This is a genomic window from Emcibacter nanhaiensis (assembly GCF_006385175.1).
Classification (GTDB): Bacteria; Pseudomonadota; Alphaproteobacteria; order Sphingomonadales; family Emcibacteraceae; genus Emcibacter; species Emcibacter nanhaiensis.
This window is the reverse complement of record NZ_VFIY01000015.1, coordinates 175,515-231,030: the sequence shown is the minus strand read 5'-3', so window position 1 is coordinate 231,030 and position 55,516 is coordinate 175,515. Positions and strand designations below refer to the sequence as shown.

Below are 55,516 nucleotides of genomic sequence, written 5' to 3'. Positions count from 1 at the left end.
TCCAGCTGAACAGTTTCGATTGACAGGGGTTCACCGGCCTTGAAGGCCACGGCAGCACGGGTTTCCATGACATCAGTCTCCTAGAAATGAATTACGTTTATTGCTATCGCCGACAAATTACATTGATTTCATAGGGCTCACAATTTATTTATAAATCAACAAAGTGTTTCTATTCAGAAACAATTGGAAAATCATGGACTATCGCTGGACCGGCATTATCGAGTTTGTCAATGTGGTGGAGAAGGGCTCCTTTTCCGCCGCCGCCAAAGCGCTTGATGTGTCCAAATCCCATGTGTCCAAGCAGGTCAGGGCACTGGAAAAAAGTCTTGGGGTGCAACTCCTGCACCGCACCACCCGCAAGCAAACCCTGACCAACCAGGGCGTGGATTTCTTCATGCGCTGCCAGAAAATCCTGCAAAATCTGGAGGAAGCCCGCAATGTCCTGGGCGAGGAACTGACCACCCCGCGCGGTCAGATCCGGCTCACCGCCGCCGGCGCCTTCGGCGAGGAGTTCCTGGCCCCGGTGCTGGCCGACTTCCTGACCCTCTATCCGGAAGTCACCATGGAAGTGAGCTTCACCAACCGGCTGGTGGACATCCAGGAAGAACATTTTGATCTGGCCATTCGCACCGGTCTGCCGGACCGCGAGCATTTTTCCGCCGACAAGCTTTACAGCTATCGCCTGGTGACCGCCGCAAGCCGCTCCTATCTGGACCGGCACGGTGTACCGCAATTGCCGGACGAACTGGAGAATCACAACTGCCTGGTCGGCACCCTGCCTTACTGGCGGTTCCGCTCCGGCGAGGACATCCGCGAAGTGGTGGTGCGCGGTAACTGGAAATCAAATAACGGCCGGGCCCTGATCAAGGCCGCCGAAGCCGGCCTCGGTATTTTGCAGGTCCCGGAATTTTACCTGGATTATGCCACCACGGATACTCTGGTGCCGTTGCTCGAGGATTATTCCCTGGACAATGTCACCATGTGGGCCATGTATCCGTCCCAGCAATATGTGCCGCGCCGGGTCTCCCTGCTGATGGAATTCCTCAAGCAGTCACTCAGGGACAGCCCCAAAACTGCCTAGGCCTGGTCATCCGGGGCATAAAACTGCCTGAGCAGGTTTTTCTGCACCTTGCCCATGGTGTTGCGCGGCAGTTCGTCGACGAAGTGATAAATCTTCGGATGCTTGAACCGGGCCAGCTTCTCCCCGACCACCGCGCGCAGTTTTTCCTCATTGATACTGCCCTGGCGTTCCGGCACCACCACGGCCGCCACCGCCTCGCCGAAATCCGCATCGGGAATGGCAATCACCGCTGTTTCCTTCACCCCGTCAATGGCATCGAGACAGGCCTCGATCTCCTTCGGATAAATATTGAGGCCGCCGGAAATGATCAGGTCCTTGGCCCGGCCTTCCAGGGTCAGACGCCCTTCTTCATCCAGGCTGCCCACATCGCCGGTGATGAAGAAGCCGTCGTCGCGGAATTCCTCAGCGGTTTTTTCCGGCATCTGCCAGTAGCCTTCAAAAATATTCGGGCCCCGGGCTTCGACAACACCGGTCTCCCCGGCCGCCAGGATGTTCCCGTCGGGATCGGCGATCCGCACCTCGACCCCGGGCAGGGCAAAGCCGACAGTGCCCGCAATGCGCTCGCCGTGATAGGGGTTGGAGGTAATCATGCCGGCTTCGGTCATGCCGTAGCGTTCCAGAATCCTCATGCCGGTGCGGGCCTCGAACTCCCGGTGCACTTGGGCGGTCATCGGCGCCGAGCCGGAAATGAACAAGCGCATGTTGACGCAGTCCTCCTTGCCGAAATCTTCCTGTGCCAGCAGCCGGGTATAGAAGGTAGGCACTCCCATCATCACTGTGCTGTCCGGCAGATATTTACGGATCAGCGCGACGTCGTATTTTTCCAAAAAGATTACTTTTGAGGCATTGAGAAAGGCGGTGTTCAGCGCAACGAACAGGCCATGCACATGGAACACCGGCAGGGCGTGCAGCAACACATCGCCATCTTCGAACGCCCAATACTTCAAAAGAGTAAGGGCATTGCTGGACAGATTGCCATGGCTCAGCATGGCGCCCTTGGGCTTGCCGGTGGTACCTGAGGTATAGAGGATCGCCGCCAGGTCATCCGCTTCATAATCCTCAACCTCCGGATCGGGGTCACTCTCCAGCGCCTCAGCCCAGAAACACTCATCCGGCGAGGTATCCATCAGTTTCAGGAACGGCACCCCGGCCCCGGCGGCCAAACGTTCACCCTGTTCTTCCCCTTCCGGACGGCAGACAAAGATCTGCGGTCGGGCGTCACGTAAAAAATAATCCACTTCGTCTTCAGTATAGGCGGTGTTGAGCGGGATAAAGATCGCCCCGGCCCGGAGCGCGCCCAGGTAAAGCGCCACCGCCCCCACCGACTTATCCACCTGCACCACCACGCGGGCCCCGGGGGTGACGCCATAGCGGCGCAGCAATCCGGCAAAGCGCGCACTCAGGTTATCCAGGTCGCCATAGGTCCAGAGCCCGCCCTCCGGCGTCACGATGGCCGGACGATCCAGCTTGTCCCGAAAATGATCTTGCATGATGTCATAAAGATTGGCGGACATGTGGCTGGGACCTCCTGAAATTCGCAGTCTGGCCAGAGACTAGCCCCTGAGCCCGCCTCAGGACAAGGTCAAAATCATTATTCTCCGGTGCTTGCCCGGATTTCAAAGGTGACCTTGACCTCCAGCCCGATCCACTGGCCGCTGGCCCACATGTTCTGGCCGACGCCAAAGTCGGTGCGCACCAGGGTAAGGCCACCGGCAGCCTGTGCCACAGCGCCGTCAATCTCCAGGGTAAAGGGCAGAAGGACCTTCTTGCCGATGCCGCGGATGGTCAGGGTGCCCTCGGCCTCATACTTGTTCCCTTCGATGAGCCTCACATTTTTTGATTCAAATACCGCTTTTGGAAAGTGGGCCACATCAAACCATTCGACCTCTGGCAGGACACTGTCGCGCTGCATGTCGGAAGTATCCACCGAGGCCATGTCAATCTCCACCCGGATCGACGCCGCGGACAGATCGTCAGGGTCGAGAGATATTTTCGCAGACCAGTTTTTGAAAACCCCCTCGAACGGCTGGCCGGTCTGAATGCTGGAAAAACCAAGCCGGCTTTTTGCCGGATCCACCGCCCAGTCTGCAGACAGGCCTGCCTGGGGGAACAGCAGCAAAAGACCAAGTAAAGCAAAAATCCGTGTCATTCTTTTTCCCTTTTTCCGATCAGCGGCAGCATACGGGCGAGCACATCATCGCCCTCTATGAAATGATGTTTCAGTGCCGCCGCCACATGCAACAGCAGCAACGCCACGGTGCCGAACGCCAGCGCTTCATGCAGGTCCTTGAGCATCCCTTCCGTCGCCGGCTTGTCGGCTACCGTGGAAAAATACGGCAGGTGCGGCCAGTCAATGGTGCCGAACAACACCGTCGGCAGGTTCCAGGGCGAGGCCGAGACCATGGCCCAGCCGCTCAAGGGAATACCGATCATCAGCAGGTAGAACGCCACATGGGTCAGGCGGGCGGCCCATTGCTCCCATCCGGGCATCTCCGCCGGCAGGGGCGGCGCCCTGTGGGTGAGGCGCCAGCCAAGCCGGATCAGGGACAGCAGCAGCACCGTAATGCCGAAGGATTTGTGCAGCTGGTAGAGTTCGAACTTCTCGCTCATCCGCGCATCCGGCAGGCCGGTCATATAGATCCCCATAACGACCATGCCGATGATCATCACGGCAATCAGCCAGTGCAGCAGAATGGCGACGGTGCTGTAGCGCTCCCTCATTTTAGGCATTACCCTCAGGCTGACGGCATGAATTCCACTTCAATGGTCACGGTAAGCTCGTCACTAACCATCGGCACCGCATAGCCGATGCCGAAATCGGACCTTTTAAAAGTACCGGTAGCGGAAAAGCCCAGCTGGGCCTGACCGGACATGGGATGGGTGCCGGACTTGTTCAGGGTGACATCCAGGGTTACCGGCTTGGTCACGCCCTTAATGGTCAGGTCGCCGGTCATCCTGCCTTTGCCGTCGCCGGTCTGCTCCAGATTGGTGGCGACAAAAGTAATCTCCGGGTAATTGCCGGCATCCAGGAAATCAGGCTTTTCAGCCAGTTCCTTGTCAAACATGTCCATGCCGGTATCAATGCTGTTCGGATCGATGGTCACCTTGACTTTACTTTTTTCAGGATCATCGGCTTTATAGTGCAGGGTCGCATCAAACTTGCGGAACAGGACAATCGGATGGGACGCCCCCATATGATTATAGGAGAACTGCAGATAGGCGTGCTTCTTTTCCAGGATATAGGTGCCGGACGGGGCGCCGTCAGCCAGAGCGGCAGCCGGAAAAGTGACGAAAAATACCCCGATCAGGGACAGTAGTAATTTTCTCATGTGCAGATCTCCTGTATTCAGTCTCTTCGCGAACGGTTACAAAGACGATATTTATAGTTAATGACACCAGTATGTATGCTTGTTCTAAAATAATAAAGCTTCTTAGAAGCAAGATTATAACAATTGACCGGATTTACCATTGAAATCGAGGAATAACGCTGTTTCCAAATCATTGATGCTGCAGGGCACCGGCTCGGATGTCGGCAAATCCCTGCTGGTCGCCGGCCTGTGCCGCCTGTTCAGCAACCGGGGGCTCATGGTCCGCCCGTTCAAACCGCAGAACATGTCCAATAATGCGGCGGTAACAAAAGACGGCGGTGAAATCGGCCGGGCCCAGTGGCTGCAGGCCCGGGCTGCCCGAGTGGAGCCGACGGTGCATATGAACCCGGTGCTGCTCAAACCACAAAGCGACATCGGCGCCCAGATCGTGGTGCAGGGCAGGGTATATGGCACCGCCGGGGCAACGGATTACCAGACCCTGAAACGGGACCTGCTGGCGGCGGTGATGGACAGCTATCGGCACCTGCAGGCAGAGTGTGACCTGGTGCTGGTCGAAGGAGCCGGCAGTCCCGCCGAAGTCAACCTGCGGGCGGGCGATATCGCCAATATGGGCTTCGCCCGGGAAGCGAACTGCCCGGTGATCCTGATCGGCGACATTGACCGCGGCGGCGTTATCGCCAGCCTGGTCGGCACCTCTGAACTCTTGGAGCCGGAGGACCGGGAACTGGTCTCCGGTTTCCTGATCAACAAATTCCGCGGCGATCTCAGCCTGTTTGACGACGGCTACCGGATCATCGAGGAACGCACCGGCTGGCGCGGCTTCGGCACCCTGCCCTTCTGGCTCGATGCGGCAAAGCTTCCGGCCGAGGACGCGGTCGTGCTGGAACAACAAACAGGCCGGAACCGGAAACAGATTCATATCGCGGTGCCGATGCTGAGCCGGATTTCCAATTTTGACGACTTTGATCCCCTGAAGGCGGAAGTTGATGTCCTGCTGGAGTTTATTCCGCCAGGCCGCCCCCTGCCGCGCACCACCGACGTCATCATCCTGCCCGGAACCAAATCCACCATCGCCGATCTGGAATTCCTGCGCAGCCAGGGCTGGGACCGGGATATCGAGGTACATCTGCGCCACGGCGGCCGAGTACTCGGCATCTGCGGCGGCTATCAGATGCTGGGGCAGGAACTGTCAGACCCCGATGGGATCGAAGGCCAGGCCCCTACCGCCCGTGGTCTTGGCTTACTTGATATTGAGACGATCTTTACAACTGACAAACGCCTGGTGGAGGTCACCGGGACACATCTTCCGACAGGTAAACCAGTGCATGGCTATGAAATGCATATGGGCCGGACCGGCGGTCCCGATTGCGATCGTCCGCTGCTTGACCTGGGAAGCCACCGGGACGGGGCCTGCTCGGAGGACGGCTTGGCAGAAGGCTGCTACCTGCACGGCCTGTTTGCCGATGACGCCTTCCGCACCGCCTGGCTCCGGCAACTGCAGCCGGAACGGGCTGCAGGGACAAACTATCAGGGCCAGGTCGATCGCCTGCTTGACGGCCTTGCCGAACATATGCAGAAACATCTCGATATCGAGGGCTTACTGGCGACGGCCCGCTGACGCCATAAACTGTTGCATCATGTTTCTCAGCACCGGCCGCAGGATTTCGGCTTTTGCCTCGTCAAACGCATAGGGCGGGTCTTCCTCCATGTAAGTGGTCTGGGAAATTTCCATCTGTACCGCCTGGATGTTGTGCGCCGGCTCACCATAGTGGCGGGTGATATAACCGCCCTTGAAGCGGCCGTTCAGCACGGTCGAATAGCTGCTCGCCTGCCCCACGGCGAGGATGGCTTCCGCCGTCCCGGCGGCACAGGCCGAGCCCCCGCCGGTGCCGATATTGAGGTCCGGCAGTTGCCCGGCGAAAAAGCGCGGCACCACACTCCTGATCGAATGGGCATCCCACAACAGGGCATAGCCATAGTCGCCCCTGATCCTGTCCAGTTCCTGGCGCAGACGATCATGATAGGGCCGCCAGTAGAGGCCGATCCTCCTTGCCGCCTCGGCCGGGTCCACCCCCTGGCCGCTGGTATAAAGCGGTTTATGGTCGAAGCTGCTGCCGGGGCAAACTTCCGTCTCACTCTGGCCCGGATAGAGCGCCGCCCCTTCCGCATCCCGGTTCAGGTCCACCACATAGCGGCTGTAGCGGGCCCGGATCACCGGCAGGTCCATGTCGCCGAGGAAGTCATAGAGCCGGTCCACATGCCAGTCCGTGTCCGGCACGGCGCGCGCGTCATCAGTCATGCTGTCGGCAATTGCCGGCGGGATTTCGGTGCCCACATGGGGCATGCTGACCAGCAACGGCGCGGACCCCGGAGTGAAATGATAGAAGGCTTCGTCCATCATCACTCCTCCGCCCCGGGCAACAGTCGTTCGGCCACCGCAGCAAAGTCGCCGGCCAGCACCATGGCGGTGATTTTTTCCAGGTCCGGGGCGAAATTACGGTCGCGGTCATAAAAATCCACTTCCCTGCGGATCCGGTCGTGATAGACCTGCAGCGCCGGCGAGGTCCTGAGCGGGGCGTGGAAATCTATCCCCTGGGCTGCCGCCAAAAGCTCGATCCCCACCACCGTGGCCGCGTTGCGGGCCATCTCGCCGGTGCGCCGGGCACCGTAAGTGGCCATGCTGACATGGTCTTCCTGGTTGGCGGAAGTGGGCAGGCTGTCGACGCTGGAGGGATGAGCCATGGTTTTGTTTTCCGAGACCAGCGCCGCCGCCGTCACCTGGGCGATCATGAAGCCGGAATTAAGGCCGCTGTCATGAACCAGGAAGGCCGGCAGGCCGCTCATATAGGGATCGATCAGGATCGCGAGCCTGCGTTCCGACAGGGCGGCGATTTCCGAGACCGCCATGGCCAGCATGTCGGCGGCAAAGGCCACCGGTTCGGCATGGAAGTTGCCGCCGGAAATCACATCGCCTTCACAGGAAAAGATCAGCGGGTTGTCGGTCACTGCATCGGCTTCCCGGATCAATGTTTCCCCGGCCTGGCGCATCAGGTCGAGGCAGGCGCCCATCACCTGCGGCTGGCAGCGCAGGCTGTAGGGATCCTGCACCTTGGAGCATTTTTCATGGGAGGCGAGAATGCCGCTGTCTTCCAGCAGCGCCGGATAAAGCGGCGCCACATCGCGCTGGCCCGGCTGGCGCCGGATCCGGTGAATGCGGTCGTCAAACGGGGCGATGCTGCCCTTGAGCGCATCCAGTGACATGGCCCCCGCCACCACCGCCGCGCCGAACACTTTTTCAATGTCAAACAGCGCCCGCAGCGCCAGCGCCGTCGACACCTGGGTGCCGTTGAGAATGGCAAGTCCTTCCTTGGCCTTGAGCCGCAACGGCTTGAGCCCCGCCTTGTCCAGCGCCACCGGGGCCGGAAGTTTTTCACCGTCAAAACGGATGAAGCCTTCGCCCATCAGCGCCCCGGCGAAATGGGCCAGCGGCGCCAGATCGCCCGACGCCCCGACCGAGCCTTTTTCCGGGATCGAGGCCAGCAGCCCGGCGTTATGGAAATCGATCAGATGCTGCACCAGCTCCGGCCGCACCCCGGAATAACCCTGGGACAGGCTGGAGATTTTCAGCACCGTGATCAGGCGCACCACTTCGTCCGGCAGGTCGTCGCCGACCCCGCAGCTGTGGGACAGGACCAGATTCCTTTGCAGGTCATCGAGCTGGCTTGGCGGGATGCTGGTATTGGCCAGCAGGCCGAAGCCGGTGTTGATGCCGTAAGCGGTATCCTGCTCCTCGACGATCCGCTCCACGGTGGCGCGGGACCGTTCGATATTTTTCCAGGCGCTGTCGGCCAGCTCGATCGGGCAGAAACCGGCGGCCACCCGGCGAAGATCGGCAAAGGTCAGGTTGCCGGGATGAAGCACAAATTTTGACGTCATGGTCTCAGGCTCCCAACCCGGTGATCATCGGCAGCTTCAACCCTTTCTCTTTGGCGCAGCCGATGGCGATCTCATACCCCGCGTCGGCATGACGCATAACGCCGCTGGCCGGATCGTTCCACAGCACCTGGCCGACTTTTTCCGCCGCCTGGTCGGTGCCGTCACACAGCACCACCACGCCGGCGTGCTGGGAAAAGCCCATGCCAACCCCGCCGCCGTGATGCAGGCTGACCCAGGTTGCGCCGCTGGCGGTATTGAGCAGCGCATTAAGCAGCGGCCAGTCGGACACCGCGTCGGAGCCGTCCTTCATGGCTTCGGTTTCCCGGTTGGGGCTCGCCACCGAACCACTATCCAGATGGTCGCGGCCGATCACCACCGGGGCGGACAATTCGCCGTTTTTGACCATTTCATTGAAGGCGAGTCCGAGCCGGTGCCGCTCGCCAAGCCCGACCCAGCAGATCCGCGCCGGCAGGCCCTGGAACTTGATCCGCTCCCGGGCCATGTCGAGCCAGTTGTGGAGCTGCGGATTGTCCGGGATCAGCTCCTTGACCTTCTGGTCGGTCTTGTAGATATCCTCCGGATCGCCGCTCAGCGCCGCCCAGCGGAACGGGCCGATGCCTTTGCAGAACAGCGGCCGCACATAAGCCGGAACAAAGCCCGGAAAGGCGAAGGCATTTTCCACCCCTTCATCGAGCGCCATCTGCCGGATGTTATTGCCATAGTCAAAGGTGGGGATGCCCATCTCGTGATAGGCCAGCATAGCCTGCACATGAATGGCCATGGACTTGCGGGCCTCGCGCGCGGTGGTTTTGGGATCGCTCAGGCGCATCCGCTCCCACTGCTCCACGGTCCAGCCCAGCGGCAAATAGCCGTTGACCGGGTCATGGGCCGAGGTCTGGTCGGTCACCGCATCGGGCTTTATACCCCTTTTCACCATCTCCGGGATAATCTCCGCCGCATTGCCCAGCAGGCCAACGGACAGGGCGCGGCCCTCGGCACAGGCGCGGGTGATTTTCTCCATCGCCTCGTCGAGACTTTCAGCGCGCTCATCCAGGTAACCGGTGCGCAGACGGAAATCTATGCGGTCCGACTGGCATTCGATGGCCAGCATGCTGGCCCCGGCCATAGTCGCCGCCAGCGGCTGGGCCCCGCCCATGCCGCCGAGACCGGCGGTCAGGATCCATTTGCCGGCGAGGTCGCCACCATAGGACTGGCGACCCATTTCGGCGAAGGTCTCATAGGTACCCTGGACGATGCCCTGGCTGCCGATATAGATCCAGCTGCCGGCAGTCATCTGGCCGTACATCATCAGGCCCTTTTTATCCAGTTCGTTGAAATGATCCCAGGTCGCCCAGTGCGGCACCAGGTTTGAGTTGGCGATCAACACCCGCGGCGCCCCTTCGTGGGTGCGAAAGATACCAACCGGTTTGCCCGACTGCACCAGCAGGGTTTCATCCGCCTCCAGCGACTTGAGGCTCTCGACAATGCCGTCAAAACAGTCCCAGTTGCGGGCCGCCTTGCCGATGCCGCCGTAGACCACCAGTTCCTCCGGATGCTCGGCCACTTCCGGGTCCAGGTTGTTCATCAGCATCCTGAGCGGTGCTTCCGTGGCCCAGCTTTTGGCGTTCAATGTGGTGCCCGTCGGGGCCTTGACTGTGCGTGCATTTTTCATTTTCTATACCTGTCTATGCAAGTTGGTTTGTTATATATCCCCAGGGATCTTGCAGACCAATTTAAGGCCTGAATTTCCCCGACAGTTCGTATCGCGAGCCCGGATGCCAGAGCCGGGCAATGGTAACCACCCGGTCGCCTGACCAGGTGCGGCGCTCGACCAGAAGACAGGGCTCATTCTCGTCCATGTCCAGGTGCTGGCGCGTCGCCCCGTCCGGCATCACCGCCTTGACCACATGTTCCGCCTTGAGGAGCGGCGCCATGGACATGAGATATTCATAGGGCGTGGTGCGGCTGAAATCCTGGGCCATATAGCCCGGCGCCACCTCCGGATTAACGAAGCGGTCCTCGAGCTGGATCGGCCGACCCTGTTCGAAATGGACGATTCGCGAGTGAAACACCGACTCCCCCTTGTTGATTTCCATCCAGCTCGCGGTTTCCGCCCCGGCGCGTACCTCCTCGAGGATCAGCACCTTCGCACTGTAGTCATGGCCGCGGCCGTGGATTTCATCGGCAATATTATGGATTTCCAGCGGGTGGCTGTGCGCCTTGACCTCGGCGACAAAGGTGCCCACGCCGGCAACCCGCATCAGCACCCCCTCATCGGTCAGCTCCCTAAGCGCCCGGTTGGTGGTCATACGCGAGACTTTGAACAGCTTGACCAGCTCATTTTCCGACGGCACCCGGCTGCCCGCCGGCCAGTCGCCGTCGGCGATCCGCTGCAGAATATGGTCCTTTATTTTCTGATACAGAGGTCCCACGTTGTCCACCATCTTATGCATGATTATTCCCGTTTGCCAAAAGGCCTTCCATCACCTGGCGGAAGCCCGTGTTGATCTCTTCTTCTTTCGCGTGCCGTCCCTCCCTCAGCACCCACCGGCCGCCGACCATCATCCGGTCAATTGTCGCCTCATTGCCGTTGAAAATATAACCGTCCAGGATCTGTTCGTCCGGCAGGCAGACGAGACCGATGCTGTCCTGCTTCAGGACCACCAGGTCGGCCCGATACCCAGGTGCAAGACGCCCGGTTTTAAAGCCGCTGGCCGGGGCGCCGCCGTCGAGACACTCGTCATAGAGCCGGGTACCGCAATGAGGCTGGCGGTCCGAAGCCGTCACCGCCCGCCTGCCGGTATCGAGCCTGCGGCCATATTCCAGCCAGCGCAATTCTTCGCGCACCTCGCGGCAGACATGGCTGTCCGAACCGACGGCAATCCGCCCCCCGGCGGCAAGGAAATCTTCCAGCGGAAACAGCCCGTCGCCCAGGTTGGCCTCGGTGGTCGGGCATAGTCCGGCCACCGCCCCGCTGGCCGCCAACATCCCGATCTCCCTCTCATCCAGATGGGTAGCATGGACCAGGCACCATTTGTCGTCGACCGTCACATGGTCCATCAGGTAGGCCACCGGCCGCTGTCCGGAATGGGCCAGGCAGTCCGCCACCTCCGCCGGCTGCTCGGCGATATGGATATGGCGGGGGGCATTGGGGGCAAAATCATCAAACTCCCGGATCACCTCCACCGGCACGGCACGCAGGCTGTGGAACGCCAACCCCAGGGTCATGTCCGGCCCACATTCCTTTTCCAGGGTTTGCCACAGCTCGCGGTAGCTTTCCGGACTATGGCCGAAGCGCGACTGGCTGCCGCTGAGCGCCCGCCGGTCAAACCCGCCGGTCATATAGAGCACCGGCAGATGACAGAGGGCAATGCCCACATCCCGCGCCGCGCGAATGATGGCCAGCGACATTTCCGCCGATTCGCCGTAGGAATGGCCGTCCGGATGATGGTGCAGGTAGTGGAATTCGCAAACCACGCCGTAACCGCCCTGCAGCAGTTCCAGGTAGAGCCGGCGGGCAATGTGATAGAGGCCCTCTGCGGTAATATGGGCGGCACAACGATACATGACGTCGCGCCAGGTCCAGAAACTGTCCTCCCGGCCCGAGCCATATTCCGCCCGGCCAGCCATGGCGCGCTGGAAGGCATGGGAATGAACATTGACCAGAGACGGCAGCGCATAGCCGTCGATAATTTCCGCCCCCGCTGCGTCGCCCTGCTCCTCAAGGCGCAGAATCAGGCCGGCCGGATCCACTTCCATCAGCAGGTTCTCCTGCCAACGGCCTTCCACATAGGCCTTTTCAATCAGATACCTGGACGATTTATTCATTTATCATTACCTGTATAGACAAGTTAAGTCTATGTGTTATAATGTAAAAGTCAACAGCAAACCATTGGATCTGAGAAATGTGGGACGAAATCTGGGAAAATTGCACCCTGGTCACCCTGGACCCTATGCAGCCGACTCCCTATGGCCTGATCGCTGACGGCGCCATTGCCGTGCGCGACGGTAAAATCGCCTGGATCGGCCGCCGCTCGGATCTGGAAAATCCCGAGGGTGCCCCCTGCCGGGACGGCGAGGGCCTGTACCTGACCCCCGGCTTTATCGACTGTCACACCCACCTGGTTTATGGCGGCGACCGCATTGATGAATTCGAAAAACGTCAGCAGGGCATCTCCTACACGGAAATCGCCCACGCCGGCGGCGGCATCCTGTCCACCGTACGCGCCACCCGCGAGGCGACGGAACAGCAGCTGTTCGAGCAGGCAGTAAAACGACTCGACCGCCTCGTGCGCGGCGGGGTCACCACCCTGGAAATCAAGTCCGGTTACGGCCTGGATGTGGAAAATGAGCTGAAGACGCTGCGGGTGATCCGGGAGCTGGACAGGAAATTCCCCCAGGATATCCGGGCCACCTTCCTTGGCGCCCATGCCCTGCCGCCGGAATTTGCCGACGACCGCCAAGGTTATGTGGACCTGATCTGCACCGACATGCTGCCGCGCATTGCCCGGGAGAATCTGGCCGATGCGGTCGATGGCTTCTGCGAAATCATCGGCTTCAGCGCCCGGGAAATGGAACAGATTTTCGACGCCGCCAAAAACTTCGGTTTTGAGCTGAAACTGCATGCCGAACAACTGTCCGATTGTCACGGCACCGCGCTGGCGGCCCGCTACAAGGCGCTGTCGGCGGATCATCTGGAATATGTCACAGAAGAGGCGGTGAAAGCCATGGCGGCCAGCGACATGACCGCCGTGCTGTTGCCCGGTGCCTTTTATTTCCTGCGCGAGGAAAAGAAACCGCCGGTCCATCTGTTCCATAAATATAACGTGCCGATCGCCATCGCCACCGACCATAACCCCGGCACATCGCCAGCCCTGTCACTGCCGCTGATGATGAATATGGCGGCGATCCTGTTCGACCTGACGCCGGAAGACTGTCTCAAGGGGGTGACCGTCAATGCAGCGGCGGCGCTGGGCCTTAAGGATCGCGGCACGCTGTCTGTCGGAGCAAAGGCGGATTTCGCCCTGTGGGAAATTGATCACCCGGCGGCCTTCGCCTGCGAATTCGGCATGCTGCAATGCCGCCGGATGGTCAAGGACGGGCGGGAAGTCCCCGTCCACTGGAACTGAAATTAAAGAGCTTGATTACAGACCGGCCGGTGCTTCCATGGTTTTGGCCAGCTCAAGCGCCTGGGCCAGGGTCTCCTTGTCGCCGACCTGGTTGGCGAGCACGATGATCAGCCGGGCGTTGAGCGCCTGGCTTTCCTCGTCGCTGAGACCTTCATGGGCCTGGATCAGGGCCTGGTAAAAGGCATCGGGATCTTTGATATTGGCGTCCATGTTCAGGGGCATGAGATTACTCCTCGCCTGTGGCCCGCGCGAGGGCCGCTTGAATTTTTTCCGGATCGGCCTGCTTCCAGCGCCCGGCCACATACTGGTCGGGCCGGATCAGGTATAAGGTGCCTATCGCGGCGTCATAGCGCTCCCGCACCAGCCCGGTATCGTCCACCAGATCGACACCGGGCGCGCCGTCGGGGCCAACCACCAGGGTCCTGACCGGCAGCGAGGCGCGCACCACGTCGCTGCAACCGTCGTCGCCGGCGAAATAAAGACCGAGGAATTCATTGCCGAGCTGGATCTGCAGCCAGTCTTTGCCGTGATTGACCGGCGCGTCCAGCACCGGCGAGCCGGGGGCGATGCCGCCGGCCCACAGGTCTTCATCCTTGGTATTGAGCGGGCTGTCCGGGAAACTGACCGGAACCGACAGGCGGCCGGAGTTGACCAGCGGCCGGGCAAAATCGAATTTTTCCGCCAGGCTCAGCACCGCGTTGCGGAAATATTTGCTGACCGCCGACTTGGGGGTGATGAAGTCGGTAGACCGGGTGGAATTGAGGATATTCTCGTCGGCGGTGATGGTCTGCTCATAGTTATAGCTTTCCAGCAGGCAGGCCGGGGCCTTGCCCTTCAGCACCATGTCCAGTTTCCAGACCAGGTTGTTGACATCGGCCACGCCGCTGTTGGCGCCGCGGGCGCCGAACGGGGAGACCAGATGGGCCGCGTCACCGGCAAAGATCACCCGGCCGTGCAGGAACCGCGCCATTCGCCGGCACTGGAAGGTATAAATGCTGCGCCATTCCCACTCGAACTCCACATCATCGCCGAGCATGCCGTGGATGAAGGGCTTGACGTTTTCTTCCTTGATGGCCTCGGCTTTGTCCACATCCCAGCCGACCTGGAAATCGAGCCGCCAGACATCGTCCGGCTGCTTGTGCAGCAGCGCGCTCTGCCCTTTGAAGGCGGGCTCGAACCAGAACCAGCGTTCAGACGGCCGTTCCATGGGGAATTTGATATCGGCGATCAGGAAGTTGTCCTCGAACACCCGGCCTTCAAAATCGAGGCCCAGCATGGTGCGGATCGGTGACTTGTTGCCGTCACAGGCGATCAGGTATTTGCACTCGACCTCGTAATTGCCGTCCGGGGTTTCCACCTGGGCGGTAACTTTTTCGTCATCCTGCTCGAGCGAGACCAGCTTGTTCTTCCAGCGGATTTCCACATTGTCGAGGCTTTCCAGCTCGTCAATCAGGAACTCCTCCAGGTAATATTGCTGCAGGTTGACGAAACCGGGGTTTTTCTGGTTTTTCACCGGCAGCATGTCGAATTCATAGATCGGGTCAGGCCGGTCGCCCCAGAACACCTTGCCCACATTCCAGACCACGCTCTTGTCCATGACCCGCTGGTTGATGCCGAGCCGGTCATAAACATCCAGCACCTGCTTGGCGAAGCAGATGGCCTTGGAGCCATCCGCCAGAATGTCCATCTGGTTGAGGATGACAACCTTGTAACCCTTGCGGGCCAGATCCAGCCCGGCGGTCAGGCCGATCGGCCCGCCGCCCACCACCAGCACCTCCAGCTCTTCCCGGCCGCCCTGATCGAGGACGGCGGGACGCCGGTAGCCGTAGTGTTTGCGAACCGGCACGCCGGACTTTGATACAGGCTGAATCTGTTCACTCATCATTGTCTCCCTCAATGCGGATTTGGCTCAATGTAGATGATTATTAATCCTGCAGCTGGTCCCAGACCTCCCGGTCGCGTTCGGCGGTCCAGATCCGCGGCCAGTCAATGCCGTCGAACTCGTCCCACAGACGCTGCACGTCAAACGGCAGGCAGTGTTCGAAAATGGGCCAATGGCCGAATTTGGGCGCCAGCGCCTCGTGGGTGGCAAGGAAGGCTTCCTTCAGGGTACCGCCGCGCTTGTGCACTTCACCAACCTTATCGATCATGGTGTTGAGGAACTCGCGGGTCTGTTCCACCGCCGCATCACAGGCTTCACGGCCTCTCGGGATGGTGCCGCGGCCGCCGATGATGGCTTCGGCGCCGAAGGACTTGATCTTGTCCAGGGTGCCGCTGGCCCAGTCCATGTGGAAAGCGTCGCCGGTGTAGAGCGCGGCTTCGGCCTCAATCAGGTCGCCGGCAAACAGGATCTTGTGTTTCGGCAGCCAGGCGACGATGTCGCCGGCGGTATGGCCGCGGCCGCAATATTCCAGCACCAGCTGGCCGCGGTCGCCGCCGAGGTCAATTTCCAGGCGGTCGTTGAAGGTAATGTCGGGATGAGTCAGGCCGGGAATGGTGTCCGGCTCCTTGAACAGGCGCGGCATACGGCCATACTCGCTGTCCCAGTCCTGCTTGCCGCGCTCCTCGACCAGGAATTTGGTTTTTTCGTGGGCGATGATGCTTTCCGCCTCGAAAGCGGCGGCACCGAGCACGCGCACGGCGTGATAATGGGACAGCACCAGATATTTGATCGGCTTGTCGGTATGCTGGCGCAGCTGGTCGAGCCAGCCCTGGGCCGCCACCGGGGTCGCCCGGGCTTCAAAGGCGACGATGAAGTCTTCGCCTTCGATGGCGCCCACATTGGGATCGCCTTCGGCGGTCAGCGCATAAACGCCGTCGGCGAGGATTTCCAGTTTCTCTACTTTTTCGCCGAGATCGGCGGAGGATGCAAAAGCTTTTGCCATGAGTAATCTTCCCTGATTTGTGCATAATTTGTTCCAGTATGGGGAAGTTATACTATAGCACAGCCGCCCCTGTCTGTCCCCATACGGGGGGACAGTTACACCATAGATGCCCGCGGGGCAAAAACATACGATTTGCACATTATTTCTATACAAATTGCCGGCAGCCCCGTTAATATGACGCAATGGACAAGACGGATGAAAAACTGCTGGAACTGCTGCGCCTGGACAGCCGGGAACCGACCGCCTCGCTGGCGCGCAAACTCGGCCTGTCCCGCTCGACGGTGCAGGACCGCATCAACCGGCTGGTGGAAAAGAAAATCATTTCCGGCTTCACCATCCGCTACCATGATGAATACCGCCAGCAGCAGATTACCGCCCATGTGATGGTCTGCATCAACCAGCGCCATGCCACAGGCGCCATCGCGCAGATGAAAAAAATGGCCCGGATCCGGGCCCTGTACGTGGTCAGCGGCTCCTATGACATGATCGCCGTGATCAAGGCGCCGACCATGGCCGAGATCGACGAAACCCTCGACGACATCAACGCCATCGACGGAGTGGAAAAAACCACCACCTCGCTGGTGCTGAGCACCAAGATAGATAGGTAAATTACAAACTGGCCTGCAGTCGCTGCCGGGCCAGGCCCAGAATAGCCCTATGATCAAAGGCCAGGTCCGGCAGGGCCGTGAGCGGGAACCAGGCCGCCGCCGCGGCATCTGACCCGGCCCTGGGCTGGGGAGCATTTTCCGGCAGCCGCGCCAGATAGGCGACGGAGATCACCCGCTCCCGGGGATCACGCTCGACGGCGCCGAAGGCATGCAGCTGCTCAAGCGGAATATCCCTGAGGCCGGTTTCTTCCTCGAGCTCGCGCCGGGCCGCCTGCTCAAGATCCTCGTCAATATCGACAAAGCCGCCCGGCAGGGCCCATGTGTCCTTGAAAGGCTCCTGCGCCCGGCGAACCAGCAGCACCTGCAGCTCACCGTCACAATCTCGGAGCACGACAATATCCACCGTCACCGCCGGATGGGGATAATCATAGGTGTAAGGCAAAGCGTCCTCTTACGCCCAGTCCGGCGCCGGGAAAGCCTGGTAGGCGGCGCGCAGGGCTTCCGACCAGCGGGCGGACAGGTCCTTGATATAGGGGTCATCCTCATTAAGGCGCACCTTCACGGCCACTTTCAGGGCATCCTTGCGGTAAATCACCAGGTCAAGCGGGAAGCCGACCGACAGGTTGGAGCGCAGGGTGCTGTCCATGGACAGCAGCGCCAGCTTGGCGCCCTCGGTCACCGAGGTATCCTTGTAGTCGAGCGCCCGGTCGAGGATGGGCTTGCCGTATTTATGCTCGCCGATCTGCAGGAACGGCGTATCTTCGCTGGCATTGATGAAATTGCCGGCAGCATAGATCTGGAACAGGCGCATGGTGCGGCCCTTGATCTGGCCGCCGAGCAGGAAAGACACGGAGAAGGGCGTGTCCTGGGCCTTCATGGCCTCGGCGTCCTCCACATAGACCTGGCGGACCGCATGACCGATCAGCCGCGCCGCCTGAAACAGGCTCGGCACCGTATACATGGTGTGGGGAGCGCCGTGCGGATCGTCTTCCAGCTCAATGCCTTCCTCGATCAGGTTGATCACCGCCTGGGTCACCGCCAGGTTGCCGGCGGCCATGGCGATGATCGCCCGCTCACCCGGTTTTTCCCAGACGAATGTTTTGGAATAAGTGGAAATATGGTCAACCCCGGCGTTGGTCCGGGTATCGGCCAGCATCACAAGACCTTCTTCCAGAAAAAGTCCCACGCAATATGTCATCTCGGTCTTCTCACCCTGTCCGGCGCCCTCATGGATCGGCCGGTAATATTACTGTTGAGCCGCGCCGCCACTTTGGGCCACCCTGACGGAAACCGCCAACTCCTCTTCTCCGCCGCCGCGGCGCATGCCGCGCACCGGAGAGGCCTCCCAATAGTCCAGCCCGACGCCGACTCGCACGTAATTATCGTGGGCGCAGACCCGGTTTGCAACGTCAAATCCGACCCAGCCGAGATCGGGGACCAGCGCTTCGGCCCAGGCGTGGGCCGCTTCGCTTTCCTCGCCGGTATCGGTATGCAGCAGGTAGCCCGAGACATAACGGGCGGGAATGCCGATGGAGCGCGCCCCGGCAATGAAGACATGGGCATGGTCCTGGCACACCCCGGCGCCGTTGGCCAGCGCCTCCACCGCCGTGGTATGGACATGGGTTTCCCCGGTCTGGTACTCGATGGCGTCGCGAATGGAATTCATCAGAATATGCAGACCCTTGAGGTGATCGCCTTCCGCCGCCGTGCGGGCCGCCCCGGCCAGGGCCCGGATGGCGCCGTCCGGCTTCGACTGGGCCGTCTCGCGCAGGTAAAACAGCGGTGGAAAGGGTTCCAGCGCCCCGGCCACCAGCCCGTTGGTATCAATGGTATCCACCTTGCCCCTGACCCGGATCACCACTTCTTCATGGGGCCGGTCGATCACCAGCGTGTGGGTCAGGTTGCCGAAGCTGTCGGTAAAGGCATGCAGGAAGCCCGCGCCCGGCGCCTCGATTTCCCAGGAACGCACCACCTGGCCGTCAAATGGCTGCGGGGTCAGGCGCAGGCTCTGGATGGTATAGCTGACCGGCGTTTCATAGGTGTATCTGGTTTCATGTTCGACATTGATCCGCATGACCTCCCTCCTAGACAAAATGATAATTGCGGGCGATTTCATCACCAAGCGCATTGGTGCGGGCCAGGAATTCGGTGAGATACTCGTGCAGGCCGCCTTGGAAGACCTCCTCTATCTGGGCATACCCCAGCTGCGAATAAAGGCTGCCGGCCAGCCGGTGGCAGTTATGTCGTTTGCCATGAGATTCGGCGATCATGTCCAGATAGCGCACCACCCGGCCCAGAGTGTAAACCAGAGAACGGGGCATTTCCTCGCGCAGGATCAGGAGTTCGGCCACCAGCCAGGGTTTGATGCTGTCCCGATAGAGCCAGTGATAGGACCCCAGCGCCGACACCGAGCGCAGGATCGTCGCCCACTGGTAATAATCCACCGATCCACCGAGGCTTTCCCCCTGCGGCAGCAGGACGTGATATTTCACATCCAGGATGCGGGCCGTATTATCCGCCCGCTCCACATGCAGGCCAAGATTGACAAAGGCAAAGGCTTCGTCCCTGAGCATGCCGCCGCGAATGGCGCCGTGGAACAGCGTCGCCCGGATCTTGACCCAGTCCAGGAAATTGAGAAGATTGTCCCGGTTCAGGCTCTTGCGCCAGTGGCCGTTGAATTCCAGCCAGGTGTGATTGAGAAAGTCCCAGGCATCCACCGTCAGGGCGGTACGCACCGCCCGGCCGTTGGTGCGGGCACTTTTCAGGCAACTCATGATCGAGGAGGGGTTTTCCTCATCCAGGCAGATATAGGAAATGGCGCTGTCCAGGCTGGCCTCGCCATGTTTTTCGATCAGGCCGGCTTCCGCCGAGGCGGCAATGACAGTGGAGCGCCATTCATTGCGCGGTCCGCCGCTTTCCCACTCCGGCATCTGGTTCATCCGGTAGCCGACCTCGAGGATACGGGCGAGATTCTCCGCCCGCTCCATATAGCGGCCCATCCAGTAGAGGCTGGCGGCAGTACGGCTAAGCATTGCCATTCCTCCCCTCTTCCAGAATCCAGGTATCCTTGGTGCCCCCTCCCTGGGAGCTGTTGACCACCAGGGAGCCCTGCTTCATGGCCACCCGGGTAAGGCCGCCGGGCACCAGCCGGACCTTGTCGGCGCCAACCAGGACAAAGGGCCGGAGGTCCACATGGCGCGGGGCAATGCCGTCCTCGACAAAGGTCGGGCAGGTGGACAGGGCCAGGGTGGGCTGGGCGATGAATTCGCCCGGGTTGGCCTTGATCCGCTCCGCATAGGCGGCGCATTCCTCTTTGGTGGAGCGCGGCCCCACCAGCATGCCGTAGCCGCCGGAGCCGTCCACCTCCTTGACCACCAGTTCCGGCAGATGGTCCATTACATATTTATAGTCGTCGTCCCGGGCGCACCAGTATGTGGGGACATTCTTCAGAATCGGCTCCTCGCCGAGGTAAAAGCGGATCATGTCGGGCACATACATGTAGATCGCCTTGTCATCGGCGATGCCGCCGCCGACGGCATTGGCCAGCGTCACCCCGCCGGAGCGATAGACGTTCATCAGGCCCGGCACGCCGAGGGCGCTGTCCGGCCGGAACGTCAGCGGGTCGAGAAAACCGTCATCAATCCGGCGATAAATTACATCCACCTTCTCCGGACCGCGAGTGGTGCGCATGAAAACATTATTGTCCTGGACGAACAGGTCCTGGCCCTCGACCAGTTCCACGCCCATGTTATCGGCCAGAAAACTATGCTCGTAATAGGCGGAATTATAGATCCCGGGCGACAACACCACCACTTTGGGATCACCGTCGCAGCGGATAGGGGCAACCGTTTTGAGACTGTCGCGGAGATCGTCCGGATAGCGTTCCACCGGCGCCACCGCATGGCTGTTAAACAGGTTGGGGAACAGCCGCATCATCACTTCGCGGTTCTGCAGCATATAGGACACGCCGGACGGGGTGCGGGTATTATCCTCCAGCACGTAAAATTCGTCCGGGCCCGTCCGCACCAGGTCAATGCCGGCAATATGGGTGTAAATCCCGCCCGGCACCCGGACCCCGCACATTTCCGGCAGATAGGCCTTGTTCAGCATGACAAGGCGCTCCGGAACAATGCCGGCGGCGATAATTTCCCGCTTGCCGTAGACATCCGCAAGGAATTTATTCAATGCCGTGACCCGCTGGGTCAGCCCCTTTGACAGAAATGCCCATTCCTTTGCCTGCAGGATACGGGGCAGGATATCGAAGGGGATCAGCCGTTCGGGATCTCCACCTTCGCCATACACGGCGAAAGTAATCCCGATGCGGCGGAACAGGGCCTCGGCCTCGGTCTGGCGCACCCGCAACATTTCCGAAGGAACTTCCTTCATCCAGGTTACGAATTTTTCCATACCGTCCCGCGGGCTGCCGTCGGGCAACTGCAGCTCATCGAAAAATTCAACCAGGGCAAAATCGTCAGAAGTCATGGTCCGGCCTGTCCCTCCTCATATAAGGAATTGTACTGCAAAGCCTGTGCCAATTCAAAAAACCGCAGAAATCCATATATTTCTACGACTCTCCGCCGCAATAAAGATGGAAAAATGCCTAATATTTAGACTGCCTAATTTTAGTGCATATAATTTAGACTGTTTGACGTCATTCTCTGTCGCAGACACGCAGAGCCAGAGTATAGCATATTTTTCGAGGATCCGGGCCTCATTGCATGCTGTGGAATACGGCCGGACTATTGCAGGTCCAGTTTTTCCATCAGCTGCGCGCGATATTCCGCCGCTTCAGTCATCAGCGGAGACTGGCGCAGGCGATGCACTTCCTCGCCGCTGTAGGGCTTGAAATCTTGCGGCAGATTGTCGGGGTCGTAAGTGGCCAGCATCCAGTTCAAAAGCTCGGCGGTCTGCTGGTCGGAAAGCGGGGAAAAGGCGACGCCCGGCACCCGGGCCAGATAGTCCCGGCCGCCCTCCACAGACAGGAATTTGGCGACATAGCCGTTCATGGACGGCACTTCACCGACCACACCACTGGCATCGGGCTTGTGGCAGCCCTGGCAATTCAGCATCCAGTTGACCTTGGGCGGCAAATTGCCCGCCATGGCGGACAGGGCCCCGGCCCCGGCCAGATAACAGCCAAGGCCCAGCAGCATCACTATCCTGTACAGCGGGCGTCCCATCCGCAGTCTCCTAGTCGGTTCCGAACACGCCGGCCCGTTTGTTCATCACATCACGGGCCCGGACTTTGGGATTATTGTCGAGGATGGCTTTCACTTCCTCTTCAGTGAAAGGGGTCCAGTCGTCCTGGTCTTTCAGGCCGTTCAGCTCTTCCATCACATAGTTGAGCACTTTGGCCATGCCGTCAGTCTTGAGGGCCGCGGCCTGTCCCGGCATCATGCTGCTGTAGGCGACGCCGTCAACGGTCAGCGGGCCCATCAGGCCGGCCTTGAGCACCAGCACCAGATATTCCCGGCCCGCCTCGCTGGCGGCCAGCGGCTGCAGCCGCCCGGCAAGGGCCGGATAGGCCCCGGGAACACCCTGTCCGGTGGCCAGGTGGCAGGCGGAACAACGTTTATACAGCTGGGCGCCGGTCTTGGCCGGTGCGGCAGAGGCGGACGCAGCCACCCCCAGCCCGAGGCAGACCAGGCCTGCAATCAGTTTCTTCATCCTATTGCTCCAGCGCCAGACCGATGACCACAGCTGTGGAACAGGTGTAAATGCTGCTTTCGGTGCCCAGGCACCAGTTGGTGTCATTGTTGGCCTGGGGACGAACCATCGGACGGTCGCCTTCATTGCGGTTGCACATGCAGCGCCCGCAGCTGGTCTTGCCGCAGCAGTCGTTGTAGGAAATGATATAATTCTTGCCGTCGGCCGGATTCTGGCAGGTGCCGATCCAGGTAATCGGGCTCATTTCCGTTCCCGGCGGACAGGCGCTCTGGCTGCCGCCGCAGCAACTGCAGAGGAAGCCGTCGATGGCGCAATAGCGCCAGTAATCGCAGCTGGTGGGATCACCCGGATCCTCCGGATTGCCGGTGCTCTGCGGGGCCACGCCGGGATAACCGCCCGTGGCGCCGGTGGAGGCGCGGGCGACCGGCAACACCGGAAACGCGGTCGCGCCGACGAGAGCCGTCCCAAACCCGGCCAGAAAGCCGCGACGGGAACTTTTCTGCGCCACTTTGCGGGCCATTTTTTCAGTCAGTTTGTCTAGAATACTCATGGTTCCTCTCCAACTCTTTAGGCCGGTTCACGTTTGTTGAGATAGTCCTGAATGGAATGGACGCCTTCCTGTTTGGCCACAAACAGGCTGTCCAGATGCTCCCGGCTGTTGACCAGCCCCATGGAGGCGATTTTTCCCTTCTCATCGATCAGGACGCTGTAGGGCAGCTTGGCTACACCGAACTGGCGGCCGAGAATTTCAGAACTTACATAGGGGAATGCTTCAAGCCCCTGGGCCTTGACATATTCCTTGTGCGCCTGGTCGCTGCCGTCACTGGCCAGGATCACATCCAGCCAGTCACCTTCCGCCCTAGCGATGGATTTCACCGCCGGCAGCAGACTTTTGCAGACCGGACAATCCGGTGACAGGAAAAACAGCAGCTGGCTGCGTTTACCGTCCCGCGTTCCGCCGATTTCCTGCATCACCCCGGTCAGGGTCGGCAGGCTCATGGACGGGGCGTCCTCGCCCGGCTTCAGAACTTCGTTCATGGACAGGGCGCCCGCCGGGGCAATGCGCTCATATAACACACCGATCTGGCGGGTCAGGGCGAAACACAGCACCCCGAGACCGATCACGGCAATCCACAAAAAGACCTGGGAAACAATCAGAGCCTCAACCATGCAGCTGCTCCTTCTTTAGAATATAGTTTAGATAGTGGGACCTGTTGGAGAGCAATTCCTCCAGGCACATATAGATGAGCCCCAGGAACAGAACCCCGCCGGCAATATTGATGAAGTCAGCCGGTACAAATGACCGCTCCGCCACCGGAACAACCGGCAACAGGGCCAGCAGGGCCAGAACCGCATTGCGCGGCAACATCCAGAAACTGAGCCGGCTTTCCCGTTGTCCGAAATGACAGCCGCAGTCGATTTCCAGCTTGCCCCGGAACAGGGAGACGGCGATCAACAGCCCATAAAGGACAAACATCCCCGCCGCCAGAAATCCCGCCATGGCGGCCGTCGCCGGCACAAGCAATCCGAGCCCGGCAACCGCTTCCACCAGCGGCAGCAGCAGGACCGGGATAACTTCAAGCGCCGGCGGCACAAGTTCATATCCCCGAACGGCCCGCCGGAAGTCATCCAGGTGACGCACTTTATGCAGGGCTGAAACAATCAGCAGCAGCCCGACAAAAAGGCTTCCGGTGGAGATGAAGACCGGATCGATCATTACTGATTTTCCTCGACCGCATACATGATGAACGGCGTCGCCGTATCATTCACGGCAATGTTGCGGATATGCTTGCCGGACCCGGCATCATAGACGTCCAGGGTGAATTCGGCGTTGACCACCGCCAGCAGCGGCTTCTTGGTATTGGTCACCTCGATGGAGACACCCCAGGTCTTCAGCTTGATCCGGTCAATGCGTTTCTTTTTCTTGACGTCATAGACCCAGACCTCGGAGCCGCCGTTTTTATGGCTGCCCTCGACGCCGCCCTCATGCACCAGCACATAGAGATGGCCCTGCTTGTCATCGGCCACCAGATACCAGCCGCCGGGACGCCAGTTTTGGGCTTTATCCTCTTCGGGAATCAGGGACCAGGACGGCAGTTTCCTGGCGGTCTTGCCGTTCAGGTCGATCGGCATCACATCCCCTTTGAGGGTGGGGAAATAGGCCACTCCATCGATCTGGCCCATTTTCATGAACATGGCGTTATTGTCGATGTCGTTAAAGCTTTCCGTCACCTCCTTTTCAGAGATCTGGCCGTCATCGCCAAGCGCCAGGCTCATAAAGGTGCCGTTACCGCACATGGTGGCAAAACCCTGCTTGCCGGTGGGATAGACCAGGCTGCAACCCGGGATCGGGATTTCATTGACAATTTTGCGCGCGGCAATGTCGATCACATAGACGGACGCGGCCGGCGTGAAGTTGAAGGCCAGCACAAATTTGCCGTTTCCGGTCTGTTGCAGGGTCCCCTTCTGCGGCATGAACTGGCCGCGACCGTTCGGCAGGATGACTTCGTCGACCGGCGCCAGGTTTTCCTTGTCATAAATGGTCAGAACATCGGTGCGCTCGCCATAAGTGCCGCGGCTGTAGAAGGTCTGCGCGGAATAAAGTTCCTTACCGTCCTTTGACTGCAGGAAAGCGCCGAACATGGCTGCGCCGAAAGAGCCTTTGTAGTGTCGGTTTTCAGACCCGATGTCCATCAGGACGATCTTGCCGTCGATCATGGCATTGAAATTGCCGTCCGCCACAAAGATCCAGTCCGATGGATAGTCAGACGGGAGCGTCGCCACATTGGGAATCTCCTCGATTTCCAGTTCCGCTTGACCCACGGCAGGCCACACACAAGCTGCACACAGGGCACCAATCAGGGCTTTCCTCTTCATTTCCGACTCCCGAATATTTATCAAGATAAATTAGTACACTCGTCCTAAATACCAAAATCCACAAATTTAGTCAATAATACTAAAGCGTCACCCGGCAAGGCGCCGTCTTGCCTCAGGCGCTTTTCCCCCAGTTCCGGACCAGGTCCAGGAAATTCTGTACCGCCAGGTCAATCACCTCGCGGCTTTTGCTGTTCCAGCCCTTGTCATGGCCGATAAATATGGTGTGTCCCTCGATTGCCGCGGAAATATAGAGCGCCAGTTTTTTCCGGTCATCGGCCCCGAGGTCCGGCCTGACCTTGGCGATCAGCTGATTGATCAACCCCTGTTCCCGGTCGTAAAGGCCCTGCACCTCGCCATTGACCACCGGATCATGATTAGCCATGGCCCAGAGTTCGGGAAAGAACCGGGTGGTTTCCCGGGTCAGCAGGTCCTGCATGATGAATTCCAGACCCTGCGCGAGCTGCTGCTCCCCGGTCAGGCTGCTGTCGGCCATAATCTCCCGGATATCGTCCGTATAGCCCTCGAGCGCCACATCCAGCAGCACATGAACCAAGTCCTGCTTGGTGGCGAAATAATAGGTCAGGTTGCCCACCGTCATGTTGCAGCGGGCCGCGACCTTGCGCATGGACAGACCGGCATAGCCTTCCTCGATCAGCAGGGACTGGGTTGCTTCAAGGATCTCCAGCACCTTGGCGGCCTTTTGTTCGGTCAGGTCCTGGAAATCAGGGTGGGTCAGTTTCAGTTTTCGCATAGGCCCCTCTGTCCGGCTGTTGCGCCGGTTGTGTTATTGTGTCCGTCCTTTAACGCGCAGACAAGTAAAAAGCGCGACCCGAAGGCCGCGCTTTCGCTTCACACAATTTCCGTCAGGATCAGAAATTATAGGTCAGGTTGACACCCCAGGTGCGCGGCATGCCATAATATTTCTCGATCAGACCGAACAGGCCGCCATTGGTGACGTTCCCGGACAGGTCGAAGGTCTGCACCAGATAATTTTCATCCGTGAAGTTTTTCACAAAAGCGCGGACGCTCCAGTTTTCATCCGGTGAATAGTAGGTCACAGACGCGTTGCCGATGAAATAACCGTCCTGGGTCGACGCCGGAAGGTTGGTCAGGGCAAAGTAATGCTTGGCGCGATACTGGCCATCCGCCTGCAGGGCCACACGACCTTCACCGGCATCAAATTCATAGCGGATCAAACCGTTCAGGTTCCATTTCGGGGTCTGCACCGGTTTCACCTCGGTGCCAACCGGGAACAGGCTGTCCACATCGTCAACACCGTCACCGTCCGTGTCCACATTAGTAGTGAGACCAGTTACCTCGGAGACCGTCACATCGGTATAGGCGATGCCGAAGTTCAGATCGAGGCCGTCAACCGGGTTAGCCTGGATTTCCACCTCGAAGCCCTTGTTTTCCGCCTGGGCGTTCAGGGTTGAAGTATCCAGTCCGATGATGGAGAAGGCCTGATAGTTGTTATAATCATAGTAGTAGGCTGCCGCATTGATGCGCAGACGACCGTCCATGGTGTCCCACTTGAAACCGACTTCATAAGCATCGAGTTTTTCCGGGTCATAGGTCATGAAGGGCTCGGTCACGGCAAACGAACTGGGCAGCAGCGGTGCGTTATAGCCGCCGGATTTCACACCCCGGTTCCAGCTGGCATAGACCAGCAGGTCTTCTGTAGGTGTATAGTTGATCTGGGCCCGGGCTGACCAGTTGCTGTCACTGCGGCTGCCATCATAAGGCACATTCGGCAATGCCGGCGCAATAACCGCGGCATTCGGATCCTGCCCGCTGTCGGACGTATCCGGATACCACATCAGCAGGTTGTCATAATGATGGCTCTTGTCCTCTTCGATCCAGCGGAAACCGCCGATCAAAGCCAGCTCATCAGAAAGCTGATATTCCAGCTGGGCAAACAGGGACCAGGTTTCCGTATCGGTTTCATAGGGGTTGTAAATACCATTGAAGCCAACGTCCGCTAGCGGCAATCCAGCGGGAATATCAGGCTCGAACGCCCCCACATCGATCAGAGCCTGGAACAGTCCCGGCATAATACCGCCGTTGGAGTCGCGGACTTTCAGATCCATATAGTAAAAGCCGGTCACCCATTTCAGGTTATCGGTTTCGCCGTTGAGACGCAGTTCCTGGGAGAACTGTTCTGAATCCGTGGTCAGGAAGAAGTTGAAATAGTCAAACGGCGAAGCATCGGAATCCTCAATATAGTCACGCTTTACCGTCTGGTAGTCGGTGATGCTGGTCAGGGTGCCCCAATCCTGGTCCCACTTGATAGTGGCGGTATAGCCTTCGGTATCCAGGATGTTATGGCCCTGACGGTTATAATCACCGGCAAAGTTGTCACCATCCAGATCCACATAACCATCAAGATCCACGTTGGGAACGCCCGGTGTAGCGTCTCCGGTGGGCAGGACAGCGGATTCATATTCGAAGAAACCGGTACGAATATCCTGTTGACCAAAGCGGGCGTTGAGCAGGATTTCCAGTTCGTCAGTCGGCTGGAACAGCGCCTGCAGACGACCGGCGCTTTCGTTGGCGTTGTTCAGTTTTGAATCCGGTTTCAACCGGTTGGTCACATAACCGTCACCCTGGTGCGTGGCAAAGGAGGCGCGCAGCGCGAACTTGTCATTGACCGGAATGCCGACGGCGCCCTGGAACTTCATGCGCTCGAAGCTGCCGTAGGAGACACTGCCGTAGCCGTTAAATTCATCCAGGTTCGGCTTGACGGTGATATAGTGAACCAGGCCGCCGGTGGCGTTACGGCCGAACAGGGTGCCCTGCGGGCCGCGCAGCAGCTCGACGCGGTCCACGTCAAACAGCAGGAAGCCGGCGCCGGACATCTGGCTGATATACACCTCGTCCACATAGACGGCGACCGGGCTTTCCACGTTGGTGGTAAAATCATTATTGGCGACACCGCGGATACCGATGGCATAGTTGGCTTCGCCGTTGGGCTGCAGGGTGGCAACCCCGGGGGCCAGAGCGGTTACTTCCTGGGCGTTGGTATAACCCAGCGCCTTGAGCTGTGAACCGGACAGGGCGGTAATCGCGATACCCACATCCTGCGCGGACTGCTCACGTTTCTGGGCGGTAATCACCACCTCTTCCATGAAGATTGAAGAAGATTTTTTCTCTTCTTCCTGGGCGTATGCGCCTGATGTGGCCAGCGCGGCAAAAGCCGTAGAAGCGGCCAGGGCGGCTTTAAAGGCATGTCTTGCGGTGTCGGATTTGTTAAACAGCATTTGTCTCTTCCCTTGGTCGTTGTGGGATGGATAATAAAGAAATATCCTCCCTCAAGGTATTTCTTCATCCCGTCCATCAATGGACTTATATACGGAGACCATAGTCTCACGTCCCGATTATAGCGACTGCAGGCCGTTTTTCACCAGTAGACAAAGGGATCAAAAAAAAGACAGGGATTAATACTATAGTATCAGACCCTGTTCCTGCCGCCGTCGCTTATAAAGTTTTCCCTATATTACAAGATGTTAGGAACAACTTCAATAGCTCATGCAAGTCAGGCCGTGATCCCAAGGTCTAGTTTTCTGACTTCCCCGGACATGGGATAATCCTGGCTGACAATTTTACCCGGCGGCCCGAAAGCGCGATGCCTGTTCAATGACTGGCGGACTGCAGGATGTAAAATCCAGAAAAATGGCCACAAAATATGGAATGGAGAGACAAATGGACGCAGTAACCGACAGCAAATCTGCACTGGGAGAAAAAGCCGGAAAATTCATCTCCGGCACAAAGCAGATGCTGATTGACGGCAAATGGGTATCCGCCGTTTCCGGCAAGACTTTCACCACCATCGACCCTGCCACCGGCAAGGTCATTACCGACATCTGCGAAGGCGACAAGGAAGATATCAACCAGGCCGTGCTCGCCGCCCGCCGCGCCTTTGAAGACGACGCCTGGCGGGATATGACTCCCAGCGCCCGGGAACGCCTGATCCATCGCCTGGCCGACCTGATTGAGGAAAATGCCGACGAACTGGCGGAACTGGAATCGATCGACAACGGCAAGAACAAGGCCATCGCCCGCATGGTCGATATCAATGTGGCCATCGAAACCTTCCGCTATATGGCCGGCTGGCCCAGCAAAATTGCCGGTGACGTGCTGCCGCTGAGCACCCCGAAAACGCCCGAAGCCCAATTTTTCGGCTATACCCTGCGCGAGCCGGTCGGCGTAGTCGGCCAGATCATTCCCTGGAACTTCCCGCTGCTGATGTGCGCCTGGAAAATGGCCCCGGCGCTGGCCTGCGGCAACACCATCGTCCTGAAACCGGCCGAGGAAACGCCGCTGACCGCCCTGCGTCTGGGTGAACTGATCTGCGAAGCCGGCTTCCCGGACGGGGTTGTGAACATCGTTCCGGGATACGGCCATACTGCCGGCGCGGCGCTGACCGCCCATCCGGAAGTGGATAAAATCGCCTTCACCGGCTCCACCGAAGTGGGCAAGATCATTGCCCGCGAAGCCGCCGACAGCATGAAAAAAGTCTCCATGGAACTGGGCGGCAAATCCCCGGCCATCATCCTGCCCGATGCAGACCTGAGCGTCGCCATCCCCGGCGCTGCCAGCGCCATCATGTTCAACCAGGGCCAGGTCTGCTGCGCCGGTTCGCGCCTTTATGTGCCGGACAACCTCTATGATGAGGTCATCAACGGCGTGGCGGAAGCCGTCTCCTCCATGTCCATCGGACCGGGCCTCGATGCCAACAATATGGTCAATCCGCTGGTCTCTGAAACCCAGTTCCAGCGGGTGATGGGCTATATCGATATCGGCCGCGAGGAAGGCGCCGAAGTGATCACCGGCGGCAAACGCCGCGGCGACAGCGGATATTTCGTGGAACCGACCATTCTCGGCAATACCACCCAGGACATGAAAGTGGTCCAGGAAGAAATTTTCGGCCCGGTGCTCTGTGTTCAGCGCTATTCCGACATGAGCGAAATTACCAGACTGGCCAATGACAGCATTTACGGCCTCGGCGCCAGCCTGTGGACCCGGGATGTGGGCAATATCATGCGCTTCGTCCCCAAGATCAAGGCCGGCACCGTCTGGGTTAACTGCCACAATATTCTTGATGTCGCCATGCCATTTGGCGGCTTCAAACAGTCCGGTTACGGACGCGAGCTGGGCAAGGATGTTCTCGAACTCTATACCCAGACAAAGTCAGTCTGCATCATGGCCTGACGGCCGGCAGTGCAGACTTTCTCCCACTACCTCACGACCTTAAACGACTGGAGGTCCTTTCCCGGCGAAAGGACCTCTTTTTTCTGGTGATCGCTTCAGAACCGGATAAAATCAGCATCAGACACGATGATATGGAACCAAGATGACTGATCCCTGTGACGCAGAAATTAAAAGGGCCTTTTCCCTGTCCGCTGATGAGCGGACAGCGGTCAGGGAATTTTATGATGGCCTGTGCATTGCTGAGGAACGGCCCGAAGCCGTGATCTTTTTCTGCTCCCCGGAATATGACACTGCCGTGCTGGAAAAAGAGCTCAACCGGCAGTTCGGGGATATCCCGCTGATCGGCTGCACCACTGCCGGCGAAATCACTCCCGAAGGCTATCATGCGGGTTCCATCACCGGGGCCGCGCTCAGCCGCACCCATTTCACCTGCGTCAGCAAACGCTACGACAGGATCAGCAAATTCAACATCCAGGACGGCATCGAATTCGGCCGCAGCCTGAAACATGAGCTTCGCCGGGCGGTAGACAATGTCAGCGGCTCCAACAGCTTTGCCTTTATGCTGATCGACGGCCTGAGCAACGCCGAAGAGCGCGTCACCGCTTCGCTGGGCAGTGAACTTGGGGAAATCAGTATGATCGGTGGGTCCACCGCCGATGACTTCAAGCTGAAACAAACACAGATTTTCCATGAAGGAAAGTTCCGCACAGACAGTGCCGTGGTAATGCTGGTTCACACCGACCTGCCGTTCCAGGTGTCCTACACCCATCATTATGTGGCCAGTGACGCCAAGGCGGTTATCACCGAGGCCGATCCAATCACCCGTGAGGTGCTGGAAATCAACGGGCTGCCCGCGTCCCAGGAATATGCCCGGCTGTGCGGAGTCGAAGAACAGGATCTGGATATCGTCATCGCCAGCAAACATCCCGTGATGGTCAAGGTCGGCGGCACCTATTTTTCCCGCGGCGTGATGGGAATCGACCATGAAAAACACAGCATCAGGTTTGCCTGCGCCATCGACAAGGGTGTAGTCTGCAGCATCGCCCGCCCCGACGACCCGCAGTTAAACCTCGAAACACTTTTCAGTGATATCTCGTCGGAAATCGGCCCCCTGTCCCTGGTGATCGGCTGCGACTGTGCAGCCCGGAAAATGAATTTCCAGATCCAGGGCATCCTGGACGAAATGTCGCAAATTTATGCGGCCAACAATGTGATCGGTTTCGCCTCCTTTGGTGAACAGTTCAACACGCTGCATATGAACAACTCCTTCTCCTGCATCGCTATCGGCAGAAAGGCGCAAGTCCGTGACTGAACGTTCAAGCCGCTTGAGTGACGAGGAAATCAAACGCTTGGTGATGGAAAACGCCCGGCTCAACAAGACCGTCCAGGTGCTGATGGAGCGCGTGGAACGGGACATGGACCAGCAACGGGACAGTTTCTCCCTGTTCCAGACCGCCATCAACCTGGAAAAAACCGTCGAGCTCAGGACCCGGGAACTGAAAATCCTTAATGCCCGGCTGCGGGAGGAACTGGACGTCAGGGAAAAGGTGGAGGACGCCCTGCGCATCGCCAAGCAGCAGGCGGAAGACGCCAACCTCAGTAAAACCAAATTCCTGGCCACCGCCAGCCATGATTTGCGCCAGCCGCTCAATGCAGCCCGGCTGTTCCTGGAAACGCTGGAGGCTGAAACAGACGATGGAAACGAGGAGACCGTCCAGCGCATCAGCACCTCGCTGGACGCGCTGGATGATCTGCTCAGTGTCCTGCTGAATATTTCCCAGCTCGACGCGGGCGGCATCAAACCCAACTTCACCCATTTCCGGGTCCAGGACCTTTTGGACCGGATTGTGCCGGAATATATCAAGACCGGGGAGACCCGGGGCCTGGATGTGCGCATGGTGCCCTGTTCCGCCGTCATCTATTCCGACGAACGATTGCTGGAAACCATCATCCGCAACTTCCTCAGCAATGCGGTCCGCTACACCAAGCGGGGACGGATACTGGTCGGTTGCCGACACAGCGATGACGGCATCATGATCTGCGTGCACGACACCGGCATCGGCATTCGCGAGGACAAGCTGGAAGCGATCTTCGAGGAATTCACCCAGGTCCATGAAGACCGCAGCATCGGCACCCGCGGCATCGGCCTCGGCCTGTCCATCGTCGACCGGATCACCCGGCTGCTGGGCCTGCCGGTTCATGTGGCCTCGGTGGAGGGCAAAGGGTCAAGGTTTGCCGTTACCGTGCACAAGGGAGAACCCGCAGAGGTCGCAACCGGCCAGACCAGCCGACCGGCCGTCTCGACCCTGCCGGACCTGATGGGCGAGCGGGTAATCGTGGTCACCGACAATGATCCCCAGGTGCTGGAAGGGATGGAAGCGCTGCTCAGAAGCTGGGGCTGCCGCACCGTGGCCGGAGCCTCTGCCGAGGCCTGCCTCGTCAACCTGATCAGCAACGATCTGGAACCGGCCATGATCATCGCCGACTACCATCTGGACGGCGGCGTAAACGGCCTGGATGCTGCCGCCGAGATACAGGCGGAATTTGAAGCCCTGCTGCCGGTACTGATCATCACCAGTGACCGGGACAAGGAACTGGCGGACCGGATCGCCGGTAAAGACATTCCCCTGCTCTATAAACCGGTCAAGCCGGCCCGGCTGTCGAGCCTGATCCATCATTCCCTGAGTGAGAATCTGGCCGGACTGCAGGACTGATCTTAAACTCAGGACTGGGCGATAAGGTTCTTGGCGGCAATAACCGCCTGCAGGCGGTTATTGACCTGCAGCTTGCGCAGGATCGCCGAGACATGGGCCTTGACGGTAATTTCCGAGATATCCAGTTCGTAGGCGATGACCTTGTTGGGCTTGCCTTCGGCCAACAGCTCCAGCACCGCCATCTGGCGCGGGGTCAGGCTGGCCTTTTCCGCATCGATGGCCGCGGCACCGCCACCGGTCACCGGCATCTGTTCGGGCGAGCGCTCCCCGCCACCGCCCAGGGCCTGGGACGGGATATAGCTGTTGCCGCTGCGCACCAGCCGGAGCGCATTGCGCATCACCTCGCGCGAGGAGGATTTGGGCAGATAGCCCATGGCGCCATAGGAAAAGCTTTCGCGCACCGTTTCATCATGATCGGTGGAAGAGACAATGACAATCGGAGTCGAGGGCAGCTTGTTGCGCAGGCTGATCAGGCAGGAAAATCCCTCGGCGCCGGGCAGCAACAGATCAAGCAAAATCATGTCGAAGTTTTCGCCGCTGTCGGTCGCCGCCAGCGTTTCCGCAACGTTGCAGACTTCAAGACAGTCCACGTCTTCTTCATAGACAGAGCTTACAATATCGCTCAACGCTTCCCTGAACAGAGGGTGATCGTCCGCGATCAGTACCCTGTTTAATGCCATACCTGCTTCCTGCTTCCTAGAACCTCACCGGCCAGAGCTTACGTCATTCTAGTCGCGCAAACAATCTTTATAGGTCTCGCGCAGGGTGATTTTCTTGATTTTGCCGGTCGCGGTCAAGGGCATTTCATCGACGAAAAAGACCCGGTCCGGCATCCACCATTTGGCGATCTTGCCGTCGAGGAAAGAGAGGATTTCCTGTTCGGTCGGTTCCGCCCCGGGTGCGGCGCGGATGATCAGGATCGGCCGTTCCTCCCACTTGGGATGGTAAACGCCCACCACCCCGGCCTGCAGCACCTTGGGATGGCCCACCGCCAGGTTTTCAATGTCGATGGAGCTGATCCATTCGCCGCCGGACTTGATCACATCCTTGGCCCGGTCGGTGATCTTGATATAGCCGTACTGGTCCAAGGTCACCACATCGCCGGTCGGGAACCAGCCGTCCTCGTCCAGCAGCGCGCCGCCGTCGCCGCGGAAATATTCCGCTACCACCCAGGGACCGCGCACCCACAGGTCGCCGTAAGTCTGCCCGTCCCGGGGCACCGGATTGCCCTGCTCGTCCACCACCTTGATCTCGAGGCCGTACTGCACCCGGCCCTGCTTGCTGAGAATTTCTTCCCGTTCTTCAGGGGGCAGCCTGTCCACTTCGGGCGTCGAGGAGGCGATGGTGCCGAGCGGACTGGTCTCGGTCATGCCCCACAGCTGCAACACCTTGACGCCATAATCGTTGAGGAATTTCTCGGTCATTGCCTTGGGCACGGCCGAACCGCCGATCATGGTGCGGCTGAGGCTGTCGACCCGCTTGCCGCTGCTTTCCAGATACTGGAACAGCATGGTGAAGACAGTCGGCACGGCGCAGGAGAAGGTGACCCCCTCGCTCTCGATCAGCTGCTGGATGCTCTCGCCGTCCATTTTCGGCCCCGGGAACACCAGCTTCGCCCCCAGCATGGCGGCTATATAGGGCAGGCCCCAGGCGCTGCCGTGATACATGGGCGCAATGGGCATGATGACGTCATAGACCGACAGGCCGAAGGCGCTGTTCTGCGCCGCGCCCAAGGCGTGAATGATGGTGGAGCGGTGGGAATAAAGCACGCCCTTGGGATTGCCGGTCGTGCCGGAGGTATAGCACAATGACGAGGCGCTGCGCTCGTCAAACTCCGCCCACTCCAGTTCCCCGCTCTGCTCCGCCAGCAGCTCTTCATAGCAATGGACGTTTTCCAGCGTGGTCTCCGGCATATGATCCCGGTCGGTCAGGACCACATAACCTTCCACATCCCGGAAGCTGGAGGCCAGCTTCTCCGCCAGCGGTACAAAATCCAGGTCGATGAACAAATAACGGCCCTGGCCGTGGTTGACGATATAGCTGATCTGTTCGTCAAACAGGCGCGGATTGGCCGTATGCAGCACGCAGCCGATGCCGGACACACCGTAGAACAATTCGAAATGCCGGTAAGTGGACCAGGCCAGGGTGGTGATGCGGTCGCCGGATTTGATGCCTAGCTTGTTGGTCAGCGCATTGGCCAGCTTCCTGGCCCGCTGTTCCGCCTCGGCATAGGTATAGCGATGGACCGGACCCTCGACGGTGCGGGTGACGATTTCGGTCGTGCCGTGATATTCCGCTGCATAGCGGATCAGGGAGGAAATCATCAATTCATTTTGCTGCATCAGGCCAGGAATGGTCATTGTGCGGCTCCTCTACTCAGCCCTCAGGCGGTTTTCTGTTCAACGATTCCCAGTTCCTCGATCATGCTGTCGCGCATGATGAATTTCTGGATTTTGCCGGTCACCGTCATGGGGAATTCGTCGACAAAGCGGATATAGCGCGGGATCTTGTAATGGGCGATCTGGCCGGAACAGAACTCCTTGATCTCTTCCGCCGCCGCCTCCTGCCCCTCCTTGAGACAGATCCAGGCACACAGTTCCTCGCCATATTTAGCGTCCGGCACCCCGAACACCTGCACGTCCTGGATTTTGTCATGACGATAGAGGAACTCCTCAATCTCCCGGGGATAGATATTTTCGCCGCCGCGGATCACCATATCCTTGACCCGGCCGACGATGTTGCAATAGCCGTCCTCGTCCAGGGTGGCGAGGTCACCGGTATGCATCCAGCCCGCCTCGTCGATGGCTTCGTCGGTGCGTTCCGGATCGGCCCAATAGCCTTTCATCACGCTGTAGCCCCGCGTCAGCAGCTCGCCCTGGACCCCGGCCGGCGTCACCTGGCCGTTTTCGTCAACGATTTTCACTTCCACATGGGGATGGATGCGGCCGACGGTGGAGACCCGTTTTTCCAGGCTGTCGTCGCGGCTCGACTGGAAACTGACCGGGCTGGTTTCGGTCATGCCGTAGGCGATGGTCACCTCGCTCATATGCAGGTCGGAGACCACCCGCTTCATCACCTCGATCGGGCAGGACGCCCCGGCCATAATACCGGTGCGCAGGCTTGACAGGTCAAAGCTTTTCAACTCCGGATGATCCAGTTCAGCGATGAACATGGTCGGCACCCCGTGCAGGGCGGTGCATCTTTCCTCGGCCACCGCCTTCAGCGTCAGCAGCGGGTCAAAACCGTCATTGGGATAGACCATGCAGGACCCGTGGGTCACACAGGTCAGGTTACTCATGACCATGCCAAAGCAATGATAGAGCGGCACCGGGATGCAGAGCCGGTCCTGCTCAGTGAAATTCATCGCCTCGCCGACGAAATAGCCGTTGTTGAGGATATTGAAATGGCTCAGTGTCGCCCCCTTGGGCGAGCCGGTGGTGCCGCTGGTGAACTGGATGTTGATGGCGTCATCGGGAGTGAGAACCCCCTTCAGCGCCTCCAGCCGCTGATAATGACTGTCGTTGGCAAGGTCCGGGATGTCGGAGAAATTGAAATAGCCTGGGGTTTTGTCCTCACCGAGTCGGATTACCGTCTTCAGTTCCGGCAGCCGCTTTGCTTTCAGTTCCCCCGGCGTACAATCGGCCAGCTCCGGCGCCAGGTCATTAATCATGGTAATATAGTCGCTGGACTTGAAGCTGGCGGCCGTGACCAGCGCCTTGCAGCCCACCTTGTTGAGTACATATTCCAGTTCCGCACGCCTATAGGCCGGGTTGATATTGACCTGGATGATTCCGGCCTTGGCCGTGGCAAACTGGGTGATGACCCATTCGGCGCAGTTGGGCGCCCACACCCCGACCCGGTCACCCGGCCTGAGGCCCAGCGCCACCAGTCCGGCGGCAAACTCATCCACCTGTTTGGCGAACTCGCTGTAGGTCCAGCGGATGTCCTGATGGCGCACCACCAGGGCTTCGCGGTCACCGTACAGATCAACTGCCTCGTCAAAGGCCTCGCCGATGGTCTGGTACCGCAGGGGCCTGTCGGAAATCCCGTTCACATAGCTCTTTGCAAGCTTTTGCATATTATACCTCCACTATATGCTGAAATTTTACCGCGCCGGGCCGCACCGGTCCATTGGACCAAGGCGTAGTATCGCCCGGGCAAAATCATCATTCTTTAGTATCATTTTACCATGCACAGGCGCTATAAGGGGGCGGAAAAGTGGAAGTGACGCAGATGAGTGAACATAAGTTACCCGCCCTGTACATTGATGCCGACGCCTGCCCGGTCAAGGACGAGGCCCTGAAGGTGGCCTATCGCCACAAGCTACCGACCTTCCTGGTCAGCAACCAGTGGCTGCGCATGGAAGTGGGCCCCAACGTCAAGAAGATTGTCGTGTCCGAAGGCCCGGATGAGGCGGACAACTGGATCGCCGAGCAGATCACGGCGCGGGACATTGCCGTCACTGCCGATATTCCGCTCGCCAAACGCTGCCTGGACAAAGGCGCCGTGGCGCTCGGCCCGACCGGCCGGCCGTTTTCGGAAGAGAATATCGGCATGGCCGTGGCCATGCGCGACCTCAAGGCGCATAGGCGGGAAACCGGCGAAAGCAAAGGCTATAACCCAACCTTCACCAAGGCCGACCGTTCACGCTTTCTGGAAATTCTGGAAAAGCTGGTCCGGGAAAAGCAGCGCCAGCATTGATTAAGGTGCTGACCCACACCATCCGCTCGATCCCTATTCCATCCGCTCAATCAGGGTGCGCAGCACACGCTTGAGGACCTCTTCCTCCTCTGTGCTGTAGCTTCGCAGAATTTGTACCTCATGCTCCTTGGACTTGACCAGCAGGTCGGAGATCATGTCGCGCCCGCGGTCGGTGATGCGGACCAGGATGGAACGGCGGTCATTGGGCGCATTATGGCGCTTGACCAGGTCCTCCCCCTCCATGCGGTCGAGGATCTTGGTCAGGGTCGGCTGCTTCATCAGGACCGCCTTGGCCAGTGTGCCGATGGTCATCTCCCCCACGTCACTGAGCGCCGCCAGAATACGCCAGCGGCCACGGTCGATTCCCGCTTTTTTGAGAACTGGTGTAAAATCCTCCGAAACCAGGTGACTCGCCCGGGCCAGCAGGTGGGACAGGTAATTATCCAGGAAACTGTTGTCGGCGCTTTTTGTCACGCATGTACCTTTGTATGAATTTTCATAATTTTACTTTTCATATATAATAGCCTGTGTTACGCTTCATGTCTATCGATTCAGGGAAATAAAAATAAATGAAAACAGTTTTTGACGTTTTTTCCAAAGCGGTTGAGGCCTATGGCGACCGCCCCTTCGTCCATATCCCCCTGTCGGCGGCGAAAAGCTATAGCGACAGCGCGATAGACTACACCTACGCCGAGGCCTCCCGCGAAGTGGAACAGCGCCGGGCCGCCTATGGCGCGGCCGGCTATGGCGTGGGGCACCGGGTCGCCATCCTGCTGGAGAATCGGGCCGACTTTTTCTTCCACTGGCTCGCCCTCAATGCGCTCGGCGTCGGCATCATTCCCCTGAATGCGGAAGCCAGTCCCCAGGACCTGCACTATATTATCTACCACGGTGATGCCGACCTGGTGGTCAGCCTGCCGGAAAAAATGACGCTGGTCGAGGAAGCCATCGCCCTTGAGCAAGAATCCGAACACCCACCGCTTTGTTCCGCCACCCTGGAAGGGTTGCCCCCGGCAACGCGTCCGGCGCTCGATCATATTCCTGATACCGCCACCGAATGCGCCATGCTGTTCACCTCCGGCAGCACCGGCAATCCCAAGGGCTGCGTGCTCAGCAATGAATATTTCATCGCCTTTGGCGACTGGTACCGCAATGTGGGCGGTTACTGCGAGCTGCACCCGGGAGAGGACCGGCTGTTGACCCCCTTGCCGCTGGTGCATATGAATGCGTTGGCCTGCTCCACCATGGGCATGATGGGCGTCGGCGGCTGTATCATCCAGCTCGACCGCTTCCATCCCAAAAGCTGGTGGGACAGCGTGCGCGACAGTGGCGCCACCATCATCCATTACCTGGGCGTATTGCCGGCGATCCTGCTCAATATGGAGCCGGGCGACAAGGACAAGGCCCACAAGGTGCGGTTCGGCTTTGGCGCCGGCGTCAACCCCAAACACCATGCCGCCTTCGAGGAACGGTTCGGCTTCCCGCTGATCGAGGCCTGGGCCATGACCGAATCCGGTTGCGGCGGCTGCGTCATCGCCAGCCATGAACCGCGCCATGTGGGCGAATGCTGTTTCGGCCGCGCCACCGACGAGGTGGAATACCGGCTGGTGGACGACGAAGGCAACGACGTGGACCCGGGCCTGCCCGGCGAGCTTCTGGTCCGGGCCACCGGGGATAACCCGCGCTACGGTTTTTTCGACCATTACTACCAGAACAGCGAAGCCACCGAAGAAGCCTGGGAAGACAATTGGCTGCACACCGGCGATATCGTCCGCGAAGGCGCCGACAAGTCGCTCTACTTCGTCGACCGCAAGAAGAATGTGGTGCGCCGCAGCGGCGAGAATATTTCCGCCCTCGAGGTGGAAAATGTGCTGCTGCTGGACCCGGCCGTGGACACGGTTGCCGTGGCCCCGGTCCCGGACGAACTGCGCGGCGACGAAGTGATGGCGCTGATCGTGGCCAAAGCCGGCAAAACCGCCGGCGAGGCACTGGCCCGGGACATTTTTGACCGGTCCATGGAGCAGCTCACCTATTACAAGACCCCCGGCTATATCGCCTTTGTCGACGAGTTGCCGCTGACCGCCTCAAAAAAACTCAAACGCGGCGATGTGAAGTCAATTTGTGCTAAACTGGTGGAAGAAGGCCAGGCCATTGACCTTCGTCACCTGAAGAAACGACCAAAAAAGGACTAGGGGACGGATATGACCAGCAAACCGCGGAACATACCGGCCTCCTATGACAGCGTCGCCCTTGTGGTGCCGGTCACGGTGCCTTACAGCCGCTTCAGCGAGCATGGCGCGCAATGGTATGTGGGGCGGGCGCTGGCGGAACTGGTCAACAGCGCCGGGATCGAAAAGGCGGACATCGACGGTCTCGCCGTCTCCAGCTTTACCCTAGCCCCGGATAGCGTCATTACCCTGACCCAGTATTTCAGCCTGACCCCGCGCTGGATCGAACAGATCCCGCTCGGCGGCGCCTCCGGTGTGGTGGCGCTGCGCCGGGCCGCCCGGGCGGTGCAAAGCGGAGACGCGGAGGTGATCGCCTGCATCGGCGCCGACACCAACAAAAAAGAAGGCTTCAGGGAACTGGTGGAAAACTTCAGCACTTTTTCTGCCGCCGCGGCCTATCCCTACGGGGCGCCCGGTCCCAACGGCGCCTTCTCGCTGATCACCCAACACTATATGGACAAGTTTGGCGCCAGGCGCGAGGATTTCGCCCGTATCGCGCTGGCCCAGCGCCATAATGCGCAGGCCTATGAGCATGCCCTGATCAAAAAGCCGCTGAGCCTCGACGATTATCTTGACGCCCGGCCAATTGCCGGGCCGCTGCATATGTTCGACTGCGTCATGCCCTGTGCCGGGGCCGAGGCCTTTCTGGTCATGTCGGTGGATCGGGCGAAAAGCCTGAAGCTGCCGTATGTGGAAATCCGCGCCGCCGACGAACTGCACAACGCCTATAGCGACGAGGATGCCGTGCAATACCGCGCCGGCTGGAAGACGTTCGCCCCCGCCATGTATGAGCGCGCCGGAGTGGGGCCAAAAGATATGGACCTCTTGTATACCTATGACGACTATCCGGTCATCTCCATGATGCAGATGGAGGACTTGGGATTCTGCGCCAAGGGCAAGGCCGCCGAATTCACCCGGGTCAACCCGCTGACCTGGGACGGCGGCGGGCTGGTGCATAACAGTTCCGGCGGTCAGCTGTCCTGCGGCCAGGCCGGCTCCGCCGCCGGCTACATGGGCGTGGTCGAGGCGCTGCGCCAACTGACCGGCAGCGCCCTCGGCCAACAGGTCGCGAACGCGCGACGCGCCACTGTCAGCGGTTATGGCATGATCAACTACGACCGCGGGCTGTGCGCCACCGCCGCCGTGCTGGAAACGGGAGGCGTCCAATGACCATCAAGCTTCCCGTCTGCACCAGTTGCGGCAAGACCCAGTATCCGGTCCGCGAAATCTGCGGCGAATGCCTGTCCGACCAGCTGGAATGGCTGGAGATCCGGGCCGAAGGCGAACTGCTCGCCAGCGTACCGCTCTATCACAGCCTCGAGGAATTCTTTCAGGAGCGCCTGCCCTGGCCGATCGGCTCGGTCCGGCTCGAGGACGGCACCGTCATGATGGTCAACCTCGGCGAGGAACATACGCAACCCGGCACGGAAGTCAGCCTTTCGGCCGAACAGGATTACAAGGGCCGCACTGTTTACTGGGCCCACAGGAAGGAAGAAACAAATGAGTGAACGTCCCGCAGCCGTTGTCACCGGCGGCAGCGCCGGCATCGGCGCCGCCATCTGCCGCCACCTGCTCGACGCCGGCTATGATGTCGTCAGCCTGGCCCGTGGCAAGCCCGACTATAGCCACGACAATCTCAGCTTCCGCGAAGTGGACCTGGCCGACCCGGACGCCACCCGCGAAGTGGCCGAAGAACTGGCCAAAGACTATCAGGTCACGTCACTGGTCAATAACGCCGGCGTGATCCGCCCGTCGCTGATCGAGGAGGTGAAGCTGGAGGACCTGGACTATCTCACCAACCTGCATCTCGGCGCCGCCATTACCCTGACCCAGGCCTTCCTGCCGGCCATGAAGGACGCCGGCTTCGGCCGCATCGTCAATATGTCGTCCCGGGCCGTGGTCGGCCTGCCGACCCGCACCAGCTATGCCGGCACCAAAGCCGCCATCATCAGCATGACCCGCACCTGGGCCATGGAGCTCGGCAGGCACGGCATCACCGTGAACGCCATCGCCCCCGGCCCGATCGTGACCGACATGTTCACCGACGTGATGGCGGAAGACAGCGACCAGGCGCGCGCCCTGGCCGCCAGCATTCCGGTGCAGCGCCTCGGCAATGTGGATGACATCGCCGACGCCACCCTGTTTTTCCTGAAACCCTCGAGCGGCTTTATCACCGGCCAGACCCTGTTTGTCTGCGGCGGCAGCAGCCTCGGCTCGATTTCGCTTTAAAGGGAGAAAAGACCATGTATACCACAGACTCTATCCGCCAGCTCGTGGAGCCCAGCCGCGTCCATCGCAGCGTCTATACCGATCCGGAACTGTTTGATCTGGAAATGGAGCGGATTTTCGGCCGCGCCTGGATCTATATGGGCCACGAGACCCAGATCCCCGAGTCCGGCGACTTCCTGACCGTCAATATCGGCAAACGGCCGGTCATTGTTGCCCGCGACGGCAAGGGCCAGATCCATGTCATGCACAACCAGTGCACCCACCGCGGCGCCAAGCTGGAAGGCAAACCCTGCGGCAAGGCCCGCATTTTCCGCTGCTGTTACCACGGCTGGACCTTCAAGACCGACGGCACCCTGATGGGCGTGCCCGACAAGAAGGGCTATGACGGCACCGAGTTCGATATCCACGACCCGAAAATGAGCCTCAGGCAGGTGCGCACCGAAAGCTACCGCGGCTTTATCTTCGCCACCCTCGACAGCAACATGGTCGACCTGGAAACTTTCCTCGGCGACGCCAAGACCTCGATCGACAATATGATCGAGCGCTCCCCGGAAGGCGAACTGGAGATCGCCGGCGGTGTGCTGCGCTATCGCCATAACTGCAACTGGAAATTCTTTGTCGATAACCTGAACGACACCATGCATCCGATGGTGACCCACAAGTCGGTCGGCGACGCCTGCAACGCCTATATCAGGGAGCTGCCGAACCCGGACGAATATTCCCGCGAGGCGGATATTATTTCGCCATTCGGCTCCTCCTATGAATTCTTCGACAAGATGGGCGTCTCGGTCGGTCCCTACGGCCACGGCTTCACCGGCGGCAAGATGAGTATCCACAGCGAATATCGCGACATTCCCGGCTATATGGAAGCCATGTACAAGGCTTACGGCGAGGAGAAAACCCACGACATCCTGTCCATCAACCGCCACAACACCATTTACTACCCGTCGCTGACCATCAAGGGCGCGATCCAGGCGATCCGCATCGTCCGCCCCATCTCCGTCAACGAGACCGAGATCGAGACCCTGACCTTCCGCCTCAAGGGCGCGCCGGACGAAATGCTGCAGCGGACCCTGCTCTACTCGCGCCTGATCAATGCCCCCTCCTCCATGGTCGGCAGCGACGACCTCGAAGCTTACGTGCGCCTGCAGGAAGGCCTGCAGTCCGGCGGCAGCGAATGGGTCGATATGCAGCGCTATCTCGGCCGCGAGGAACATCCCGACGGCCATATGACCCGGGCCATCGGCACCAGCGATATCGCGCTGCGCAACCAGTATCACGCCTGGCTCGACTATATGACCCATGAAGCCAGGAAGGAGGCCGCGTAACATGAGTAGCAAACCCGACATGCAGGAACTCGAAGCCTTCCTCTATCACGAGGCCGACCTGCTGGACAGCGTCGACCTCAAGGCCTGGATCGAGCTGTTCACCGAAGACGGCGACTACTGGATGCCGGTGACCCCGGACCAGGAGGACCCGCTCAACCATATCTCGATCTTCTATGACGACCGGGCGATGATGACCATCCGCTATCATAACCTGGACCATGCCCAGGCGCCGTCCAAGCAGTATCCGGTCAGAAGCTCCCACATCCTCGGCAACATCCGGGTGCTGGAGCATGACGAAGCGAGCGGCAACTGCACGGTGAAGTCAAACTTCCAGGCCGTGGTCTTCTACCGCACCCAGACCGTGTTTGCCGGCACCTGCACCCATACTTTGGTGAAGGATGGCGACAGCTACAAGATCAAGCGCAAACGGGTCGACCTGATCAACTGCGACGCCTCGCACAGCTCGATCATCAGTTATATTTAAGATAAGAAAAGCCCGGAAGTTCCGGGCTTTTCTTAGGACACAATCGTTACCACGCCCACTGCGGCAAACAGGAGCGCCGCCGCAATATGGGCGGCTTTCATCGGCAGGCGGCGCATCAGCGCTTCGCCGGCATAAACCACCGGCACATTGGCGATCAGCATGCCGAGCGTGGTGCCGATTGTCACGATCAGGACCGAGTCATATTGCGCCCCCAGCACCACCGTCGCGATCTGGGTCTTGTCGCCGATCTCAGCGAGGAAGAACAGCACGCTGGAGGCAATGAAGGCGCCATATTTGTCGAATTTACCGTCGCCGTCACCGTCCTTGTCCGGGATCAGCAACCACAGGGCCAGCAGGATGAAACTGCCGCCAACAATCCAGCGGCTCATATCCTCAGGGACATACTGCACCGCCCAGTTGCCCGCCCACGCGGAAATGCCGTGATTGACGAGCGTCGCCGCCAGGATGCCCATGATAATGGCCGGCTTGTTGCGGTAGCGGGTGGCGAGGAACAGGGACAAAAGCTGGGTCTTGTCACCGATCTCGGCCAGCGCAACGGTCAGGGTGGAGGTAAGAAGGGCATCCATGGGTTACACGTTACTTTCCGGCTTTGCGCCGTTTGCTCCAGGTCCACCAGTTTTTCTGTTCTTTCGGCAGGTTCGGGTCGCGGGCCTGGGCAATGGCGCACTGAAACACATCGAGGCAGCAGATATCATGGGGCTCGCCGGTCTCCAGGCATAATCGGTCATAGAGTTCCTGCCCGTTACAGGCCGCCAACTGCGCCACCGTGGTGACGCCGAGCAGCTGCAAATCCCTGACCGTCGCCGGGCCGACGGAGGCAAGGTCGATCAACCGGCGATTCTGTGCCATTTCAGGACTCTGTGTCGGCATGCTTTACACTCCACCATATAAGATTTTACGTATAAATGTTGTTTTCTGCGCCCTTCAGCTGTCTGGCACGGTCCTTGCTATCTTTTAGTCTAATATTTTAATATTTGCTGTCCCTGACCACCCGGGACGCCCAGTTTGGAGAATATAGTATGAAAAAAATGATTTCCAGCCTGATCCTGTCCGCAGGCCTCGCCTTTGCCGCCTCCTCCGCTTTTGCGGCGGCGATCTACACCGACCAGGCCAGCTTTGAAGCAACCCTGACCGACATCGTGATGGATGACTTCAACGACGACAACGCGGAATATGATTTCGTCAATAGCGCCGCCAACATGAAAGCCCTGTCCAGCGGCTCCATCGGCTACGAGAGCACAGGATGGAGCGCACCGGACTGGAACATTGTGGGTTCTGGTTACATGTGCTGGGGCTGTAACGGTTCCGGCATGATCCTGCTCGATGATACCAACATCACCGCCGCCAACGGCGTGTTCGGGGTTGGCTTTGATATCCGGTGGAATGGCGGCAGCCTGCCCTATGACGCCTTTGTTACTTACGGCGACGGCAGCACCGAAACCTTTGACCTGGGCAGTGGCGCCCGCTTCTTCGGTCTGACCTCGCTGGACCTGATTTCTTCTGTTCACTTCACCCAGGAAAGTGGTGAACCGACCATTGATGGAAGTTTTGGCCTCTACAGCGTCACCATCGGGAATGCCGCCGAGGTGCCGGAACCGGCGCCGCTGGCCCTGCTCGGCCTGGGGCTGGTCGGCTTTGGCCTGGCCCGGTGCAAGCGCTAAGCCGAACACAACAGACTAAATGAAGAAGGCGGCCACTGAGCCGCCTTTTTTAATGACCTCTCCTAACGCTTCCACAGCGGGGCGGTCAGCCGCCGCTTGCCGTCTTGGGTCAAGTGGACCCCCGGCTCATCAAGCGCCTCCCGGTCCCAGAGCTGGCAGGTCACCACCTTGTGCTTCTGGTCGAGGCCCTCGCAGTAATTGGTATATTTGCAGACATTGACCGCCGCACCCGCGCCGGTTTTAACTTTCAAAAACCAGTCCGGGTCGGCCATGGCCTGGCGGGCGAGCCCGACCACATCGGCCTTGTCGGCCTGGAGGATATCCTCCGCCTGATGGAAACCGTGAATGCCGCCCGCCACCACCATCGGGGTGTCCAGTCCGGCATCCTTCAGCACCTTGCGGATATGGGCCACCGGCTCCACATTGCGGCCATACGGGCCCTGCTCGTCGGAGATAAACTGCGGCATACATTCATAGCCGCTGGGCCCGGTATAGGGATAGATCGCTTCGCCCACCTTCGGCGGCAGTGCGTCTTCGAACTTGCCGCCGCGGGAAAAAGACAGGAAATCCATCCCGGCTTCGGCAAATTTCTGCGCATAGAAAGCCGTGTCCTCCAGAGTGCTGCCGCCGTCGATACAGTCTTCCGACAGCATGCGGCAGCCGAGCACATAGTCGTCACCCACCGCCTCGCGGCAGGCGGCGTAAACTTCCAGCGGCAGACGCACCCGGGCCTCGGGCGTGCCGCCGTAACCGTCGTCGCGGGTGTTGAGCCGGGACAGGAACGACGCCATGGTATAGGCATGGGCGTAATGCAGCTCCACCCCGTCGAAGCCCGCTTCTTTCGCCCGGCGCGCGGCGTCGGCAAACAGGCCGGGCAGCACCTCGGGCAGGTCGCGGATATGGGGAGGTTCGGTATCGGTGACCCGCTCCCGGTGACCGCGTTCCAAGTCCTCTTGCTCCCGCGGACTGAGGATCTTATGAAGCGCCTCATCATCCAGCACCCTCAACGCCTCGCGCACCACCTCCTCGGGCCAGTCTTCGGCGCCCAGCGCCTTGCGATGCGCGGCGGTGATCCTGAGGAAACGGCCGAGGAACTTGTCCCGGTCGGGACGGCGGCGGATGGACAGGAAATCGATGATCTGGATATAGAGTTTGCTCTCGCCGCCGCTGGCGCGTTTCACCGCCTCGACGATACGCTTGAGGCCATCGATATAGCGGTCATGACCGATCCGCAGCAGCGGGCCGGACGGCACGTCGCGGATACCGGTAGCTTCCACCACGATAGCCCCGGGCCGTCCCATGGCGAAGCGTTCATACCATTCCACCACCGCATCGGTGACTTCGCCGTCCTCGGTGGCGCGCCAGGGCACCATGGCCGGAATCCAGGTCCGCTGCGCGAGCTCCAGGTTGCCGTGCTTCAGCGGCGAAAACAGCCGCGAGTGGGCGGCTTCCTCTTTGCTGGGCCAGGCGCCGGGTTGGGGCGGACATTTGATCTTCTGAGGGGGTTTCCACATGATGAGAACTCTTTTACTTGGGCGTATGCGGGCCGCGGTTGAGATTCTCCCGCATATGCTTGAGGACTTTCATGAACTGGTCGAGATCCGCTTCCGACAGTCCTTCAACCGCAGATTTATAGACACTGGCATTGACCGACAGCGCCACCTCCAGCGCCTCACGACCCTTGTCAGTAATGAAGACCTGGATATTGCGCTTGTCCTGTTCCCAGGCCTTGCGGGTGACCAGACCGTCCCGCTCCATCCGCTCCAGCATGCGGGTCAGGGTCGACATCTTGATCACCCCCTTGCGGGCCAGTTCGTTGACCATGCTCGGGTTCTGATCGCCGAGCAGACCGAGCACCCGCCACTGGGTCTGGTCCATGCCTACCGCTTTGAGCGCCTTGGCCATCTCGGCGGTATAGGTCGCCGAGGTCCGGTTCAGGTTATAAAGCGGGGAGTCATCGAGATTGAAATCCTTGTCCCCGGGGGCCTTGATGGTCATGCTCTCTCCCGCTGTTTCAGGCCGCCGCCCGGGTTGACGTCACTTCGTCAAGGGCCGCCGCCAGGGCCACTCCCTCCTCATCCTTGAGCGCGGCCGCTTTCAGCTTTTTCAGTTTTTCCGTGGCGTCGGCGTCATTTTTGAAGTCCGCATAGGCCGCCATGATCTTCGCCACATTGCCAAGGCCCCGCTCGTGGGTGCCGCTATAACCCTTGATCAGCCGTTGCAGGCCGGCCACTTCGCAACCCAGCTCATAGTCGATCCGGGCGGCGTCCTTGACCTGTTCCAACCACTCCTCGATGCGGGTGGTTTCCTTTTTGAACCGCAGACTGCCGCGGCGCATGCCCTTGAAGCTGCGCAGCATATAGAACAGCAGGAAACCCGGCAGACGGGTGGTGGTGATGCGCCGACCCTTGCCGAGGAACCTGTCAAACACGGCGCGCCAGGCTTTGCTGCCCAACAGGTAGCCGCCGAGCCCGGCCGGCAGGATGTCACACATTTCCTCGAGCCGCGGATGCAGATATTCGGACACATGGACGATCTGTCCCTCATCCGCCTTGACGTCATCGCGGAACCGGTCGAAGCGGGAGGCGCGGACCTTGAGGTCGGCAACCCGGATGGTATCGTCATAGGCCATGGCCAGCGCCAGGTAGCGGGCCATCGCCTTGGTCAGGCCCCAGCTCCGTTTCTCGCCACCCAGCTCCCGGTCCAGATCGGCAATTTTCTGCAGGCGATCGAGATAGAGGTCGGCATAGGCCGGATCCTGATAATCGACCAGCTTCTTCAGCCCTTCGGTGATCAGGAACTGGGCATGGCCGGGGAAATCCTGTTTCATACGTTGCAACAGCGGCGCCACCGCCGGCGACGGCTGGCCGGACGGATTGGCGATTTCCGCCTTTTCCGCTTCCGGCAACTGGCCTTGGGCCCGCTCGAAGCCGAGGGCAAAGCCGCGCAGGTTGGACTCGACCGCTTTCTTGGTGTCTTCGATGGTCTGCTCGAACGCGCTGCGTTCAAACGGCAGGGCATTGGAACCGGCCAGCGCGCCGAACAGCACCGAGCTGATTACCGCACCGACGGAGCGGGCGGCATCATCCATATTGAAACAGATAAACTTGCCGGCGCTCTGTTCGGACAGGCGGCGCACATTGTCGAGCTCGCGGCGACCGTCGCCCATTTCCTGTTTTTCGACAATGGCATAGTCGCGGTGATCGGACGCCAGCAGGGTGGTCTTGTCGGTGACAAAGCCGCGTACCAGCGAACGGCCCGCTTCCATCATCTCGGAGGCGATGACGATATCCACATCGCCCGGGATCGGGGTCAGGGCCAGCACCGGTTTCTTGCCGGCCTGTTCCGCCAGATGGGCCGGGAACAGCTCGATATAATAGATGGTGGCGCCGGTGCGCTGGGCGACGCCGGGCACGGAGGTATATTGCGCCATATAGCCCTGGCTTTCCGCCAGGTCGAGGATCCATTTGGACAGCACGCCACCGCCCTGGCCGCCCATGGCGATGATGGCGATGTTGATGGGCCGGTCTTGTGAAAGCTGGGTCATGTCTTATCCCTCCCCGAAGCTGTATTTGGCGCGTTTCTTGTCGATCCGGCGCTGCAGGAAGCCGATCACGCTGTTCCTGATCCCGGAGGTGAAGCGGTCCCAGCCGTTGGGATTATAGAGCAGTTCGGCCCGGAAGAAGGACGGACACAGCACCGCCGCATGGGTCACTTCACCGCACACGCCGCAACCGACGCAGTCATTGTTGACCCAAGCGACCGGGTCCTCGCGCAGCGGATCCGGATTGTCGCGGATGGTCAGGGACGGACAACCGGACAGGCGGATACAGGCATGGTCGCCGGTACAGGTGTCGGGGTCTACACCAAAACGTGCCCGCACAATCCGTTTGCCGTCCCTGATGGCTTTGTTGCGCTGGGGTTTCTCCCGGCGCTGCCGGTTCAGCATACATTCGCTCTCGGCAATAATAACCTTCGGGCCCTTTTCCGGGGTAGTCATGGCTTCGCGGAGCACCTTGACCATTTCACTGATGCGATAGGTTTCCACCGTGCGCTGCCACTTGATACCGAGCCCGGCGATGGCCTTGCTGATGGGATTGTTGGTGCTTTTCGACTTGTTGAGCGCCCGCGACGACAGGATATCCTGGCCACCGGTCGCCGCGCTATAGCCGTTGTCGACAATCACCAGCAGGTTGTCATTCTTGTTGAACACCGCATTACCGACGCCGCTGGTCAGGCCGTTGTGCCAGAAACCGCCATCGCCCATGATCGAGATGGTGCGCTTGTCGGATGCGGTGTTGAAGGCCGAGGCCCCGGACCAGCCAAGACCATAGCCCATGGTGGTGTTACCGATGTTGAACGGCGGCAGGATCGAAAACAGGTGACAGCCGATATCGCAGCTGACATGGATGTTGCCCAGTTCCCGCTGCAGCAGTTTCATGGCCGTAAACACCGGACGTTCCGGACAGCCGGTGCAGAAACCGACCGGCCGCGCCGGCACTGTTTCCGCCAGCGAGGCATGGTCTTCCTGGCTCAGCGCCACCGGCAGGGCCGGGCTTTTGGAGACCACGTCCGGGCTGTTCTTGTCATAGAATTTACGCACGCCGTCCAGGATCACCTGGCCGGTATATTCTCCGGCCAGCGGCAGCACGTCCTTACCGTGCACCTTGGTCTGCAGGTCCTTGCGGCGCAGGATGGTGTTGATATTCTGCTCCAGATATTCGGGCTGGCCCTCTTCCACCACCAGGACCGCTTTCTTGTCGACACAGAAACCGGCCACCTCGTCATCGATCAGCGGATAGGTGACGTTGAGGCAGTAAATGGGGATATCGGTATTGCCGTAATGGTCGGCGAGACCCAAGAGCGCCAGCGCCCGCATCAGGGTGTTATACATGCCGCCCTGGACGATAATGCCGCAGTCGCCACTGTGGCCGCCGAGAAATTCGTTGAGCTTGTTGTCCTTGATGAACTTGACCGCCGACGGCCAGCGATGATTTACCTTTTCATGCTCGTGCACAAAGTTGCTGGGCGGCAGCACCACACGGCCATAATCCCGGGTCGGATTTTCCATGGCTTCGCGCAGGGTGAAATCCGGACGCCGGTTTTCCTTGGCGATAAAGCTGCCGTGCACATGACAGGCGCGGATGCGCAGCTCCAGCATCACCGGCGTGTTGGAGGCTTCGGACAGCTCGAAGCCCTTCTCCACCATGTCGACAATGGACTGCAGGTTGGGACGGGGGTCCAGCAGCCAGAGCTGCGACTTCATGGCAAAGGCGTGGGAACGTTCCTGCATGATGGAGGAGCCTTCGCCATAGTCCTCGCCGATGATGATCAGGGTGCCGCCCATGACGCCACTGGACGAGACACTGGCCAGGGCGTCGGAGGCCACATTGGTGCCGACGGTGGATTTCCAGGTCACGGCCCCGCGCAGCGGATAGTTGACCGACGCCGCCAGCATGGCGGCCGCCGAGGCTTCGGAGGCGCTGGCTTCAAAATGAATATCCAGTTCTTCGAGGATTTCCTCGGCATCCGCCAGCACGTCCATCAGATGGGAGATGGGCGCGCCCTGGTAGCCGCCCACATAGGAGACCCCCGACTGCAGCAGCGCCTTGGTCACCGCCAGGATGCCTTCACCGCGGAATTCCTCCCCGGCAGCGACCTTGAGGTCCTGAACTTCTTTTGCAAATGATCTTTCAGCCATAATCCACCCGTCTTTTGATTGTGGGGAGCCGTCCCCCCAAAAAATCAGGAAGGGCGGAGGACGACTGCCATTGTCAAAGCCTAGGATATATTAGTTGAAAAATCAAATGATTTTTAGATTAATATATCCACTCTTATGAAAAAGCCTGCAGGCCCGTGATGGCCCGGCCCAGGATCAGGGCATGCACGTCATGGGTGCCTTCATAAGTGTTGACCGCTTCCAGGTTCATCACATGACGAATCACATGGAATTCGTCGGCGATTCCGTTACCGCCGTGCATGTCACGGGCGGTGCGGGCGATCTCCAGTGCCTTGCCGCAGTTGTTGCGCTTGATCAGGGAAATCGCCGGAACACCCAGCTTGCCTGCATCCATCAGGCGCCCCGCCTGCAATGCCGCATGAAGACCGAGGGCGATTTCAGTCTGCATGTCGGCCAGTTTCTTCTGCACCAGCTGGGTGGCGGCCAGTGGGCGCTCGAACTGGATCCGGTCCAGGGTATACTGGCGCGCGGCATGCCAGCAGAATTCAGCCGCGCCCATGGCGCCCCAGGCAATGCCGAAGCGCGCCTTGTTGAGGCAACTGAACGGCCCTTTCAGGCCTCTGACTTCCGGGAACTTATTCTCTTCCGGCACGAATACCTCGTCCATCACAATCTCGCCGGTGATGGAAGCGCGCAGCGAGAATTTACCCTCGATTTTCGGCGCGCTGAGGCCTTCCATGCCCTTTTCCAGGATGAAGCCGCGAATATCGCCTTCATCATCCTTGGCCCAGACCACGAACACATCGGCGATCGGGCTGTTGGTGATCCACATTTTGGCACCGCTGAGGCTGTAACCGCCGTCCACCTTGCGGGCGCGGGTTTTCATACCGGCCGGGTCGGAGCCGGCGTTGGGCTCGGTCAGGCCGAAACAGCCGACATATTCACCGGTCGCCAGTTTGGGCAGGAATTTCTGTTTCTGTTCCTCGGAGCCGAATTCATTGATCGGATGCATGACGAGGGAGCTTTGCACGGACATGGCGGACCGGTAGCCGCTGTCCACCCGCTCCACTTCGCGGGCAACCAGGCCGTAAGTCACATAGTTGGTGCCGGCGCAGCCATAGCCGTCAATGGTACAGCCCAGGAGGCCAAGCTCGCCAAGCTCATTCATGATTTCCCGATGGAAAATCTCGTGCCGGTTGGCTTCCAACACCCGCGGCATCAGCTTGTCCTGGCAATAGGACCGGGCGCTGTCCATGATCATGCGCTCTTCTTCGGTGAGTGCATCTTCGAGTCCAAGGGGGTCTTCCCAGTTAAATGAAGGTAGTGATGACATTTCTATTTCTCGCTCTAGTCAGGAATAACTGCTGTTGTTTCAATTTCGATCTTGGCGGCGTCCTCGATCAGGGCCGCAACCTGTACACAGGCCATGCAGGGAAATACCCGGCCCATCACATCGCGCCAGGCTGCCCCGATTTCAGACAGATTGGCCAGATACTCGGCCTTGTCGGTGATATACCAGGTCATGCGCACGATATGCTCGGGCTCGGCGCCGGCTTCCGCCAGCACCGCCTTGGTGCTTTCCAGAATCTGGCGGAACTGCCCAACCAGGTCCTCATGCTCGAATTTTTCCTCTTCGTTCCAGCCGACAAGACCGGCGGTAAACACCATGCGCCCTGTCGCCATAATGCCGTTTGAGTAGCCCTTGGGACGGGGCCAGCCTTCCGGCAGTAAAATTTCTCTCATAATAACATTTCCTACTTCATGTTGTCCTGCAGATGCTGCCGGGCAATGACAATTTTCTGCACCTCAGAGGCGCCTTCATAAATACGCAGCGCCCGGATTTCGCGATAAAGCTCTTCCACCTTAACGCCCTTTGTCACGCCAAGGCCGCCGAACAGCTGCACCGCCTTATCGATGACAAGCTGGGCCTGATCGGTGGCATAGAGTTTAGCCATGGCCGCTTCACGGGTGACGCGGGTTTTCTTCACATCCTTGACCCAGGCGGAACGGTAGACCAGCAGCGCCGAGGCATCCACGTCGAGCGCCATTTCCGCCAGCCGCTCCTGGGCGATCGGCAGGTCGGACAGGGTGGCGCCGAACATCTGGCGGTTCACCGCCCTTTCCGTCGCCTCATCCAGCGCCCGGCGGGCAAACCCCAGCGCCGCGGCGCCGACCGTGGTACGGAAAATATCCAGGGTGCCAAGGGCGATTTTCATGCCTTCGTCATCGTTGCCGATCTGCCGATCGGCCGCGATCTTGCACTCATCAAAGCTGAGGGTGCCGAGCGGATGGGGGGCAATGACATCGATGCGGTCGGCAATGCTGAAACCGTCACAGTCCTTATCCACGACCACGGCGCTGAGCTTCTTGCCGTCCTTGCCGTTGCGGGCGAACAGGGTATAGAAATCGGCAATGCCGCCGTTGGAAATCCAGGTCTTGCTGCCGTTGGCGACAAAACCGTCGCCGGCGCGTTCCAGCCAGGTCTGCATCGCCGCCACATCAGAACCCGCATCGGTTTCCGACAGGGCGAAAGCGGCGATTTTTTTTCCGGACGCTACATCGGGCAGGTAGGCCTGCTTCAGCTCATGGGAGCCGAAGGTGCTGATGGCGCCGGAGCCCAGCCCCTGCATGGCAAAGGCAAAATCGGCCAGCCCCGAATGGCGGCCAAGGGTTTCCCGGATCAACGCCAGCGAGCGCACGTCAAGATTTTCATGCACCCCGCCGTAGGCTTTGGGCACCGCATAGCGCAGCCAGCCGGCATCGCCCATCACTTTAACCAAAGTACGACAGGTGTCGTCCACATTGTCATGGGCCCCTTCCGCATCGACAATGGCCGGCAGGTTGGCATGGCACCAGGCATCCAGATCCCGCGCCAGGGCGCGGTGATGGTCTTCAAAAAAGGGCCAGTCGAGATAGCTTGTGTCAGACATCGTCAGTTCCCTTCGAACACCGGCTTTTCCTTGGCGATAAAGGCATGATAGGCGCGGGCGAAATCCTCGGTCTGCATACAGATAGCCTGGGCCTGGGCTTCCGCTTCGATGGCCGTATCCAGGCTCATGTCCCATTCCATGTTGAGCTGGTTCTTGGTGATGCCGTTGGCGAAGGTGGGCCCGCTGGCCAGCCGCTTCGCCATTTTCATGGCTTCCGCCTCGAGCTCTTCCTCGGCCACCACTTTGTTGAAGTAGCCCCAGCGTTCGCCTTCCTCGGCGCCAAGCGCCCGGCCGGTGAACAGCAGTTCGCTGGCCCGGCCCTGACCGATAAGGCGCGGCAGGATGGCGCAGGCGCCCATGTCGCAGCCGGCGAGGCCGACCCGGTTGAACAGGAAGGCGGTCTGGGCGTCCGGGGTAGCATAGCGGAAGTCGGAGGCCATGGCGATGATCGCTCCGGCGCCGGCACTGATGCCGTTGACGGCAGCGATAATCGGCTGCGGGCAACCGCGCATGGCTTTGACCAGGTCCCCGGTCATGCGAGTAAATTTCAACAGGCCGATCATATCCATTTTGATCAGCGGACCGATGATGTCATGCACATTGCCGCCGGAACAGAAATTGCCTTCGGTACTGCCGAACACGATCGCCTTCACTTCGTCGATATAGACCAGCTCGCGGAAGAAATCCCGGAGCTCCGCATAGGACTCGAAGGTCAGCGGGTTTTTCTGCGACGGCACATTGAGGGCGACGCGGCCGACTCCCTCCTCAAACTGCCAGAGGAAATGTTCGGGTTTATAGGTTTTGGGGTCCAGGCTCATGC

General features: G+C 59.7%; 56 protein-coding genes (2 of these 56 only partly in view). 15 read left to right on the top strand and 41 right to left on the bottom strand.

Going from position 1 to position 55,516, the window contains the following annotated elements:
- Positions 1-68 carry the beginning of an S-(hydroxymethyl)glutathione dehydrogenase/class III alcohol dehydrogenase gene (locus FIV46_RS13020; protein WP_139941364.1) on the bottom strand. 1,039 nt of this gene lie to the left of the window's left edge, so only the first 68 of its 1,107 coding nucleotides appear in the window; the start codon lies at positions 66-68; its stop codon lies beyond the left edge, outside the window.
- A 125-nt stretch (positions 69-193) separates the two neighbouring features.
- Here FIV46_RS13020 and FIV46_RS13015 point away from each other — a divergent pair, with 125 nt between their 5' ends.
- Positions 194-1,081: a LysR family transcriptional regulator gene (locus tag FIV46_RS13015; RefSeq protein WP_139941363.1), complete on the top strand. Its 888-nt coding sequence runs from the start codon at positions 194-196 to the stop codon at positions 1,079-1,081.
- Here FIV46_RS13015 and FIV46_RS13010 read toward each other — a convergent pair.
- From FIV46_RS13010 to FIV46_RS12995, 4 genes are all read right to left on the bottom strand, one after another.
- Positions 1,078-2,595 (bottom strand): AMP-binding protein, encoded by a 1,518-nt coding sequence (locus FIV46_RS13010; RefSeq protein ID WP_139941362.1) that lies wholly within the window; start codon positions 2,593-2,595, stop codon positions 1,078-1,080. The two genes, FIV46_RS13015 and FIV46_RS13010, sit on opposite strands and share 4 nt — an antisense overlap.
- 77 nt (positions 2,596-2,672) lie before the next feature.
- On the bottom strand, positions 2,673-3,230 hold the full coding sequence (locus tag FIV46_RS13005; protein ID WP_139941361.1) for a YceI family protein: 558 nt from the start codon (positions 3,228-3,230) through the stop codon (positions 2,673-2,675).
- Entirely contained in the window at positions 3,227-3,811 is a 585-nt protein-coding gene (locus FIV46_RS13000; RefSeq protein WP_139941360.1) for a cytochrome b, read from the bottom strand. The genes FIV46_RS13005 and FIV46_RS13000 overlap by 4 nt, the downstream gene beginning before the upstream one ends.
- 5 nt (positions 3,812-3,816) lie before the next feature.
- A complete protein-coding gene (locus tag FIV46_RS12995; RefSeq protein WP_139941359.1) occupies positions 3,817-4,410 on the bottom strand; it encodes a YceI family protein in 594 nt (197 codons plus the stop codon).
- Positions 4,411-4,585: 175 nt separating this feature from the next.
- Here FIV46_RS12995 and FIV46_RS12990 point away from each other — a divergent pair, with 175 nt between their 5' ends.
- Positions 4,586-6,028, top strand: coding sequence for a cobyric acid synthase (locus FIV46_RS12990; RefSeq protein WP_139941471.1), 1,443 nt, complete (start codon positions 4,586-4,588; stop codon positions 6,026-6,028).
- Here FIV46_RS12990 and hutG read toward each other — a convergent pair.
- The 5 genes from hutG to FIV46_RS12965 all read right to left on the bottom strand — a co-directional run bounded on the left by hutG (position 6,008) and on the right by FIV46_RS12965 (position 12,174).
- Positions 6,008-6,808, bottom strand: a complete 801-nt coding sequence (gene hutG / locus FIV46_RS12985; protein WP_139941472.1) for an N-formylglutamate deformylase — start codon at positions 6,806-6,808, stop codon at positions 6,008-6,010. The genes FIV46_RS12990 and hutG overlap by 21 nt on opposite strands.
- A gap of 2 nt (positions 6,809-6,810) precedes the next feature.
- Positions 6,811-8,346, bottom strand: a complete 1,536-nt coding sequence (hutH, locus tag FIV46_RS12980; protein WP_139941358.1) for a histidine ammonia-lyase — start codon at positions 8,344-8,346, stop codon at positions 6,811-6,813.
- Between the two features lie 4 nt (positions 8,347-8,350).
- Positions 8,351-10,018, bottom strand: a complete 1,668-nt coding sequence (gene hutU / locus FIV46_RS12975) for a urocanate hydratase (protein WP_139941357.1) — start codon at positions 10,016-10,018, stop codon at positions 8,351-8,353.
- Between the two features lie 61 nt (positions 10,019-10,079).
- Positions 10,080-10,799 (bottom strand): histidine utilization transcriptional repressor HutC, encoded by a 720-nt coding sequence (gene hutC / locus FIV46_RS12970; protein WP_139941356.1) that lies wholly within the window; start codon positions 10,797-10,799, stop codon positions 10,080-10,082.
- Positions 10,792-12,174: a formimidoylglutamate deiminase gene (locus tag FIV46_RS12965; protein ID WP_139941355.1), complete on the bottom strand. Its 1,383-nt coding sequence runs from the start codon at positions 12,172-12,174 to the stop codon at positions 10,792-10,794. Before FIV46_RS12965 ends, hutC begins: the two co-directional genes overlap by 8 nt.
- A gap of 77 nt (positions 12,175-12,251) precedes the next feature.
- Here FIV46_RS12965 and hutI point away from each other — a divergent pair, with 77 nt between their 5' ends.
- Positions 12,252-13,475 carry an imidazolonepropionase gene (gene hutI / locus FIV46_RS12960; RefSeq protein ID WP_139941354.1) on the top strand — a complete coding sequence of 408 codons (1,224 nt, stop codon included), beginning with the start codon at positions 12,252-12,254 and terminating at the stop codon, positions 13,473-13,475.
- A gap of 15 nt (positions 13,476-13,490) precedes the next feature.
- Here the strand turns inward: hutI and FIV46_RS12955 are convergent, their stop codons facing one another.
- From FIV46_RS12955 to FIV46_RS12945, 3 genes are read right to left on the bottom strand one after another with little or no spacing between them, the layout of a single operon-like run.
- The gene (locus tag FIV46_RS12955; RefSeq protein ID WP_139941353.1) at positions 13,491-13,697 is read right to left on the bottom strand and encodes a DUF2783 domain-containing protein; all 207 of its coding nucleotides are present in this window, start codon (positions 13,695-13,697) and stop codon (positions 13,491-13,493) included.
- 4 nt (positions 13,698-13,701) lie between these two features.
- Entirely contained in the window at positions 13,702-15,357 is a 1,656-nt protein-coding gene (locus FIV46_RS12950) for an FAD-dependent oxidoreductase (protein ID WP_139941352.1), read from the bottom strand.
- A 43-nt stretch (positions 15,358-15,400) separates the two neighbouring features.
- Positions 15,401-16,360, bottom strand: coding sequence for an MBL fold metallo-hydrolase (locus tag FIV46_RS12945; protein WP_139941351.1), 960 nt, complete (start codon positions 16,358-16,360; stop codon positions 15,401-15,403).
- 182 nt (positions 16,361-16,542) lie between these two features.
- Between FIV46_RS12945 and FIV46_RS12940 the strand changes: the two genes are divergently transcribed.
- Positions 16,543-16,968, top strand: coding sequence for an Lrp/AsnC family transcriptional regulator (locus FIV46_RS12940; protein WP_139941350.1), 426 nt, complete (start codon positions 16,543-16,545; stop codon positions 16,966-16,968).
- Position 16,969: 1 nt separating this feature from the next.
- Here the strand turns inward: FIV46_RS12940 and FIV46_RS12935 are convergent, their stop codons facing one another.
- The 13 genes from FIV46_RS12935 to FIV46_RS12875 form a co-directional block, all read right to left on the bottom strand.
- A complete protein-coding gene (locus FIV46_RS12935; protein WP_139941349.1) occupies positions 16,970-17,410 on the bottom strand; it encodes an NUDIX domain-containing protein in 441 nt (146 codons plus the stop codon).
- A 9-nt stretch (positions 17,411-17,419) separates the two neighbouring features.
- Positions 17,420-18,166, bottom strand: a complete 747-nt coding sequence (locus tag FIV46_RS12930; protein WP_139941348.1) for a proteasome-type protease — start codon at positions 18,164-18,166, stop codon at positions 17,420-17,422.
- Positions 18,167-18,214: 48 nt separating this feature from the next.
- Complete coding sequence (locus FIV46_RS12925; RefSeq protein WP_139941347.1) at positions 18,215-19,042, bottom strand: transglutaminase family protein; 828 nt, start codon at positions 19,040-19,042, stop codon at positions 18,215-18,217.
- A gap of 10 nt (positions 19,043-19,052) precedes the next feature.
- Positions 19,053-20,000 (bottom strand): alpha-E domain-containing protein, encoded by a 948-nt coding sequence (locus tag FIV46_RS12920; protein WP_139941346.1) that lies wholly within the window; start codon positions 19,998-20,000, stop codon positions 19,053-19,055.
- Entirely contained in the window at positions 19,993-21,450 is a 1,458-nt protein-coding gene (locus FIV46_RS12915; RefSeq protein WP_219846115.1) for a circularly permuted type 2 ATP-grasp protein, read from the bottom strand. The genes FIV46_RS12920 and FIV46_RS12915 overlap by 8 nt, the downstream gene beginning before the upstream one ends.
- 257 nt (positions 21,451-21,707) lie before the next feature.
- Positions 21,708-22,148, bottom strand: coding sequence for a c-type cytochrome (locus FIV46_RS12910; RefSeq protein ID WP_139941345.1), 441 nt, complete (start codon positions 22,146-22,148; stop codon positions 21,708-21,710).
- Between the two features lie 10 nt (positions 22,149-22,158).
- Entirely contained in the window at positions 22,159-22,635 is a 477-nt protein-coding gene (locus tag FIV46_RS12905; protein WP_181163233.1) for a c-type cytochrome, read from the bottom strand.
- A gap of 1 nt (position 22,636) precedes the next feature.
- The gene (locus tag FIV46_RS12900) at positions 22,637-23,185 is read right to left on the bottom strand and encodes a methylamine dehydrogenase light chain (protein ID WP_139941343.1); all 549 of its coding nucleotides are present in this window, start codon (positions 23,183-23,185) and stop codon (positions 22,637-22,639) included.
- Between the two features lie 17 nt (positions 23,186-23,202).
- A complete protein-coding gene (locus tag FIV46_RS12895; RefSeq protein WP_139941342.1) occupies positions 23,203-23,805 on the bottom strand; it encodes a redoxin family protein in 603 nt (200 codons plus the stop codon).
- Positions 23,798-24,352 (bottom strand): MauE/DoxX family redox-associated membrane protein, encoded by a 555-nt coding sequence (locus FIV46_RS12890; protein ID WP_139941341.1) that lies wholly within the window; start codon positions 24,350-24,352, stop codon positions 23,798-23,800. Before FIV46_RS12890 ends, FIV46_RS12895 begins: the two co-directional genes overlap by 8 nt.
- Positions 24,352-25,512: an amine dehydrogenase large subunit gene (locus tag FIV46_RS12885; protein ID WP_139941340.1), complete on the bottom strand. Its 1,161-nt coding sequence runs from the start codon at positions 25,510-25,512 to the stop codon at positions 24,352-24,354. Before FIV46_RS12885 ends, FIV46_RS12890 begins: the two co-directional genes overlap by 1 nt.
- A gap of 112 nt (positions 25,513-25,624) precedes the next feature.
- Positions 25,625-26,263, bottom strand: coding sequence for a TetR/AcrR family transcriptional regulator (locus FIV46_RS12880; protein ID WP_139941339.1), 639 nt, complete (start codon positions 26,261-26,263; stop codon positions 25,625-25,627).
- 118 nt (positions 26,264-26,381) lie between these two features.
- Positions 26,382-28,769, bottom strand: coding sequence for a TonB-dependent receptor (locus FIV46_RS12875; RefSeq protein WP_139941338.1), 2,388 nt, complete (start codon positions 28,767-28,769; stop codon positions 26,382-26,384).
- A gap of 442 nt (positions 28,770-29,211) precedes the next feature.
- Here FIV46_RS12875 and FIV46_RS12870 point away from each other — a divergent pair, with 442 nt between their 5' ends.
- From FIV46_RS12870 to FIV46_RS12860, 3 genes are all read left to right on the top strand, one after another.
- Positions 29,212-30,720, top strand: a complete 1,509-nt coding sequence (locus FIV46_RS12870; protein ID WP_139941337.1) for an aldehyde dehydrogenase family protein — start codon at positions 29,212-29,214, stop codon at positions 30,718-30,720.
- A gap of 142 nt (positions 30,721-30,862) precedes the next feature.
- Positions 30,863-32,032 carry an FIST N-terminal domain-containing protein gene (locus FIV46_RS12865; protein ID WP_139941336.1) on the top strand — a complete coding sequence of 390 codons (1,170 nt, stop codon included), beginning with the start codon at positions 30,863-30,865 and terminating at the stop codon, positions 32,030-32,032.
- The gene (locus FIV46_RS12860; protein ID WP_139941335.1) at positions 32,025-33,434 is read left to right on the top strand and encodes a hybrid sensor histidine kinase/response regulator; all 1,410 of its coding nucleotides are present in this window, start codon (positions 32,025-32,027) and stop codon (positions 33,432-33,434) included. Before FIV46_RS12865 ends, FIV46_RS12860 begins: the two co-directional genes overlap by 8 nt.
- An 8-nt stretch (positions 33,435-33,442) precedes the next feature.
- On the opposite strand, the gene FIV46_RS12855 is transcribed toward FIV46_RS12860, so the two are convergent.
- Genes FIV46_RS12855 through FIV46_RS12845 form a run of 3 tightly spaced genes read right to left on the bottom strand, consistent with a single transcriptional unit; the run spans position 33,443 to position 37,512 of the window.
- Complete coding sequence (locus tag FIV46_RS12855; protein ID WP_139941334.1) at positions 33,443-34,114, bottom strand: LuxR C-terminal-related transcriptional regulator; 672 nt, start codon at positions 34,112-34,114, stop codon at positions 33,443-33,445.
- A gap of 48 nt (positions 34,115-34,162) precedes the next feature.
- A complete protein-coding gene (locus FIV46_RS12850) occupies positions 34,163-35,794 on the bottom strand; it encodes a long-chain-fatty-acid--CoA ligase (protein ID WP_139941333.1) in 1,632 nt (543 codons plus the stop codon).
- Positions 35,795-35,817: 23 nt separating this feature from the next.
- Entirely contained in the window at positions 35,818-37,512 is a 1,695-nt protein-coding gene (locus FIV46_RS12845; RefSeq protein ID WP_139941332.1) for an AMP-binding protein, read from the bottom strand.
- Between the two features lie 155 nt (positions 37,513-37,667).
- Between FIV46_RS12845 and FIV46_RS12840 the strand changes: the two genes are divergently transcribed.
- Positions 37,668-38,135 carry a YaiI/YqxD family protein gene (locus FIV46_RS12840; RefSeq protein ID WP_139941331.1) on the top strand — a complete coding sequence of 156 codons (468 nt, stop codon included), beginning with the start codon at positions 37,668-37,670 and terminating at the stop codon, positions 38,133-38,135.
- A gap of 33 nt (positions 38,136-38,168) precedes the next feature.
- On the opposite strand, the gene FIV46_RS12835 is transcribed toward FIV46_RS12840, so the two are convergent.
- Positions 38,169-38,609, bottom strand: coding sequence for a MarR family winged helix-turn-helix transcriptional regulator (locus FIV46_RS12835; RefSeq protein ID WP_139941330.1), 441 nt, complete (start codon positions 38,607-38,609; stop codon positions 38,169-38,171).
- Between the two features lie 95 nt (positions 38,610-38,704).
- Here FIV46_RS12835 and FIV46_RS12830 point away from each other — a divergent pair, with 95 nt between their 5' ends.
- Genes FIV46_RS12830 through FIV46_RS12805 form a run of 6 tightly spaced genes read left to right on the top strand, consistent with a single transcriptional unit; the run spans position 38,705 to position 44,404 of the window.
- Entirely contained in the window at positions 38,705-40,327 is a 1,623-nt protein-coding gene (locus FIV46_RS12830) for an AMP-binding protein (RefSeq protein WP_139941329.1), read from the top strand.
- Between the two features lie 9 nt (positions 40,328-40,336).
- Entirely contained in the window at positions 40,337-41,533 is a 1,197-nt protein-coding gene (locus tag FIV46_RS12825) for a thiolase family protein (RefSeq protein WP_139941328.1), read from the top strand.
- On the top strand, positions 41,530-41,871 hold the full coding sequence (locus tag FIV46_RS12820; RefSeq protein WP_139941327.1) for a Zn-ribbon domain-containing OB-fold protein: 342 nt from the start codon (positions 41,530-41,532) through the stop codon (positions 41,869-41,871). The genes FIV46_RS12825 and FIV46_RS12820 overlap by 4 nt, the downstream gene beginning before the upstream one ends.
- On the top strand, positions 41,864-42,592 hold the full coding sequence (locus FIV46_RS12815) for an SDR family NAD(P)-dependent oxidoreductase (RefSeq protein ID WP_139941326.1): 729 nt from the start codon (positions 41,864-41,866) through the stop codon (positions 42,590-42,592). Before FIV46_RS12820 ends, FIV46_RS12815 begins: the two co-directional genes overlap by 8 nt.
- 14 nt (positions 42,593-42,606) lie before the next feature.
- Complete coding sequence (locus FIV46_RS12810) at positions 42,607-43,920, top strand: aromatic ring-hydroxylating oxygenase subunit alpha (RefSeq protein ID WP_139941325.1); 1,314 nt, start codon at positions 42,607-42,609, stop codon at positions 43,918-43,920.
- A 1-nt stretch (position 43,921) separates the two neighbouring features.
- Positions 43,922-44,404, top strand: coding sequence for an aromatic-ring-hydroxylating dioxygenase subunit beta (locus FIV46_RS12805; RefSeq protein ID WP_219846114.1), 483 nt, complete (start codon positions 43,922-43,924; stop codon positions 44,402-44,404).
- A 32-nt stretch (positions 44,405-44,436) separates the two neighbouring features.
- Here FIV46_RS12805 and FIV46_RS12800 read toward each other — a convergent pair whose 3' ends face one another.
- A complete protein-coding gene (locus FIV46_RS12800; protein WP_139941324.1) occupies positions 44,437-44,991 on the bottom strand; it encodes a TMEM165/GDT1 family protein in 555 nt (184 codons plus the stop codon).
- 10 nt (positions 44,992-45,001) lie between these two features.
- Positions 45,002-45,274, bottom strand: coding sequence for a helix-hairpin-helix domain-containing protein (locus FIV46_RS12795; protein ID WP_139941323.1), 273 nt, complete (start codon positions 45,272-45,274; stop codon positions 45,002-45,004).
- Positions 45,275-45,444: 170 nt separating this feature from the next.
- Here FIV46_RS12795 and FIV46_RS12790 point away from each other — a divergent pair, with 170 nt between their 5' ends.
- Positions 45,445-46,086: a PEP-CTERM sorting domain-containing protein gene (locus FIV46_RS12790; protein ID WP_139941322.1), complete on the top strand. Its 642-nt coding sequence runs from the start codon at positions 45,445-45,447 to the stop codon at positions 46,084-46,086.
- 62 nt (positions 46,087-46,148) lie between these two features.
- Here the strand turns inward: FIV46_RS12790 and FIV46_RS12785 are convergent, their stop codons facing one another.
- The 9 genes from FIV46_RS12785 to FIV46_RS12745 all read right to left on the bottom strand — a co-directional run.
- Positions 46,149-47,600: an oxidoreductase gene (locus tag FIV46_RS12785; protein WP_139941321.1), complete on the bottom strand. Its 1,452-nt coding sequence runs from the start codon at positions 47,598-47,600 to the stop codon at positions 46,149-46,151.
- A gap of 13 nt (positions 47,601-47,613) precedes the next feature.
- On the bottom strand, positions 47,614-48,084 hold the full coding sequence (locus tag FIV46_RS12780; protein WP_139941320.1) for a MarR family winged helix-turn-helix transcriptional regulator: 471 nt from the start codon (positions 48,082-48,084) through the stop codon (positions 47,614-47,616).
- A gap of 16 nt (positions 48,085-48,100) precedes the next feature.
- On the bottom strand, positions 48,101-49,633 hold the full coding sequence (locus FIV46_RS12775; protein WP_139941319.1) for an indolepyruvate oxidoreductase subunit beta family protein: 1,533 nt from the start codon (positions 49,631-49,633) through the stop codon (positions 48,101-48,103).
- A 3-nt stretch (positions 49,634-49,636) separates the two neighbouring features.
- Positions 49,637-51,787, bottom strand: a complete 2,151-nt coding sequence (locus FIV46_RS12770) for a ferredoxin family protein (protein WP_139941318.1) — start codon at positions 51,785-51,787, stop codon at positions 49,637-49,639.
- A 133-nt stretch (positions 51,788-51,920) separates the two neighbouring features.
- The gene (locus FIV46_RS12765; RefSeq protein WP_139941317.1) at positions 51,921-53,099 is read right to left on the bottom strand and encodes an acyl-CoA dehydrogenase; all 1,179 of its coding nucleotides are present in this window, start codon (positions 53,097-53,099) and stop codon (positions 51,921-51,923) included.
- Between the two features lie 14 nt (positions 53,100-53,113).
- Positions 53,114-53,509 carry a RidA family protein gene (locus tag FIV46_RS12760; RefSeq protein ID WP_139941316.1) on the bottom strand — a complete coding sequence of 132 codons (396 nt, stop codon included), beginning with the start codon at positions 53,507-53,509 and terminating at the stop codon, positions 53,114-53,116.
- Between the two features lie 11 nt (positions 53,510-53,520).
- The gene (locus FIV46_RS12755; protein WP_139941315.1) at positions 53,521-54,696 is read right to left on the bottom strand and encodes an acyl-CoA dehydrogenase family protein; all 1,176 of its coding nucleotides are present in this window, start codon (positions 54,694-54,696) and stop codon (positions 53,521-53,523) included.
- Between the two features lie 2 nt (positions 54,697-54,698).
- Entirely contained in the window at positions 54,699-55,514 is an 816-nt protein-coding gene (locus FIV46_RS12750; protein WP_139941314.1) for an enoyl-CoA hydratase family protein, read from the bottom strand.
- Positions 55,511-55,516, bottom strand: the 3' end of a protein-coding gene (locus tag FIV46_RS12745) for a MarR family winged helix-turn-helix transcriptional regulator (RefSeq protein ID WP_139941313.1). Its footprint extends 462 nt past the window's final position; 6 of the gene's 468 nt are visible here — the last part of the coding sequence; its start codon lies beyond the right edge, outside the window; its stop codon occupies positions 55,511-55,513. The genes FIV46_RS12750 and FIV46_RS12745 overlap by 4 nt, the downstream gene beginning before the upstream one ends.

Excerpts from the sequence above, each read along its gene's own strand:
- FIV46_RS12750 (WP_139941314.1), bottom strand. The coding sequence starts at position 55,514 with ATGAGCCTGGACCCCAAAACCTATAAACCCGAACATTTCCTCTGGCAG.
- FIV46_RS12790 (WP_139941322.1), top strand. The coding sequence starts at position 45,445 with ATGAAAAAAATGATTTCCAGCCTGATCCTGTCCGCAGGCCTCGCCTTT.
- FIV46_RS12795 (WP_139941323.1), bottom strand. The coding sequence starts at position 45,274 with ATGGCACAGAATCGCCGGTTGATCGACCTTGCCTCCGTCGGCCCGGCG.
- FIV46_RS12930 (WP_139941348.1), bottom strand. The coding sequence starts at position 18,166 with ATGACATATTGCGTGGGACTTTTTCTGGAAGAAGGTCTTGTGATGCTG.
- FIV46_RS12810 (WP_139941325.1), top strand. The coding sequence starts at position 42,607 with ATGTATACCACAGACTCTATCCGCCAGCTCGTGGAGCCCAGCCGCGTC.
- FIV46_RS13015 (WP_139941363.1), top strand. The coding sequence starts at position 194 with ATGGACTATCGCTGGACCGGCATTATCGAGTTTGTCAATGTGGTGGAG.
- FIV46_RS12945 (WP_139941351.1), bottom strand. The coding sequence starts at position 16,360 with ATGGCAAAAGCTTTTGCATCCTCCGCCGATCTCGGCGAAAAAGTAGAG.
- hutC (WP_139941356.1), bottom strand. The coding sequence starts at position 10,799 with ATGCATAAGATGGTGGACAACGTGGGACCTCTGTATCAGAAAATAAAG.
- hutU (WP_139941357.1), bottom strand. The coding sequence starts at position 10,018 with ATGAAAAATGCACGCACAGTCAAGGCCCCGACGGGCACCACATTGAAC.
- FIV46_RS12825 (WP_139941328.1), top strand. The coding sequence starts at position 40,337 with ATGACCAGCAAACCGCGGAACATACCGGCCTCCTATGACAGCGTCGCC.
- FIV46_RS12950 (WP_139941352.1), bottom strand. The coding sequence starts at position 15,357 with ATGAGTGAACAGATTCAGCCTGTATCAAAGTCCGGCGTGCCGGTTCGC.
- FIV46_RS12805 (WP_219846114.1), top strand. The coding sequence starts at position 43,922 with ATGAGTAGCAAACCCGACATGCAGGAACTCGAAGCCTTCCTCTATCAC.
- FIV46_RS12940 (WP_139941350.1), top strand. The coding sequence starts at position 16,543 with ATGGACAAGACGGATGAAAAACTGCTGGAACTGCTGCGCCTGGACAGC.
- hutI (WP_139941354.1), top strand. The coding sequence starts at position 12,252 with ATGTGGGACGAAATCTGGGAAAATTGCACCCTGGTCACCCTGGACCCT.
- FIV46_RS12815 (WP_139941326.1), top strand. The coding sequence starts at position 41,864 with ATGAGTGAACGTCCCGCAGCCGTTGTCACCGGCGGCAGCGCCGGCATC.
- FIV46_RS12845 (WP_139941332.1), bottom strand. The coding sequence starts at position 37,512 with ATGCAAAAGCTTGCAAAGAGCTATGTGAACGGGATTTCCGACAGGCCC.
- FIV46_RS12770 (WP_139941318.1), bottom strand. The coding sequence starts at position 51,787 with ATGGCTGAAAGATCATTTGCAAAAGAAGTTCAGGACCTCAAGGTCGCT.
- FIV46_RS12885 (WP_139941340.1), bottom strand. The coding sequence starts at position 25,512 with ATGAAGAGGAAAGCCCTGATTGGTGCCCTGTGTGCAGCTTGTGTGTGG.
- FIV46_RS12855 (WP_139941334.1), bottom strand. The coding sequence starts at position 34,114 with ATGGCATTAAACAGGGTACTGATCGCGGACGATCACCCTCTGTTCAGG.
- FIV46_RS12965 (WP_139941355.1), bottom strand. The coding sequence starts at position 12,174 with ATGAATAAATCGTCCAGGTATCTGATTGAAAAGGCCTATGTGGAAGGC.
- hutH (WP_139941358.1), bottom strand. The coding sequence starts at position 8,346 with ATGACGTCAAAATTTGTGCTTCATCCCGGCAACCTGACCTTTGCCGAT.
- FIV46_RS12830 (WP_139941329.1), top strand. The coding sequence starts at position 38,705 with ATGAAAACAGTTTTTGACGTTTTTTCCAAAGCGGTTGAGGCCTATGGC.
- FIV46_RS12955 (WP_139941353.1), bottom strand. The coding sequence starts at position 13,697 with ATGCCCCTGAACATGGACGCCAATATCAAAGATCCCGATGCCTTTTAC.
- FIV46_RS12915 (WP_219846115.1), bottom strand. The coding sequence starts at position 21,450 with ATGACTTCTGACGATTTTGCCCTGGTTGAATTTTTCGATGAGCTGCAG.
- FIV46_RS12880 (WP_139941339.1), bottom strand. The coding sequence starts at position 26,263 with ATGCGAAAACTGAAACTGACCCACCCTGATTTCCAGGACCTGACCGAA.
- FIV46_RS12870 (WP_139941337.1), top strand. The coding sequence starts at position 29,212 with ATGGACGCAGTAACCGACAGCAAATCTGCACTGGGAGAAAAAGCCGGA.
- FIV46_RS12760 (WP_139941316.1), bottom strand. The coding sequence starts at position 53,509 with ATGAGAGAAATTTTACTGCCGGAAGGCTGGCCCCGTCCCAAGGGCTAC.
- FIV46_RS12840 (WP_139941331.1), top strand. The coding sequence starts at position 37,668 with ATGAGTGAACATAAGTTACCCGCCCTGTACATTGATGCCGACGCCTGC.
- FIV46_RS12925 (WP_139941347.1), bottom strand. The coding sequence starts at position 19,042 with ATGCGGATCAATGTCGAACATGAAACCAGATACACCTATGAAACGCCG.
- FIV46_RS13010 (WP_139941362.1), bottom strand. The coding sequence starts at position 2,595 with ATGTCCGCCAATCTTTATGACATCATGCAAGATCATTTTCGGGACAAG.
- FIV46_RS12800 (WP_139941324.1), bottom strand. The coding sequence starts at position 44,991 with ATGGATGCCCTTCTTACCTCCACCCTGACCGTTGCGCTGGCCGAGATC.
- FIV46_RS12900 (WP_139941343.1), bottom strand. The coding sequence starts at position 23,185 with ATGAGTATTCTAGACAAACTGACTGAAAAAATGGCCCGCAAAGTGGCG.
- FIV46_RS12780 (WP_139941320.1), bottom strand. The coding sequence starts at position 48,084 with ATGACCATCAAGGCCCCCGGGGACAAGGATTTCAATCTCGATGACTCC.
- FIV46_RS12895 (WP_139941342.1), bottom strand. The coding sequence starts at position 23,805 with ATGGTTGAGGCTCTGATTGTTTCCCAGGTCTTTTTGTGGATTGCCGTG.
- FIV46_RS12820 (WP_139941327.1), top strand. The coding sequence starts at position 41,530 with ATGACCATCAAGCTTCCCGTCTGCACCAGTTGCGGCAAGACCCAGTAT.
- FIV46_RS12865 (WP_139941336.1), top strand. The coding sequence starts at position 30,863 with ATGACTGATCCCTGTGACGCAGAAATTAAAAGGGCCTTTTCCCTGTCC.
- FIV46_RS13000 (WP_139941360.1), bottom strand. The coding sequence starts at position 3,811 with ATGCCTAAAATGAGGGAGCGCTACAGCACCGTCGCCATTCTGCTGCAC.
- hutG (WP_139941472.1), bottom strand. The coding sequence starts at position 6,808 with ATGGACGAAGCCTTCTATCATTTCACTCCGGGGTCCGCGCCGTTGCTG.
- FIV46_RS12785 (WP_139941321.1), bottom strand. The coding sequence starts at position 47,600 with ATGTGGAAACCCCCTCAGAAGATCAAATGTCCGCCCCAACCCGGCGCC.
- FIV46_RS12755 (WP_139941315.1), bottom strand. The coding sequence starts at position 54,696 with ATGTCTGACACAAGCTATCTCGACTGGCCCTTTTTTGAAGACCATCAC.
- FIV46_RS12850 (WP_139941333.1), bottom strand. The coding sequence starts at position 35,794 with ATGACCATTCCTGGCCTGATGCAGCAAAATGAATTGATGATTTCCTCC.
- FIV46_RS13005 (WP_139941361.1), bottom strand. The coding sequence starts at position 3,230 with ATGACACGGATTTTTGCTTTACTTGGTCTTTTGCTGCTGTTCCCCCAG.
- FIV46_RS12775 (WP_139941319.1), bottom strand. The coding sequence starts at position 49,633 with ATGACCCAGCTTTCACAAGACCGGCCCATCAACATCGCCATCATCGCC.
- FIV46_RS12920 (WP_139941346.1), bottom strand. The coding sequence starts at position 20,000 with ATGCTTAGCCGTACTGCCGCCAGCCTCTACTGGATGGGCCGCTATATG.
- FIV46_RS12905 (WP_181163233.1), bottom strand. The coding sequence starts at position 22,635 with ATGAAGAAACTGATTGCAGGCCTGGTCTGCCTCGGGCTGGGGGTGGCT.
- FIV46_RS12890 (WP_139941341.1), bottom strand. The coding sequence starts at position 24,352 with ATGATCGATCCGGTCTTCATCTCCACCGGAAGCCTTTTTGTCGGGCTG.
- FIV46_RS12995 (WP_139941359.1), bottom strand. The coding sequence starts at position 4,410 with ATGAGAAAATTACTACTGTCCCTGATCGGGGTATTTTTCGTCACTTTT.
- FIV46_RS12875 (WP_139941338.1), bottom strand. The coding sequence starts at position 28,769 with ATGCTGTTTAACAAATCCGACACCGCAAGACATGCCTTTAAAGCCGCC.
- FIV46_RS12765 (WP_139941317.1), bottom strand. The coding sequence starts at position 53,099 with ATGTCATCACTACCTTCATTTAACTGGGAAGACCCCCTTGGACTCGAA.
- FIV46_RS12990 (WP_139941471.1), top strand. The coding sequence starts at position 4,586 with ATGCTGCAGGGCACCGGCTCGGATGTCGGCAAATCCCTGCTGGTCGCC.
- FIV46_RS12910 (WP_139941345.1), bottom strand. The coding sequence starts at position 22,148 with ATGGGACGCCCGCTGTACAGGATAGTGATGCTGCTGGGCCTTGGCTGT.